The organism is Enterobacter cloacae complex sp. S3 (genome assembly GCF_014930495.1).
Classification (GTDB): domain Bacteria; phylum Pseudomonadota; class Gammaproteobacteria; order Enterobacterales; family Enterobacteriaceae; genus Enterobacter; species Enterobacter asburiae_B.
In genome coordinates this window covers 115,344-171,741 of sequence record NZ_JADBRD010000015.1, presented here as the reverse complement: position 1 = coordinate 171,741, position 56,398 = coordinate 115,344, and the positions used below count along the sequence as shown (strand labels likewise).

At 56.0% G+C, this 56,398-nt stretch carries 54 protein-coding genes, 1 other RNA gene and 1 pseudogene (2 of these 56 only partly in view); 24 read left to right on the top strand and 32 right to left on the bottom strand.

Features of this window, described 5'->3' with window-relative positions:
- Positions 1 to 1,010, top strand: partial view of an EAL domain-containing protein gene (locus IM317_RS08380; protein WP_033144787.1) — the 3' portion only. The gene continues 556 nt to the left of window position 1, outside the view; 1,010 of the gene's 1,566 nt are visible here — the last part of the coding sequence; its start codon lies beyond the left edge, outside the window; its stop codon occupies positions 1,008 to 1,010.
- Here IM317_RS08380 and IM317_RS08375 read toward each other — a convergent pair.
- Positions 1,003 to 1,275 carry a metal-sensing transcriptional repressor gene (locus IM317_RS08375; protein ID WP_033144786.1) on the bottom strand — a complete coding sequence of 91 codons (273 nt, stop codon included), beginning with the start codon at positions 1,273 to 1,275 and terminating at the stop codon, positions 1,003 to 1,005. The genes IM317_RS08380 and IM317_RS08375 overlap by 8 nt on opposite strands.
- Before the next feature lie 134 nt (positions 1,276 to 1,409).
- Here IM317_RS08375 and IM317_RS08370 point away from each other — a divergent pair, with 134 nt between their 5' ends.
- Positions 1,410 to 2,249 (top strand): nickel/cobalt efflux protein RcnA, encoded by an 840-nt coding sequence (locus tag IM317_RS08370; RefSeq protein WP_033144785.1) that lies wholly within the window; start codon positions 1,410 to 1,412, stop codon positions 2,247 to 2,249.
- A 35-nt stretch (positions 2,250 to 2,284) separates the two neighbouring features.
- Here IM317_RS08370 and IM317_RS08365 read toward each other — a convergent pair whose 3' ends face one another.
- The 3 genes from IM317_RS08365 to IM317_RS08355 all read right to left on the bottom strand — a co-directional run bounded on the left by IM317_RS08365 (position 2,285) and on the right by IM317_RS08355 (position 7,239).
- Positions 2,285 to 5,377, bottom strand: a complete 3,093-nt coding sequence (locus IM317_RS08365; RefSeq protein WP_033144784.1) for a beta-galactosidase — start codon at positions 5,375 to 5,377, stop codon at positions 2,285 to 2,287.
- Between the two features lie 102 nt (positions 5,378 to 5,479).
- On the bottom strand, positions 5,480 to 6,550 hold the full coding sequence (locus IM317_RS08360) for a LacI family DNA-binding transcriptional regulator (RefSeq protein WP_033144783.1): 1,071 nt from the start codon (positions 6,548 to 6,550) through the stop codon (positions 5,480 to 5,482).
- Positions 6,551 to 6,627: 77 nt separating this feature from the next.
- The gene (locus IM317_RS08355) at positions 6,628 to 7,239 is read right to left on the bottom strand and encodes a YitT family protein (protein WP_023310590.1); all 612 of its coding nucleotides are present in this window, start codon (positions 7,237 to 7,239) and stop codon (positions 6,628 to 6,630) included.
- Positions 7,240 to 7,325: 86 nt separating this feature from the next.
- Between IM317_RS08355 and IM317_RS08350 the strand changes: the two genes are divergently transcribed.
- The gene (locus tag IM317_RS08350; protein WP_033144782.1) at positions 7,326 to 8,747 is read left to right on the top strand and encodes a PLP-dependent aminotransferase family protein; all 1,422 of its coding nucleotides are present in this window, start codon (positions 7,326 to 7,328) and stop codon (positions 8,745 to 8,747) included.
- A gap of 81 nt (positions 8,748 to 8,828) precedes the next feature.
- Here the strand turns inward: IM317_RS08350 and IM317_RS08345 are convergent, their stop codons facing one another.
- The 3 genes from IM317_RS08345 to ffs all read right to left on the bottom strand — a co-directional run bounded on the left by IM317_RS08345 (position 8,829) and on the right by ffs (position 9,649).
- Positions 8,829 to 9,044, bottom strand: a complete 216-nt coding sequence (locus IM317_RS08345; RefSeq protein WP_033144781.1) for a hypothetical protein — start codon at positions 9,042 to 9,044, stop codon at positions 8,829 to 8,831.
- Positions 9,041 to 9,292 carry a hypothetical protein gene (locus tag IM317_RS08340; protein WP_023310587.1) on the bottom strand — a complete coding sequence of 84 codons (252 nt, stop codon included), beginning with the start codon at positions 9,290 to 9,292 and terminating at the stop codon, positions 9,041 to 9,043. The genes IM317_RS08345 and IM317_RS08340 overlap by 4 nt, the downstream gene beginning before the upstream one ends.
- A gap of 260 nt (positions 9,293 to 9,552) precedes the next feature.
- Positions 9,553 to 9,649, bottom strand: an RNA gene (gene ffs / locus IM317_RS08335) — signal recognition particle sRNA small type.
- An 84-nt stretch (positions 9,650 to 9,733) separates the two neighbouring features.
- On the opposite strand from ffs, the pseudogene IM317_RS08330 reads away from it, so the two are divergent.
- Positions 9,734 to 10,131 (top strand): annotated as a pseudogene (locus tag IM317_RS08330) (MGMT family protein).
- Between the two features lie 33 nt (positions 10,132 to 10,164).
- On the opposite strand, the gene IM317_RS08325 reads toward IM317_RS08330, so the two are convergent.
- Complete coding sequence (locus IM317_RS08325; protein WP_008503301.1) at positions 10,165 to 10,692, bottom strand: YbaY family lipoprotein; 528 nt, start codon at positions 10,690 to 10,692, stop codon at positions 10,165 to 10,167.
- 200 nt (positions 10,693 to 10,892) lie between these two features.
- Here IM317_RS08325 and tesB point away from each other — a divergent pair, with 200 nt between their 5' ends.
- Complete coding sequence (tesB, locus tag IM317_RS08320) at positions 10,893 to 11,753, top strand: acyl-CoA thioesterase II (RefSeq protein WP_033144780.1); 861 nt, start codon at positions 10,893 to 10,895, stop codon at positions 11,751 to 11,753.
- A gap of 189 nt (positions 11,754 to 11,942) precedes the next feature.
- Here tesB and amtB read toward each other — a convergent pair whose 3' ends face one another.
- The 5 genes from amtB to IM317_RS08295 all read right to left on the bottom strand — a co-directional run bounded on the left by amtB (position 11,943) and on the right by IM317_RS08295 (position 17,862).
- Complete coding sequence (gene amtB, locus IM317_RS08315) at positions 11,943 to 13,232, bottom strand: ammonium transporter AmtB (protein ID WP_023310584.1); 1,290 nt, start codon at positions 13,230 to 13,232, stop codon at positions 11,943 to 11,945.
- Positions 13,233 to 13,267: 35 nt separating this feature from the next.
- A complete protein-coding gene (gene glnK, locus IM317_RS08310; protein ID WP_008503304.1) occupies positions 13,268 to 13,606 on the bottom strand; it encodes a P-II family nitrogen regulator in 339 nt (112 codons plus the stop codon).
- A gap of 220 nt (positions 13,607 to 13,826) precedes the next feature.
- Entirely contained in the window at positions 13,827 to 15,608 is a 1,782-nt protein-coding gene (locus IM317_RS08305; RefSeq protein ID WP_033144779.1) for a SmdB family multidrug efflux ABC transporter permease/ATP-binding protein, read from the bottom strand.
- Positions 15,601 to 17,373, bottom strand: a complete 1,773-nt coding sequence (locus IM317_RS08300) for a SmdA family multidrug ABC transporter permease/ATP-binding protein (protein WP_033144778.1) — start codon at positions 17,371 to 17,373, stop codon at positions 15,601 to 15,603. Before IM317_RS08300 ends, IM317_RS08305 begins: the two co-directional genes overlap by 8 nt.
- Before the next feature lie 30 nt (positions 17,374 to 17,403).
- Positions 17,404 to 17,862: an Lrp/AsnC family transcriptional regulator gene (locus IM317_RS08295; protein ID WP_023310581.1), complete on the bottom strand. Its 459-nt coding sequence runs from the start codon at positions 17,860 to 17,862 to the stop codon at positions 17,404 to 17,406.
- 112 nt (positions 17,863 to 17,974) lie between these two features.
- Between IM317_RS08295 and IM317_RS08290 the strand changes: the two genes are divergently transcribed.
- Positions 17,975 to 19,024 (top strand): PLP-dependent cysteine synthase family protein, encoded by a 1,050-nt coding sequence (locus IM317_RS08290; protein WP_219773467.1) that lies wholly within the window; start codon positions 17,975 to 17,977, stop codon positions 19,022 to 19,024.
- 40 nt (positions 19,025 to 19,064) lie between these two features.
- On the opposite strand, the gene cof is transcribed toward IM317_RS08290, so the two are convergent.
- The gene (gene cof, locus IM317_RS08285) at positions 19,065 to 19,883 is read right to left on the bottom strand and encodes an HMP-PP phosphatase (protein ID WP_033144776.1); all 819 of its coding nucleotides are present in this window, start codon (positions 19,881 to 19,883) and stop codon (positions 19,065 to 19,067) included.
- 101 nt (positions 19,884 to 19,984) lie between these two features.
- Here cof and IM317_RS08280 point away from each other — a divergent pair, with 101 nt between their 5' ends.
- Positions 19,985 to 21,685 carry an SgrR family transcriptional regulator gene (locus tag IM317_RS08280; RefSeq protein WP_033144775.1) on the top strand — a complete coding sequence of 567 codons (1,701 nt, stop codon included), beginning with the start codon at positions 19,985 to 19,987 and terminating at the stop codon, positions 21,683 to 21,685.
- A gap of 66 nt (positions 21,686 to 21,751) precedes the next feature.
- Entirely contained in the window at positions 21,752 to 22,447 is a 696-nt protein-coding gene (gene queC, locus IM317_RS08275; protein ID WP_023310577.1) for a 7-cyano-7-deazaguanine synthase QueC, read from the top strand.
- 60 nt (positions 22,448 to 22,507) lie between these two features.
- Here the strand turns inward: queC and IM317_RS08270 are convergent, their stop codons facing one another.
- The 9 genes from IM317_RS08270 to bolA form a co-directional block, all read right to left on the bottom strand.
- Entirely contained in the window at positions 22,508 to 22,906 is a 399-nt protein-coding gene (locus tag IM317_RS08270; RefSeq protein ID WP_032646165.1) for a YbgC/FadM family acyl-CoA thioesterase, read from the bottom strand.
- Positions 22,907 to 23,005: 99 nt separating this feature from the next.
- The gene (locus IM317_RS08265; RefSeq protein ID WP_033144774.1) at positions 23,006 to 23,386 is read right to left on the bottom strand and encodes a helix-hairpin-helix domain-containing protein; all 381 of its coding nucleotides are present in this window, start codon (positions 23,384 to 23,386) and stop codon (positions 23,006 to 23,008) included.
- 148 nt (positions 23,387 to 23,534) lie between these two features.
- Positions 23,535 to 25,406 carry a peptidylprolyl isomerase gene (ppiD, locus tag IM317_RS08260; RefSeq protein ID WP_033144773.1) on the bottom strand — a complete coding sequence of 624 codons (1,872 nt, stop codon included), beginning with the start codon at positions 25,404 to 25,406 and terminating at the stop codon, positions 23,535 to 23,537.
- Positions 25,407 to 25,618: 212 nt separating this feature from the next.
- A complete protein-coding gene (gene hupB, locus IM317_RS08255; protein WP_002444653.1) occupies positions 25,619 to 25,891 on the bottom strand; it encodes a nucleoid-associated protein HU-beta in 273 nt (90 codons plus the stop codon).
- 210 nt (positions 25,892 to 26,101) lie between these two features.
- Complete coding sequence (gene lon, locus IM317_RS08250; protein ID WP_023334706.1) at positions 26,102 to 28,456, bottom strand: endopeptidase La; 2,355 nt, start codon at positions 28,454 to 28,456, stop codon at positions 26,102 to 26,104.
- A 182-nt stretch (positions 28,457 to 28,638) separates the two neighbouring features.
- Positions 28,639 to 29,913 (bottom strand): ATP-dependent protease ATP-binding subunit ClpX, encoded by a 1,275-nt coding sequence (clpX, locus tag IM317_RS08245; RefSeq protein ID WP_023310570.1) that lies wholly within the window; start codon positions 29,911 to 29,913, stop codon positions 28,639 to 28,641.
- A gap of 126 nt (positions 29,914 to 30,039) precedes the next feature.
- Positions 30,040 to 30,663: an ATP-dependent Clp endopeptidase proteolytic subunit ClpP gene (clpP, locus tag IM317_RS08240; RefSeq protein WP_010428105.1), complete on the bottom strand. Its 624-nt coding sequence runs from the start codon at positions 30,661 to 30,663 to the stop codon at positions 30,040 to 30,042.
- Positions 30,664 to 30,923: 260 nt separating this feature from the next.
- Positions 30,924 to 32,222 carry a trigger factor gene (gene tig / locus IM317_RS08235; protein ID WP_023310569.1) on the bottom strand — a complete coding sequence of 433 codons (1,299 nt, stop codon included), beginning with the start codon at positions 32,220 to 32,222 and terminating at the stop codon, positions 30,924 to 30,926.
- Between the two features lie 330 nt (positions 32,223 to 32,552).
- Positions 32,553 to 32,870 carry a transcriptional regulator BolA gene (gene bolA / locus IM317_RS08230; RefSeq protein WP_021241655.1) on the bottom strand — a complete coding sequence of 106 codons (318 nt, stop codon included), beginning with the start codon at positions 32,868 to 32,870 and terminating at the stop codon, positions 32,553 to 32,555.
- Between the two features lie 305 nt (positions 32,871 to 33,175).
- Between bolA and IM317_RS08225 the strand changes: the two genes are divergently transcribed.
- From IM317_RS08225 to IM317_RS08190, 8 genes are all read left to right on the top strand, one after another.
- Positions 33,176 to 33,754, top strand: a complete 579-nt coding sequence (locus IM317_RS08225) for a lipoprotein (protein WP_023310568.1) — start codon at positions 33,176 to 33,178, stop codon at positions 33,752 to 33,754.
- Between the two features lie 46 nt (positions 33,755 to 33,800).
- A complete protein-coding gene (gene ampG / locus IM317_RS08220; protein WP_033144772.1) occupies positions 33,801 to 35,276 on the top strand; it encodes a muropeptide MFS transporter AmpG in 1,476 nt (491 codons plus the stop codon).
- A 477-nt stretch (positions 35,277 to 35,753) separates the two neighbouring features.
- Entirely contained in the window at positions 35,754 to 36,701 is a 948-nt protein-coding gene (cyoA, locus tag IM317_RS08215) for a cytochrome o ubiquinol oxidase subunit II (RefSeq protein WP_014882770.1), read from the top strand.
- Between the two features lie 16 nt (positions 36,702 to 36,717).
- A complete protein-coding gene (cyoB, locus tag IM317_RS08210) occupies positions 36,718 to 38,709 on the top strand; it encodes a cytochrome o ubiquinol oxidase subunit I (RefSeq protein ID WP_014168864.1) in 1,992 nt (663 codons plus the stop codon).
- Positions 38,699 to 39,313 (top strand): cytochrome o ubiquinol oxidase subunit III, encoded by a 615-nt coding sequence (locus tag IM317_RS08205; protein ID WP_023334703.1) that lies wholly within the window; start codon positions 38,699 to 38,701, stop codon positions 39,311 to 39,313. Before cyoB ends, IM317_RS08205 begins: the two co-directional genes overlap by 11 nt.
- Positions 39,313 to 39,639, top strand: coding sequence for a cytochrome o ubiquinol oxidase subunit IV (locus IM317_RS08200; protein ID WP_006176899.1), 327 nt, complete (start codon positions 39,313 to 39,315; stop codon positions 39,637 to 39,639). The genes IM317_RS08205 and IM317_RS08200 overlap by 1 nt, the downstream gene beginning before the upstream one ends.
- An 11-nt stretch (positions 39,640 to 39,650) precedes the next feature.
- Positions 39,651 to 40,538 carry a heme o synthase gene (gene cyoE / locus IM317_RS08195; RefSeq protein ID WP_033144771.1) on the top strand — a complete coding sequence of 296 codons (888 nt, stop codon included), beginning with the start codon at positions 39,651 to 39,653 and terminating at the stop codon, positions 40,536 to 40,538.
- Between the two features lie 148 nt (positions 40,539 to 40,686).
- Positions 40,687 to 42,048, top strand: a complete 1,362-nt coding sequence (locus IM317_RS08190) for an MFS transporter (protein WP_023310566.1) — start codon at positions 40,687 to 40,689, stop codon at positions 42,046 to 42,048.
- Between the two features lie 32 nt (positions 42,049 to 42,080).
- Here IM317_RS08190 and IM317_RS08185 read toward each other — a convergent pair whose 3' ends face one another.
- The gene (locus IM317_RS08185; protein ID WP_033144770.1) at positions 42,081 to 42,572 is read right to left on the bottom strand and encodes a YajQ family cyclic di-GMP-binding protein; all 492 of its coding nucleotides are present in this window, start codon (positions 42,570 to 42,572) and stop codon (positions 42,081 to 42,083) included.
- A gap of 121 nt (positions 42,573 to 42,693) precedes the next feature.
- Here IM317_RS08185 and panE point away from each other — a divergent pair, with 121 nt between their 5' ends.
- Together panE and yajL are read left to right on the top strand one after the other, a co-directional pair.
- On the top strand, positions 42,694 to 43,605 hold the full coding sequence (gene panE, locus IM317_RS08180; protein ID WP_033144769.1) for a 2-dehydropantoate 2-reductase: 912 nt from the start codon (positions 42,694 to 42,696) through the stop codon (positions 43,603 to 43,605).
- Positions 43,568 to 44,158, top strand: coding sequence for a protein deglycase YajL (gene yajL, locus IM317_RS08175; RefSeq protein ID WP_033144768.1), 591 nt, complete (start codon positions 43,568 to 43,570; stop codon positions 44,156 to 44,158). The genes panE and yajL overlap by 38 nt, the downstream gene beginning before the upstream one ends.
- Before the next feature lie 61 nt (positions 44,159 to 44,219).
- On the opposite strand, the gene thiI is transcribed toward yajL, so the two are convergent.
- Positions 44,220 to 45,668 (bottom strand): tRNA uracil 4-sulfurtransferase ThiI, encoded by a 1,449-nt coding sequence (gene thiI / locus IM317_RS08170; protein ID WP_033144767.1) that lies wholly within the window; start codon positions 45,666 to 45,668, stop codon positions 44,220 to 44,222.
- A gap of 191 nt (positions 45,669 to 45,859) precedes the next feature.
- Between thiI and xseB the strand changes: the two genes are divergently transcribed.
- From xseB to IM317_RS08150, 4 genes are all read left to right on the top strand, one after another.
- Positions 45,860 to 46,102 carry an exodeoxyribonuclease VII small subunit gene (gene xseB / locus IM317_RS08165; protein ID WP_008503331.1) on the top strand — a complete coding sequence of 81 codons (243 nt, stop codon included), beginning with the start codon at positions 45,860 to 45,862 and terminating at the stop codon, positions 46,100 to 46,102.
- Positions 46,103 to 47,002, top strand: a complete 900-nt coding sequence (ispA, locus tag IM317_RS08160) for a (2E,6E)-farnesyl diphosphate synthase (protein ID WP_008503332.1) — start codon at positions 46,103 to 46,105, stop codon at positions 47,000 to 47,002.
- A 24-nt stretch (positions 47,003 to 47,026) separates the two neighbouring features.
- A complete protein-coding gene (gene dxs / locus IM317_RS08155) occupies positions 47,027 to 48,889 on the top strand; it encodes a 1-deoxy-D-xylulose-5-phosphate synthase (RefSeq protein WP_033144766.1) in 1,863 nt (620 codons plus the stop codon).
- 63 nt (positions 48,890 to 48,952) lie between these two features.
- Positions 48,953 to 49,927, top strand: coding sequence for an aldo/keto reductase (locus IM317_RS08150; protein ID WP_033144765.1), 975 nt, complete (start codon positions 48,953 to 48,955; stop codon positions 49,925 to 49,927).
- Positions 49,928 to 49,988: 61 nt separating this feature from the next.
- Here IM317_RS08150 and thiL read toward each other — a convergent pair whose 3' ends face one another.
- From thiL to nrdR, 5 genes are all read right to left on the bottom strand, one after another.
- The gene (gene thiL / locus IM317_RS08145) at positions 49,989 to 50,960 is read right to left on the bottom strand and encodes a thiamine-phosphate kinase (RefSeq protein WP_033144764.1); all 972 of its coding nucleotides are present in this window, start codon (positions 50,958 to 50,960) and stop codon (positions 49,989 to 49,991) included.
- Between the two features lie 77 nt (positions 50,961 to 51,037).
- Positions 51,038 to 51,457 (bottom strand): transcription antitermination factor NusB, encoded by a 420-nt coding sequence (nusB, locus tag IM317_RS08140; protein ID WP_006809908.1) that lies wholly within the window; start codon positions 51,455 to 51,457, stop codon positions 51,038 to 51,040.
- A gap of 21 nt (positions 51,458 to 51,478) precedes the next feature.
- Positions 51,479 to 51,949, bottom strand: a complete 471-nt coding sequence (ribE, locus tag IM317_RS08135; RefSeq protein WP_006176874.1) for a 6,7-dimethyl-8-ribityllumazine synthase — start codon at positions 51,947 to 51,949, stop codon at positions 51,479 to 51,481.
- A gap of 87 nt (positions 51,950 to 52,036) precedes the next feature.
- The gene (gene ribD, locus IM317_RS08130; RefSeq protein WP_033144763.1) at positions 52,037 to 53,140 is read right to left on the bottom strand and encodes a bifunctional diaminohydroxyphosphoribosylaminopyrimidine deaminase/5-amino-6-(5-phosphoribosylamino)uracil reductase RibD; all 1,104 of its coding nucleotides are present in this window, start codon (positions 53,138 to 53,140) and stop codon (positions 52,037 to 52,039) included.
- A gap of 4 nt (positions 53,141 to 53,144) precedes the next feature.
- Positions 53,145 to 53,594, bottom strand: coding sequence for a transcriptional regulator NrdR (gene nrdR, locus IM317_RS08125; protein ID WP_008503337.1), 450 nt, complete (start codon positions 53,592 to 53,594; stop codon positions 53,145 to 53,147).
- 152 nt (positions 53,595 to 53,746) lie between these two features.
- On the opposite strand from nrdR, the gene IM317_RS08120 reads away from it, so the two are divergent.
- The gene (locus IM317_RS08120; protein WP_033146491.1) at positions 53,747 to 54,286 is read left to right on the top strand and encodes a DUF3251 domain-containing protein; all 540 of its coding nucleotides are present in this window, start codon (positions 53,747 to 53,749) and stop codon (positions 54,284 to 54,286) included.
- Positions 54,287 to 54,553: 267 nt separating this feature from the next.
- Positions 54,554 to 55,417, top strand: a complete 864-nt coding sequence (locus tag IM317_RS08115) for a nucleoside-specific channel-forming protein Tsx (RefSeq protein ID WP_033146490.1) — start codon at positions 54,554 to 54,556, stop codon at positions 55,415 to 55,417.
- A 145-nt stretch (positions 55,418 to 55,562) separates the two neighbouring features.
- On the opposite strand, the gene IM317_RS08110 is transcribed toward IM317_RS08115, so the two are convergent.
- Both IM317_RS08110 and IM317_RS08105 read right to left on the bottom strand, forming a co-directional pair.
- On the bottom strand, positions 55,563 to 56,243 hold the full coding sequence (locus tag IM317_RS08110; protein ID WP_033144762.1) for a YafY family protein: 681 nt from the start codon (positions 56,241 to 56,243) through the stop codon (positions 55,563 to 55,565).
- A gap of 14 nt (positions 56,244 to 56,257) precedes the next feature.
- Positions 56,258 to 56,398: the end of a VOC family protein gene (locus IM317_RS08105; RefSeq protein ID WP_033144761.1), read on the bottom strand. Its footprint extends 225 nt past the window's final position; only the last 141 of its 366 coding nucleotides appear in the window; its start codon lies off the right edge, out of view — the gene reads right to left on this strand; it ends in the stop codon at positions 56,258 to 56,260.

The window sequence follows — 56,398 nt, the reverse complement described above, 5'->3', positions numbered from 1 at the left end:
CCAGCAGCAGCAAGCTCGACTCTCACATCCGCGACATGGTTCAGGAGCGGGGTGTGAAAAGCGTGCAGTACAACGGTTCAATGTACGTCATGAAGTCTGTACCTGAGCTTGGATTTACCGTCGTCGCATGGGCAACGCTCAAACCGCTGGCTGAAACCTGGCACCGGCAGCTTCTTTTCTGGTTACCGTTCGGCATGTTGATAAGCCTGCTCGCCGCACTGTTTGTCCTGCGGATCCTGCGGCGTATCCAGTCGCCGCGCAATCGCCTGCTTGACGCCATTAACAGCCGGGATTTTGTGGTGCACTATCAGCCCATCGTGGCGCTCTGTAGCGGAAAAATTGTGGGCGCTGAGGCGCTGACGCGCTGGCCACAGCCGGACGGAAGCTGCCTCTCGCCGGATATTTTTGTCCCCCTTGCCGAGCAAACGGGGCTCATCTCGAAGCTGACGCAGTTAGTCATCGAAAAGGTGTTTGAAGATATGGGCCACTGGCTGCAACGCTATCCGGATCAGCATATCTCCATTAACCTCGCCCCTGCCGATTTAACCTCCGGCATCCTGCCGCCTCTGTTGAGCCAGCTCCTGAACAAGTGGCAGATCCACCCCCGGCAAATCGCCCTGGAGCTCACCGAGCGCGGCTTTGCCGATCCCAAAATTAGCGCACCGGCTATCGCCGCATTCCGTCGTTCGGGCCACCCTGTCTATATTGATGATTTTGGCACGGGCTATTCCAGCCTGAGCTATCTGCAGGATCTGGACGTCGACACGCTAAAAATTGATAAATCGTTCGTGGATGCGCTGGAGTATAAAAACGTGACGCCGCACATCATTGAAATAGCGAAGTCGCTGAAGCTGGCGATGGTGGCGGAGGGCGTCGAAACCGCAGGGCAGCTCGCCTGGCTGCACCGCCACGGCGTGCAGTACGGGCAGGGATGGTACTACAGCAAAGCGCTGCCAAAAACGGAATTTATTCTCTGGGCAGAAAATAACCTCGGCACGCACGCTACTTGAGATAGGATTTCATCACCCGCAACACCACGCCAAGATCGGCTTCACGCTGCGCTTCTTCAGCCTCTTTCACCACATGATCGGTTAAATGCCCTTCGATCACCTGCATCATCATGCCATTCACCGCCCCGCGGATCGCCGCCAGCTGCTGTAACACCTCGGCGCATTCGTGATCGCTGTTGAGCATTTTTTCCAGCGCGGTGCTCTGCCCCTGAATTTTCTTCAGGCGAGTCAGTAACATCTTCTTGTCTCGAATGGTATGTGACATCTCTGTATCCCTTATTTTTTGGCTTTTAAAGCATACCACGCTCTACTCCCCCTGAGTATTTTTCTACTGGGGGGTAGTATTACGCTACTGGGGGGGAGTAGTATCTCCGCACGCTTTCCACTCCGGAATTTCCCATGACCGATTTTGCTTCACTCCTTCAGCAGGGCAACGCCTGGCTGTTTGTTCCCAGCGCTATCCTGCTCGGTGCGCTACATGGCCTGGAACCGGGCCATTCAAAAACAATGATGGCCGCCTTTATTGTTGCCATCCGAGGCACGCTGAAACAGGCGGTGCTGCTCGGCCTGGCGGCCACGCTCTCCCATACGGCGGTGGTCTGGCTCGTTGCGATGGCGGGATTATGGTTTGGTCGGGGCTGGGATGCACACACGTCCGAACCCTGGTTCCAGCTGATTTCCGGGGTGCTGATCGTTGCGATCGCCCTGTGGATGGCGTGGCGAACCTGGAAAGAGAGCCAGCCGCACGATCATCATCATCACGACCATGATCACCACCACCACCACCATGACCATGTCCATGACCACCATCATGATCATCATCACCATCACCACGAACACTCGCTGGTTGAAGAAGAGTGGCAGGACGCCCACCAGCGCGCTCACGCGCAGGATATTAACCGGCGCTTCAGCGGTCAAAATGTCACCACCGGACAGATCGTGATGTTTGGCCTGACCGGCGGGCTTATCCCCTGTCCGGCGTCCATCACCGTGCTGCTGATCTGCCTGCAGCTAAAGCATTTCGCCCTCGGCGCGACGCTGGTGTTCAGCTTCAGCATTGGTCTGGCGTTAACGCTGGTCGCTTCCGGCGCGATTGCCGCCTTAAGCCTCAAGCACGCGACCAAACGCTGGCCCGGGTTTAGCGAATTCTCCCGTAAAGCGCCGTGGATCTCCGCTGCGCTGATTACCGTAGTAGGGATTTACATGAGCCTGCATGGCCTGAGCGGCATTCTGGCGTAAGACTGCGGCCACGCTCTGTGGCCGCATCTTCATGGTCAGCTAAGGGTCTGCTGCCAGCTGAAGGTATAGCGAAGCTGGCGTGTCTGCAGGAGGAATTCCGGAGAGACGCTGGGGCTCCAGGAGTCGTCGCCGCCCACGCCCATATGGAACGCATCGAGATTGAGCCAGCATCCCGGCTCTTCGCGCAGCAGATGATGATGGGTTGTCTCATGCAGCTGCTGCTGGCCGTAGCGGCTCACCGAGAAATGGAACCGGCCGTTCAGCTGATGCGTTCCCACCACAAGTTCCCGGGTATCGCAGCGCAAACCATTTTCCGTCGGGAAGATATACGGCGTGTGCATGGCCTCGAGAGGTAATGTCCAGCGACCCTGCTGCGCCGCCAGCTTTCTGTCCGGGTAGTTTTCATGCGGCCCCAGCCCCAGCCAGTGAACGTTTTCCGGCGTTTCGGCAAGATGAACGCTCAGGCCAACGCGCGCGGGTTCAGGGATATCAGACGCAACATCAATCTGAATATCGCCATGCAGAACGCCCCTATCGTCCACCCGCCAGACTTTACGGCTCATGAACAGGGCTTTGCCGCGATACTCAAGTACGTGCTGGGTTGTGACCACCACGTCGCCTGCGTGCTGCTGTGCCTCACAGTGCAGAACGCGCGAGGTGAGATCGTACATGCCCGACGCTTTCCAGCGCTCAACCCAGGCGTTCGGATCGATCTGCGTCGCCTCGCTCACGCCAATGTCGTTATCCAGCGGCGCGCGGCTGACGTTATCCGTCAGAGGTGAAAGGAGCGTTTCAACGCCGTTTCGCCACCATTGAGTCAGGTGTCCGGATGCGCGATCGAACTGCCAGCGCTGTTGACGATGGGCGATCTCCAGGATGCGATCGTTTTGCGTTAACACCGGCGGCTCGCCCGCCGGGACTGGCGGAGCAATAAAAAGGGGAGCCGGAAGCGGCCACTGCTCCCACGCGCAGCGGTGGTCAGCCGGAGACCACGGCGTTGCCCGCGGCTGACGTACTTCAACGTTCAGCCAGACCTCACCCGGCACGGCTTTCAGCGCCGGCAGGTCAATCTCCAGACGCTGGGTGCCTTCAGGCGCCATCAAGAGCGTCACCTCGCCCGCGGCCAGCACGTCCCCGTCCCGGGCAACCGTCCAGTTCAGCACTTCGTTATCGGTGTGGCGGAACAGATAGCCGCTTTGCACCTCAATCACCAGCGGAGAGGTGCTGACCCGCGTAAAGGTAAAGAACTGCTGGGCGCGCTGCGCCTCGAACAGCGCCGGGTGCGGCGAGCGATCGGGGAACACCAGCCCGTTAAGACAGAACTGCCGATCGTTCGGCTTATCGCCGAAGTCTCCGCCGTAGGCCCAGAACACGTTGCCCTTTTCGTCCCGTTTCGTCAGGGCCTGATCGACCCAGTCCCAGACAAACCCACCCTGCAGGCGAGGATGGCTGCGAAACGCTTCCCAGTATTTCGCAAACCCGCCAAAGCTATTTCCCATCGCGTGGGCGTATTCACAGAGGATCAGCGGGCGCGTTTCGTCCGGCATACCGATCCATTTCTTGATTGACCATTTAGGCACTGCCGGGAAGGGCTGATCCCGATCGACCCGGGCGTACATCGGACAGACAATATCGGTCGCCGCCGTGTTCGCGCCGCCGCCTTCATACTGCACCGGACGCGTAGGATCGGTGGTTTTCAGCCAGCGGTACAGCGCATCGTGATTCGCGCCGTGGCCCGACTCATTGCCCAGAGACCAGATGATAACCGAGGGATGATTACGATCGCGCTGCACCATGCGGGTCACGCGTTCGCTCATTGCGGGCAGCCAGCGCGGATCGTCAGCAAGGCGGCTCATCGGCACCATGCCGTGCGTTTCGATATTGGCTTCGTCAACGACGTACAGCCCGTAGCGGTCGCAAAGCCGGTACCACAGCGGATGGTTCGGATAGTGCGAGCAGCGCACGGCGTTGAAGTTGTGCTGCTTCATGATTTCGATATCGCGGCGCATGGTCGCTTCGTCCATCACCTGGCCGTTTTCCGGGTGATGCTCGTGCCGGTTAACCCCGCGGATCAGCAGCGGTTTACCGTTAAGCTTCAGCAGGCCGTTGCCGATCTCAACGCGGCGGAAGCCCACGTCGCACGCCTCAACCTCCAGCACCTCACCCTGCGGGTTAAGAAGCGTAATCGTCAGGCGATACAGTTCTGGCGTTTCAGCGCTCCAGAGCGCGGGCTGGTCGACGGGGATCGCTGCCGTTAGCCGCTCGGCCCAGCTGCCGCGCTCGTCGACGATGGCAGATCCTGGACGCCGGGAAACGCTGGCGCATTTTTCACCCGTGCGCCACAGGGTCATGACCACCTCGCAGTCTGCAAAGCCAGCGCCTGCCAGCGCGACATCCACCTTCAGCACCGCGCGGTCCAGCTCCGCATTCAGATCCGTCACCACGTGATAATCGGCAATCTGCGTCTTGGGTTTATGCAGCAGCGTCACATCGCGGAAGATGCCGCTCATGCGCCACATGTCCTGATCTTCCAGATAGCTGCCGTCGCACCAGCGCAATACCATGACCGCCAGCCGGTTCTGCCCGGGGCGCAAGGCCGCCGAGAGGTCAAATTCGGCGGGCAATCGGCTGTCCTGGGAATAGCCCATCCACTGCCCGTTGCACCAGAGATGGAACGCCGAGTTCACGCCGTCGAAGATGATGCGGGTCTGCCCGCTTCGAAGCCAGGCGTCATCCACCTCAAATGTGAGCGAGTAACAACCGGTCGGGTTTTCCTGCGGCACGAAAGGCGGGTTAACGGGAATAGGATAGGTAACATTGGTATAGATGGGCGTGTCGAACCCCTGCATCTGCCAGTTAGACGGCACGGGCATCGCAACGGCATCCGCGCAATCTTCGGTTACCCATGCCTGAGGAACCCGTTCCGGCGCGGTAAAGAAGCTAAACTGCCACACTCCGTTCAGAGAGTGCCTGCTGGTCGATCCAGCGTCCTCTCTGGCAGAGGGCTCATTGCGCCAGCTGTGTAACGGCGCGTGTGCGGCCAGACGGTTCCACTGGGTGACGCCAGGATTTTCCCAGTCCCGACGGGCCAGAATGGCGCTGAGGGTCAGCGGTGAAGTGGTGGACATAGTAACCTCTTTGCGAAGCGCTCACAATTTTGGTTAACATGCCCTGGCACCGGGCAACGGTAAAGCGTTCAATCGCGGGGTAGCGAGTCCGATCACAAAGTTTTATTTGCGGGCAATCTGCTCGGCAAGCAGTGCCAGGCTTCTGAGCTGCTGCGCCAGATCCTCGCGTTCGGCCTGCTTCGGATTGCGGCGCGCGCTGGAATGACGGGTAACCAGCGTCACCGGCAGCTGAACCTGCCGGCACGCTTCGCCCCCGGAAGGCGCCAGCAGCCACTCCACGCTGCGTTCGCCCGCCTCGCGAAACGCCTGACGAATGGTCGTCAGCGGCGGGGAAAACCAGGCGCTGTCGGCCGTATCGTCAAACCCAACCACCGAAAGCTGGCCAGGTATCGCGATCCCTTTTTCCGCGCAGGCGCGCATCACCCCGAGCGCCATCTGATCGTTCGCCACCAGAATCGCGTCCGGTAATGCCGCACCCGACAGCAGCACGTGTCCCTTCTCATAACCGCTGGCCGCGCTCCAGTCACCGTAGGCCACAGCCGTCGCGTTAAGACCCGACAGCGCCAGCGTCGCTTTCCAGCCCGCCAGGCGCGCCCGCGCAGAGACCGAGCTTTCCGGCCCGCTCAGCAGGGCAATGCGCTGATGCCCCAGAGAAAGCAGATGCTCAACGCCCAGACGCGCCCCCTGCTCCGCGTTAAACACGAGGCTGTTTACCCGCGCTGAGGGCGATACATCGAGGAACAGCACCGGGACGGGCGACGCCAGCGACCCGAGCTCTTCGGCGTGCGGATCGTCAAGCGGCACATTCACCAGCAGCGCGTCCACCCGCTGTGCCAGCAGCGCCTGAAGCGCGGCCTGACACTGCCGGGGTTGCTCTACTATGGAGATAAGGACGCTCGCCCCCTGTTCCGCCGCACGCGATTTGACCGCCGACACAATTTGCGAAGGCGCGTGCAGGGCCAGGTCGGTGGTGATGAGGCCCAGCGTACGGGTGCGTTTCCCCGCCAGCTGCTGCGCCCGAAGGTTAGGAACGTAGTGCAGCTCCGCCATCGCCTGCTGCACCTTTTCTCGCGTGCGGGCAGACACATGTTCCGCGTCGTTAATGACGCGGGAAACGGTCTGATAAGAAACCCCCGCAAGGAGGGCGACATCATAGAGAGTGATTGCTTTCATGCTTTCTGGCATCGCGATTTTCGAAGCGTCTATTCTGGCACAGCGACGCCGTTAAAACATGTGAGCGCTTCGCAAAATTAAACAACCCGCTCCGGCTGGGGTATTTCCGCAATGCGCGGCTTCTGGCGGAACCAGGGCAGGCAGAGCTGGATAAGCGGGCCAATGGTCAGTGCATACAGTACGGTTCCCACCCCAAACGTGCCGCCAAGCACGCACCCAATCAGCAGAACGGACACCTCAATTGAGGTACGCACGCTGCGAATGGACCACCCCAGTCGGGCGTGAATGCCGGTCATCAGACCGTCGCGCGGGCCTGGCCCGAAACCGGCCCCGATGTACATGCTGGTCGCAATCGCGTTCATCACGATGCCCGACACCAGGAAAGCAATTCGAACGGGTAACGAATCCAGCTCCGGGATAAGCGCCATGCTGGCGTCTGCCGCCAGACCGATACAAATCACGTTGCTGATCGTGCCAAGGCCCGGCATCTGGCGCAGCGGGATCCACAGCAGCAGCACCGCCGCGCCGGTCACAATGATCACCGTCCCGATAGTCATCCCCAGCTGCATCCCCACCCCGAGGTGAAACACATCCCAGGGATCGACACCCAAATCGGAACGAATAAACATTGCGGTGGAAAGGCCATACAGTCCTAAACCGACATAGAGTTGTAGCAGACGACGTACCATTTTTATCTTCTCCAGTGAACCAGGCTTTCATCCTGACCTAAAATGGCACTATGATTAATGTCCAGTTTTCAAATAGTGGACTGCATATGTCATCACGTCGCTTCGGAAGCCAGTCTCTGGTACGCCTTTTAGGCCACTGGCAGCAAGCCTCATCCCGCACCCCGCTCTGGCGACAGCTGGCCGACGCGCTGCGTCTGTTAATCCTTGATGGACGTCTGGCACTGAATACGCGGCTGCCGGGCGAGCGTGAGCTGGCCACGGCGCTGGACGTGAGCCGAACCACCGTCAGCAGCGCGCTAGCCCACCTGCGTGAAGAGGGGTACCTTGAAAGCCGCCACGGCAGCGGGTCGCGGGTCATTCTCCCGGACACACGCGCCGTTCCCACCCTTTCCGCGGCGAGCGCCGCACTGGATCTCTCCACTGCCGCCCTGAATGCCGGGCCGGAGATCCATCAGGCTTATGCCCATGCGCTCACGGCCATAACCCCGCATCTCTCGCTGACGGGCTACGATCAGCTGGGGCTACCGACGCTGCGGGAGGCCATCGCTGCGCGCTATACCGCGCGGGGCCTTCCCACCCGCGCAGACGAAGTGATGGTGGTTAATGGCGCCGTCAGCGGCTTTGCGCTGGTGCTGCGGATGATGACCGGGCCGGGGGACCGCGTCGTGGTCGATCATCCCACCTATCCGCTGGCGATTGCCGCCATTCAGGGGGCGCAGTGTCGGCCAGTCGGGGTGTCGCTGCCGGAAACCGGCTGGGATACGGATGGCTTTGCCGCAACGCTTGCCCAGACGGCGCCGCGCCTGGCCTACCTGATGCCAGATTTTCATAATCCGACCGGGCGCTGTATGGATATCCCCACCCGTCAGGCTATTACGGATATTGCAGCCCAAACCCGCACGGCGCTGGTGGTGGATGAAACGATGGTGGATCTCTGGTTTGATGCGCCTCCCCCGCCGCCGCTGGCCGCCTTTAACCCGCAGGCCACCGTCATCACCTTAGGCTCTGCCGGAAAAAGCTTCTGGGGCGGGCTGCGTCTCGGCTGGATCCGCACCTCATCGCGCACCATCGCCACCCTTGCCCAGACGCGGGATACTCTGGATTTAGGCTCGCCGCTGCTCGAACAGCTGGCAATGCAGTGGCTCATTAACAACAGCGAGACGTTTCTGCCCGCACGCCGGAAGATGCTGGCGGAACGGCGCGATCGATGCGGTGACCTGCTGCGCGAACATTTCCCGGAGTGGAAATTCCACGAGGCGGAAGGCGGGCTCTCTTACTGGATAGAGCTTCCGGGCATGCTGGCGACACAGCTTGCCGCGCGGGCAGAAATAATCGAGATTAACCTGGGAACCGGGACGCGATTTGGTTTATCGGGGGCGTTTGACCGCTATTTACGTATGCCCTTCTCGCTGGAATCGACAGAGCTTGAGCAGGCGTTGCTGAGGATCAAACCGTTATGGCTCGCCTTGAATAAAAACGTGCCACCGTTAAAACGCAGCGTGATCTAATATTAAAATATTAGAAGCAGATCATAAAATAAAAACTGCTGACTGTAACATATGCAGTCAGCAGTTTTCACTGGTCAGGGTTTAATGCTGAGGAGGAATAGGAAAGCCTTTTAGTGAAATAACGAAGTTATCACCGTCTTTCTTAATTTTTGCACCGGTATCACACCAGTCAGACGCAATTCGAAAGAACTCATCGCTTCCAACATTCCAGCCAAGACGTACATGCTTCACGTAGCCTGAACGCAACAGATCGCAGGCCTCGTTGTAGTCACTGGCGATTGACAGTTGTTGTTTCATTTTCTCTTCTTCAGAAGTTTACGTAGGGCCTTGATTTCTTTAGGAGTAAAAGGAGAAACACTCTCTTCTTCCGTATGCTGATTATCAATATCCTCTTCCGATACTCCCGCCTCTTCTACTGCTTCGAACGCCAGCAGCAGCAGTTTCTCTGTCGTCACGCTTAAATTCTCGTTATTGACTTCCGCATAGTGCCGAAGCCTTTCTTTTAGCGCGTCATCAATCTTAACGTTTAATACCGCTGTAGCCATGTTTGTCACTTCCCTTCGGAATAAGTACTTTATTTAATACACGAACTTAACAATGTTATCCAGATATATATTTTTTTGAGTTATGGAAGAAAATAACCGTCCGATTATAAAATGACAGTCTATTATTACAGGTTTATGACAATAATATTTCAGTGCAATGAAATATATATTACACGATAAAGGCGTAGTTTTATTGTGGAGTAATGCTTTGAGGGAGAGGTGAAGCTGAAGAATCTTAGGAGGTCACAAATGGGTGGGGGCCCTGCCAGCTACATCCCGGCACACACGTCGTCTGCCCTGGCTGCTTCCTTCCGGACCTGACCTGGTGAACAGAGTAGCGTTGCGGGAGAACCAACAGAGCCCCCATTGAGAGCGTTGATAACCAACGCGCTGGCGCATTATCCCTGTGCTAAGGCCCAATTGCAAGCGACCAGCAACCGGATGCTGGTTTCTTGCGCAAACAGGCGCAGCAATCATGAAGATCTTCGTTTACCATAGCTTTCCAGAAACTCCCCACAGGTAAAGGTATGGACGAACACGACTCCTTTCCACAGCGCGTATGGCAAATCGTGGCCTCAATCCCGGAAGGCTACGTCACCACCTATGGTGATGTCGCGCGTCTGGCCGGTTCCCCGCGCGCGGCGCGACAGGTTGGAGGCGTCCTGAAACGGCTGCCGGAAGGCAGTACGCTGCCCTGGCATCGGGTGGTGAACCGTCATGGCGCCATTTCACTCACCGGGCCGGATCTTCAGCGTCAGCGTCAGGCGTTACTTTCAGAGGGTGTGCAGGTGTCAGGGTCGGGTCAGATCGATTTGCAGAAGTTTCGCTGGGTATATTGACCCCTCTCCCGGAGGAGAGGGGAAATGCAGAAATTACATCTGAGTCGGTGGAGTTGGCAGAGACGGCTGATTGGTCTGCGGTGCGACCGGCACTTCGGTCTGCTGCACCGGCACCAGGTTCAGGTCGATTTTTGTCCCACCGTTGTTGATCGCTTCCTGGACCGTATCGGTGATAAAGACCAGCTTGCCGTTGATGGTTACCGCTGCGCTCAGCAGGATACGGGCGTTAGGCTGCACGTCCGACGGGTTATACGGCAATACGAAGCTAAACGGCGCCTGCTTGCCTTCAGTACGAACGGCACGCTGGGCAACGACTTTCGACGGCGCGTCGGCCAGAGAAGCATCAGACAGCGTTACGGTTAATACCGCATCCGGCGGCAGCGCAACTTTCTGTTTAATCCAGATGGTACCGGAAACATTAGGCTGCTGAATGGATTGCTGCGAAAGGGTATTAATCCCGTTCGGGTCGGCTGCTGGTACTGGCACTTGGGCGCTTTTACCGGCACAGGCGGACAACGCCACCGCAATAGCTACACCACTTAGCATGGGCACGAGTTTCATTGAAGTCTCCTTATCAATGCACCAGCGGGATCGATCCCATCCGATGTCGTTTCAATCACATAACGTATTCAAGTGTGGCACAGATCACCGATTTATGCCTGAAAACGTGCCGATATTCAGATTATTCTACCCATCGGACCACTTTCATTTCTGCGTTATACTCTGCCTATCTTTCGCTACGGCGTTTATTGAGGACAACTATGAGTCAGGCACTGAACAATCTGCTGACATTACTGAATCTGGAAAAAATTGAGGAAGGACTCTTTCGCGGACAGAGCGAAGATCTCGGCTTACGCCAGGTCTTCGGGGGGCAAGTCGTTGGACAAGCTCTGTACGCAGCAAAGGAGACTGTCCCGGCAGACCGTCTGGTGCATTCGTTCCACAGCTACTTCTTACGCCCTGGCGATAGCGCAAAACCGATTGTGTATGACGTTGAAGTCCTGCGAGACGGCAACAGCTTCAGCGCGCGCCGCGTAGCAGCTATTCAGAACGGCAAGCCGATCTTTTACATGACCGCCTCTTTCCAGGCGCCGGAATCCGGCTACGAGCATCAAAAAGTGATGCCCCCGGCTCCGTCGCCCGACTCTTTAAAATCAGAGACGGATATCGCCCGCGCGCTGGCGCATCTGCTTCCGCCGCAGGTCAAAGAGAAATTTCTATGCGATAAGCCTCTGGAGATCCGCCCGGTTGAGTTCCACAACCCGATGAAAGGCCATACCGCCGAACCGAAGCGCCAGGTCTGGATCCGTGCCAACGGGACCGTGCCGGAAGATTTCCGCGTGCATCAGTATCTGCTCGGCTATGCGTCAGATTTCAACTTCCTGCCGGTGGCGCTGCAGCCGCACGGGGTTGGTTTCCTGGAAAAAGGGATGCAGGTCGCGACGATCGATCACTCCATGTGGTTCCACCGCCCGTTCAACATGAATGAGTGGCTGCTTTACAGCGTGGAGAGTACGTCAGCGTCGAGCGCGCGCGGGTTTGTGCGCGGGGAATTTTATACTCAGGACGGCGTGCTGGTCGCGTCTACGGTGCAGGAAGGGGTAATGCGTAATCGCGGGTGATTGTGTGCGGCCTGATGCCCTCACCCTGACCCTCTCCCACGGGGAGAGGGAATACACATTAAAAACGGCAACCGAAGTTGCCGTTTTGCTTTTGCCTTGTGCGGCCTGATGCCCTCACCCTGACCCTCTCCCACGGGGAGAGGGAATACACAATAAAAACGGCAACCTGGGTTGCCGTTTTGCTGTTTATCAGGCGTTATACGCATTCTCGCCGTGGCTGTTGACGTCCAGACCTTCGCGCTCCTGCTCTTCCGGTACGCGCAGACCCACCGTCATATCCGCCAGCTTATAGCCAATGAAGGCCACAACGGCAGACCAGACAACGGTGATAGCAATACTTTCCAGCTGCACCAGCACCTGATGAACCATGGTCACGCCTTCTGCGTAGCCCACGCCACCGAGCGATTTCGCGGCGAAGATACCGGTCATGATACAACCCACGATACCGCACACGCCGTGGACACCAAACACATCGCATGGGTCGTCAACGCGCAGCACACGTTTCAGTGCGGTCACGCCCCACAGACCCGCCAGACCGGAAACCAGGCCGACCAGCAGCGCGCCACCCACGCCGACATAACCACACGCTGGCGTAATGCCAACCAGACCGGCAATGGCACCCGAACAGGCACCCAGCAAAGAAGGTTTACCGCGTACCGCCCACTCGCCAAACACCCAGGAGAGGATTGCACCCGCCGTGGCCACAACGGTGTTCACGAAGGCCAGCGCGGCGATTTCGTTTGCTGCACTTGCCGAGCCGGCGTTGAAGCCAAACCAGCCAAAGTAGAGGATAGCCGTACCGGTAAACACCATCGGCAGGTTGTGCGGTTTAAACGCTTCTTTACCGAAGCCCACGCGTTTGCCAATCAGGTAGGCACCCACCAGACCCGCTACCGCGGCGTTGATGTGTACAACGGTACCGCCCGCGAAGTCCAGCGCGCCGTGCGTTGCCAGCAGACCGCCACCCCAGACCATGTGCGCAATCGGCACATAGGAGAGCGTCATCCAGACCACCACGAAGATCAGCACGGCAGAGAAACGAATACGCTCGGCGAGCGCGCCCACAATCAGCCCGACGGTAATACAGGCGAAGGAGCCCTGGAACGCAACGTGGATGTACTGATAGAAACTGCCCATCAGCGCGGTCAGCTCAATATTTTTCAGCATCACCCAGTCGAAGTTACCAAAGAACGCGTTGCCCGTACCGAACGCCAGCGAGTAACCGTAAACCACCCACAGGACGCAGACCAGTGCGAACGTCACGGCAACCTGCGTCAGCATGGAGAGAACGTTTTTGCCACGGATCAGGCCGCCGTAGAACAGCGCAATACCCGGAATTGACATGAACAGCACCAGCGCGGTGCTGATCATCATAAAGGCGTTATCGGCTTTGTCGACCACCGCAGGGGTAGCAGCCAGCGCCAGGCCCGGCAGCAGCGCCAGCGAACCCAGACCCGTTTTAAGTGTTGCTATCTTCATTTTCTCGATCCCTATCACTGTGTGCCAGGCGTTATTTACAATGCCGCTTCGTCAGATTCGCCGGTACGGATGCGAATGACGCGCTGCAGTTCGGCAACGAAAATTTTGCCGTCGCCAATTTTGCCGGTATAAGCCGCTTTGCTAATGACATCAATGACTTCATCAAGCTGATCGTCAGCAATCGCGACATCAATTTTTACTTTTGGCAGAAAGTTAACGCTGTATTCCGCCCCGCGATAAAGCTCGGCATGACCCTTCTGACGACCAAAGCCTTTCACTTCGGTGACAGTCAGTCCCTGAATACCCATTGAAGACAACGCTTCACGCACGTCTTCGAGTTTGAATGGTTTGATTACAACCGTAACCAGCTTCATAGATCCCCTCCAGTCAGAATTCGGTAATGGCCGCAGCTTACGCAGAAGGTATTGCAAGGGGTGTGCCAGAAATGAAAACGAGGGGGAACGGCGGCGCACAGAGCATTACGCGGCCGTAATAAACGAACAGGCGAAAAAAAACGCACCATGCCGGTGCACGGTGCGTTTCAGTTTTGCACCAACAGGAATGACTGTTAGCGCGTCGCCTCATTTTGGTGCATCAGGCGCTAAGCGACTCTTCATCACGCACGCTGGCCGCCAGCTCTTCGCCCGCCAGCTGCAGCTGGTACATCTGCCAGTAGCGCCCTTTGGCTTCCAGCAGTTCACGGTGCGTACCGCGTTCAACGGCCTGTCCGCGATGTAACACCAGAATGGTATCGGCATCGACGATGGTGGAAAGACGGTGGGCAATCACCACCAGCGTCGTATGGTCGCGTACGGCGGCCAGCGCCTGCTGAATGGCCTGTTCGGTGCCGGAGTCAATACTGGCCGTGGCTTCATCCAGAATCAGTATCTGCGGCGTTTCAATCAGCACCCGCGCCAGCGCCAGGAGCTGCTTTTGCCCGACGGAGAGATTGTTCCCCTGCTCGCCCAGTTTGGTATTGATCCCATCGCTAAACCCGCGCGCCAGCTCTGCCAGCTGCACTTTTTCAAGCACGTCCCAGACCTGCTCCTGGGAGTAGTCTCGCCCCAGGGTCACGTTGGCGTAGAAGGTATCGGCCAGCACGACCGGATCCTGCTGCACCATCGCGACGCCTTTACGCAACACGGTGTGGCTGAGAGACGCGAGCGGGCGCCCGTCGAGGCGGATTTCGCCATGCGTGACCGGGTAATAGCCCATCAACAGGCTGGCAAGCGTGCTCTTACCGCTGCCGGTATGCCCTACCAGCGCCACGAAACCGCGCGACGGAACGTCGAGCGTGATGTCCTGCAGCACCAGCCGGTCTTCGCGATAGGCAAACGAGACGTTATCAAAGGCGATACTCCCGCTTTGCAGAGGCCGCTCGTCATTGCCGTAGGCCTGGCGCGGCCTGTCCATCAGCTCAAACACGCGCTCACCGGCGACCACCGCCTGCTGCAGCATCGATTGCTGGGTGGTAAGCTCGATCAACGGCTCGTTAAGGCGTCCGAGATAGCTGATAAAGGCGTACAGCACGCCCACTTCAATCGTACCGTTTGAGCTCAGCCCGAAGAGCATCAGCAGCCCGCAAAGCACCAGCGCCGAGAAAAGGCTCAGCAGCGGACGCAGCAGGAAACCATCAAGCCGCAGCGTCTGCATACGCGCCATGTAGTGCGAACGGCTGGCTTCCCCCATGCGTTCGCCAAAGCGCGCCTGCTGGCGGAACTGCTGGATGACGCTCATGCCGTTGATCACTTCATTGAAGCCATCGTTGATGTCGGCCAGATACGCGCGCACCCGACGCACGATTGGCGTGCTGTAACGCTGGTAAATGACCATGACAATCACCACCGCCGGGAAGATGGTGATCGCCACCAGCGCCATGCGCCAGTCGAGGCTGAACATCGCCACCAGCATCGCGCCAATCAGCGCCGCGCTGCGTAACACCGTCGCGACCACGGTAACGTACAGATCGCGGATCACCTCGGTATCGTTGGTCACGCGCGAAATCACCTGCCCGACCGGCTGGATGTCAAACTCGCTGAGCGGCTGGCGAAGCGCCGCGTCCATCACATCCGTACGCAGCTGCTGAACAACGCCCACGGCAGCACGGTTAAACAGCAGCGACTGCGCATAGTGCAGCCCTGCCGCCGCCAGCTGCAGGCCAACGTAGGCCACGCCTAAGCCCGCCACCAGCCCCAGCGGAAGGTAGCTTTTGGCGACCATGTTGTCGATAAAATAGCTGATGAGCAGCGGACCGCTCACTTCAGCAATCGCCGCAATCCAGAGTAGAAGCACGGCCACGGAGAGCGGTTTACGCCACGGCGAGCCGTAGGCCAGCAGACGTTTGAGCGTCGGCCACATCGTTCCGATCTTACGCATTGGCGGCCTCCTCATCCTGCTCCGGCGCATCGTCCAGCGCCGCCTCAAGCTGTTGATAGCGGTACATATCGCGATACCAGCCCGGCTGCTCGGCAAGCGTTTCATGCTGCCCGCGCTGGGCAATGTGCCCGTGCTGTAAGACCACAATTTCGCTGGCTTCGGTGAGCGCCGACAATCGGTGGGCGCTGATAATCACCGTGCGTCCGTCGCCCCACTGGCGCAGGTTATGCAGAATTTGATGCTCGGTACGGCCGTCCACGGCGGAAAGCGCATCATCCAGGATCAGAATTTCAGCATTCAGCAGCAGCGCGCGGGCAATCGAGATACGCTGCTTTTGCCCGCCGGACAGCATGACGCCGCGTTCCCCGACTTCCGTTTCGTACCCCTGCGGCAGACGCAAAATATCATCATGAACGCTGGCCAGACGCGCCACATGTTCAATCTCTTCCTGCGTCGCACCAGGGCGTCCCAGGGCAATGTTGTTCGCCACGGTGTCCGAAAATAAAAACGGCGTCTGGCTGACGACCGCCAGGCGACCGCGCCACTCGTCCAGCAGCAGTCTGGTCAGGGGAATATCGTGAAAGCGGATATCGCCCTCGGTGACGTCAAAGTGGCGCTGAAGCAGAGAGAGCACGGTACTTTTGCCGGATCCCGTCGGGCCGCAGATGCCCAGCATTTGCCCTGGCTGAAGCGTAAAGCTAACGTTCTCCAGCACCGGATGCTCCGTATGCGGATAGACAAACTTGCGGACGTCGACGGTCATGACGCCGCGCCCTTCCGGTACGGCCTCGCTACCGTCGATGACCACCGGCGCTTCGGCCAGCATGGCGCGAATGCGGCTGTAGGCAGCGCTGCCGCGCTCCACGATGTTAAACATCCAGGCCAGCGCCAGCATCGGCCAGATCATGAGCCCCAGATACATCGCAAAGCTGGTCAATTGCCCCAGGGTAAGCGTGCCCTGCACCACCATCCAGCTTCCGCCGCCAATCGCCAGCATATTTGCCATGCCGATTGCGATATAAATCGTCGGGTCAAAACGGGCGTCGATACGCGCGACGCGCATGTTTTTCGCCCCCGTGTCTGCCGCATCGGCGGCAAACAGCGCAGACTGACGGTCTTCCAGGCCAAACGCTTTGATCATGCGGATGCTGGTCATGCTCTCCTGGGTGCGATCGTTCAGAGACGAAAACGCCGCCTGCGCCAGCTTGAAGCGCTCGTGCAGCTGTTCGCCATAGCGATTGATCGCCAGCGCCATGATCGGCATCGGCAGCAGGGCGAGCAGGGTCAGCTGCCAGCTGATCTGCGTGGACATCACGATCAGCACCGCACAGCCCATCACCAGCGAGTCCACCAGCGTCAGCACTCCTTCCCCGGCGGCAAAGACCACGCGATCGACGTCGTTCGTCGCGCGGGCGATGAGATCCCCGGTGCGATGACGAAGATAAAATTCGGGATGCTGTCGGCTCAGCTGGCGGTAAAAATCTTCACGTAGCTCAACGGCCAGCTGATAGGACGCACCAAACAGCAGCACGCGCCAGACGTAGCGCAGCAGATAAACAATGACCGCCGTCAGCACCAGCGTGCCGACCCACATCAACACCCGTGCGGTGGTGTAATGCTGTTCGGTGACCCCATCCACGACGTACCCCACCACTTTCGGCGGGATCAGCTGCAGGATGGCAATAATAATAAGCAGGGCGACTGCACCGAGGTAGCGTTGCCACTCCCGACGAAAGTACCAGCTTAATTGGGCAAATAATCGCACGCGGTTTGTTCCTGAAGGTATTTTACGAAGTTATTCAATGGGTAATGCTGTGGTGTATTTAATCTGTTCCATGGCGAAGCTTGAGGTGACGTCCGACAAACCCGGAACGCTGTTCACCAGCCGCTTGTAGAAATCATCATAGCGCTTCATGTCGGCCACCTGGACGCGCATCAGGTAATCATACTCTCCGGCCATACGCCAGAAACCGAGCACCTCGGGCATCTCAGACACCTGAGTGACGAAGCGGCAATACCACTCGCTGCTGTGATGCTGGGTTTTTATCAGCACAAATGCCGTCAGCCCAAGCCCCAGTTTTTCGGGATCTAACAACGCGACGCGCCCCAGAAGAATGCCGTCATCTTCCAGCTTCTTAAGCCGCTTCCAGCACGGGGTGGTGGTCAGATTAACGGCATCTGCCAGCGCCTGCAAAGAGAGGGTACAGTCATTTTGCAGCAATGAAAGGAGCTTGCGGTCAATTTTATCTAGCATACCCACCTCACAGAGAAAATTTTTCTCTCTTCATTCTATTTTAAAGGCCAGATAGCAACAATTTTTTCTGTGCTTTTCGCTATCCTAGGCACAAAATGACAAACGGATAACGATGATGAATAGCACCTGGGTTAAACATGCGATCAGCGAAATCAATGCCGACTATCAGCGCTCGGCGGATACGCACCTGATTCGCCTTTCCCTGCCGGGATTTGACGGCATTCAGCTCTATCTGAAAGATGAAAGCACCCATCCCACCGGTAGCCTGAAGCATCGCCTGGCGCGCTCGCTGTTTTTATACGGTTTATGTAACGGCTGGATTAAAGAAGGCACCACTATTATTGAATCTTCGTCCGGTTCAACGGCGGTGTCCGAAGCCTATTTCGCCCGCCTGCTGGGCCTGCCGTTTATCGCGGTAATGCCGTCCTGCACCGCAAAACGCAAAATCGAACAGATCGAATTTTACGGCGGACGCTGCCACTTTGTGGAAAGCGCCTGCGAAATCTACGCCGCCTCCGAAATGCTGGCCCGTGAGCTGAACGGTCACTATATGGACCAGTTCACCTTCGCCGAGCGCGCGACCGACTGGCGCGGCAATAACAACATTGCCGACAGTATTTTCCGCCAGATGACCCACGAACCGCATCCGGTTCCGTCCTGTATCGTCATGAGCGCCGGTACCGGCGGCACGTCAGCGACGATTGGACGCTACATCCGCTGTCAGGGATACGATACCCAACTGATGGTGGTTGACCCGCAGAACTCCGTGTTCCTCGACTACTGGCAAAACCGCAATGCGGAGCTGCGCAGCCCGGTGGGCAGTAAAATTGAAGGGATTGGCCGCCCGCGCGTGGAGCCCTCTTTCATCCCCGACGTCGTGGATGAGATGATGCGCGTGCCGGATGCCGCAAGCGTGGCAACGGCGCACTGGCTGGAAACGCAGCTGGGGCGCAAAGTGGGCGCATCGACGGGCACAAATATGTGGGGCGCACTGCAGCTTGCCGCCCGTATGCGCGAAGAGGGCCGTACCGGTTCCATCGTCACGCTGCTGTGCGACAGCGGCGAACGCTACCTTGAAACTTACTACAACGCGGAGTGGGTGCAGGCCAACATCGGCGATATCGCTCCGTGGAAAGCGCAGATTGCAGAACTGGTGAAATAAAAAAAGCCAGACCGAAGTCTGGCTTGCTGGAAGGGTCTCACTATTCGGGGGAATACGGGAGATTGTTGTTGTCCAGCCAATGCGTCAAAAAATGGGACACTGCTTCATTGCGGCAGTGGCCAATAACCGGCAGATGGGGAAGTTCTGCTTTCAGCTGCGCCATCGCATTCCCCATGATCAGACCGCGACCTACGCTACCCAGCATTTCGCGGTCGTTCATGGCGTCACCAAACGCCATACACTCCTTCAGCGTTAAGCCCAGGTGGTCGCTCAGCACCGCCAGAGCGGAGCCTTTGTTACAACCCACCGGCAGCACTTCCAGACAATCCACCGCCGAGAAAGTAAGGTGCGCCCGGTCACCCAGCGCCTCATTCAGCTGAATCCGTAAGCGACACAGATCGTCATGATCGCCGCAGAAGCAGATCTTGGTTACCGCATGAGCGGGGATCCGACGCAGATCGATAAGCTGATATTTGAAACCGCTGTATACATGCGCGTGCAGCAGTTCAGGAATTTCACGTCCGGTCAACCAGCCCCGATCGTTAAAGACGTGGATACTGGCCTGCGTGTCCCAGGTGCTGTGCAGCACGATGTCCGCCACTTCCGGGTTGAGATCCTGCCGGTGCAGCACATCGCCTTCTACGGAGTGAATTCGCGTCCCGTTGCCGGTGATTAGAAAGGCGTCGAGGGAAAACGCGCCCAGCAAATGGCGCATCTCCAGCACATGGCGGCCAGTGGCAAACGTCAGGGTGACATCACGCTCGCGCAGGCGCTTCAGCGTGTTCAGGGTTTTTTCCCCTAAACGGTGATCCGGCATTAACAGCGTACCGTCCATATCAAATGCAGCGAGCCGAGCCATGATTACTCCCGAAATGTGATGCGGTTAACTTGTGCAACAGTATCGTGTGAGATATACGGAAGTAATAGTGAATAGATGAAAATTATTGTTCCGGGTTTCTTATGCGCCAGCTCAATCGACTCAACCAGTATCACCGCCTCTGGCAGCCTTCGCAGGGTGCAACGCAACAGGTCACCATCAGCGAGCTGGCCGCCCGCTGTTTTTGTAGCGAGCGGCATGTCCGAACCCTGCTGCGCCAGGCCCAGGAGGCGGGCTGGCTCAGCTGGCGAGCGCAGTCTGGCCGCGGTAAGCGCGGTGAGCTCACGTTCCATGTCGCCCCGGAGTCACTGCGCAATGCGATGATGGAAGAAGCGCTGAAAAGCGGGCAGCAGCATAACGCGCTGGAACTGGCGCAGCTTGCCCCTGAAGCGTTGCGGTCATTGCTGCACCCTTTTTTGGGCGGGCAGTGGCAAAACGACACGCCGACGCTGCGCATCCCCTACTATCGCTCGCTGGAACCGCTTCAGCCGGGTTTTTTACCGGGCCGGGCAGAGCAGCATCTGGCGGGAGAGGTGTTCTCAGGCCTGACGCGTTTTAACGGTAACATCAGTGAACCTACGGGCGATCTGGCGCATCACTGGGATGTCTCTGCTGACGGCCTGCGCTGGCATTTCTACATTCGCTCCACCCTGCACTGGCATAACGGCGATAAAATAGAAACGGCGCAACTCCAGCGAAGTCTGACAGCGCTGTTGACGCTTCCCGCCCTGCGCACTCTGTTTCAGAGCGTCTTATGTATTGAAACAACGCATCCACAGTGTCTGACGTTTACGCTGCATCAACCGGACTACTGGCTGCCGCACAGGCTGGCAACCTACTGTAGCCGTCTGGCGCATCCCGACCATCCTGTGGTTGGCAGTGGCCCGTTTCGGCTGGCCGCCTTTGAGCCCGACCTGGTTCGTCTGGAAAGCCATGAGCAGTATCACCTGAGCCATCCGCTGCTCAAAGCCATCGAATACTGGATCACTCCCCAGCTTTTTGATTACAGCCTGGGCACCAGCTGTCGTCACCCGGTGCAAATCGCGATCGGCGAGGCCGACGAGCTGAAAAGTCTGCGGCTGGTAAGCAGCAGCACCAGCCTGGGGTTCTGTTACCTCACGCTAAAACAGAGCGCGCGCCTGAGTGAGATTCAGGCAAAGCGGCTTATCAATATCATTCATCTCTCCAGGCTTCTTCACACACTTCCGCTAAACGAAGGGCTCATCACGCCCACCCAGGAACTGCTTCCCGGCTGGACCATCCCCGAATGGCCTGATTTATCGGACGTCACCCTCCCTGAAGCGTTGACGCTGGTTTACCATCTCCCTGTTGAGCTTCACACCATGGCCAGCCAGTTGAAGGCATACCTGGCGCTACAGGGGTGTGAACTGACCGTCATCTTTCACGACGCCAAGACGTGGGACGGATGCCTGGAGCTTGCCGATGCAGACATCATGATGGGGGACAGGCTGATTGGCGAAGCGCCGGAATATACGCTTGAACAGTGGCTGCGCTGCGATGCCCTCTGGCCGCACGTTCTTAGCGCACCGGCTTACGCCCATCTGCAAGCCACGCTGGATGCGGTACAGACTCAGGCCGAGGCTCGGGATAGACACGCGGGACTACAAGCCATCTTTAACCGGCTAATGGAGAGTGCGGTGCTGACGCCACTCTTTAATTATCAATACCAAATCAGTGCTCCGCCTGGCGTGAATGGTATACGCCTCAACACCCGCGGCTGGTTTGACTTTACCGAAGCCTGGCTGCCCGCGCCCAAATCGTGAAGAAGCTGGTCGCCGTCGTGGTCAGACGGTAACATAACGTTTTTACCGTAACAGTCGAGATGATTTATGAAACGTGCCGTCGTCGTGTTCAGCGGAGGACAAGACTCTACTACCTGCCTGGTCCAGGCCCTTCATCAGTACGATGAAGTTCACTGTGTCACTTTCGATTATGGTCAGCGTCATCGCGCTGAAATCGACGTTGCTCGTGAACTAGCCCTGAAACTGGGCGCACGCGCGCACAAGGTGCTGGACGTTACGCTGTTAAATGAACTGGCCGTGAGCAGCCTCACCCGCGACAGTATTCCTGTGCCAGACTATGAACCCGATGCCAGCGGCATTCCAAATACCTTCGTGCCGGGCCGTAATATCCTGTTCCTGACTCTGACGGCGATCTACGCCTACCAGGTAAAAGCCGAAGCGGTGATCACGGGCGTGTGCGAGACCGACTTCTCCGGCTACCCGGACTGTCGTGATGAGTTCGTGAAAGCGTTAAACCACGCCGTTAATCTGGGGATGGCGAAAGAGACGCGCTTTGAAACTCCGCTCATGTGGCTGGATAAAGCCGAAACTTGGGCGCTGGCGGACTACTGGGGCAAGCTGGACCTTGTTCGCAGCGAAACGCTCACCTGCTATAACGGCATCAAAGGCGACGGTTGTGGCCAGTGTGCGGCCTGTAATCTGCGCGCTAACGGGCTGAACCACTATCTTGCCGATAAATCCGGCGTGATGGCCGCGATGCAGAAAAAGACCGGTCTTAAATAGGGCTACTTAACCGTGCTGTCGCAAACAGGTGTCGACAGCACGAGTACGCCTTAACATGTCTTACACGATCATCAACTCCAGCTTTTCCCGCAGTTCCCCTTCCAGCGGCAGCGCTTTCTGCGTTTTCAGATCGATACAGACAAACGTGATCAACGCATCTGCGACCACCTGCCCTTCTGGATCGAGCGTCACCACCTGGCTTAATACGCCACTTTTGCCATTGATCTGTTGCACCTGGCTGGTTACCGTGAGCACGTCACCCAGCACGGCCGGACGGCGGTAGTTGATGTTGATATTGACGACCACAAACGCGATGTTGTGCGCGGTCAGCCACTGAAAGCTTTCGCTGTTTTCCAGCCCGTCCCAGCGCGCTTCTTCAAGAAACTCAAGATAGCGAGCATTGTTCACATGCTGATAAACGTCGAGATGAAAACCGCGTACTTTGATTTTTGTCTGCATAGCGCAATAGCCTTTACTGTTATTGTAGGAAGAGAGGTCATAACTGGTATGACCTCTTTATCCTGGCAAAATTTTGCCGCAGTGCAAGAAATTGCGTAATTACAGCGTCAGGTGTGAGAGGTTGCGCTCAACCAGCGCGCTGCCCATGCCCGGCACCTGCTTGAGATCGTCGACAGTTTTGAAAGGACCATACTCTTCGCGGTAGCTGACGATGGCCTGCGCTTTTTTCAGGCCCACGCCGTTCAACGCACGGGCGAGATCTTCCGCTGAGGCCGAATTGATACTGACCCGCGTACCGTCATCATCCGCATTTTTACCGGCATCTGTCGCTTTGGTTTGCCCTTGCACCGGCGCTGCCGCATCGGACTTGCTCTGGGTAGCTTGTGTTTTGGCGGCGGGGGCCGACGCCAGCGCGCCCGCGCTCATCCCGGTGGTGGCAATAGCCAGCGTAATTAACAGTGCTTTGATTCCACATTTCATGCTGTTATCTCCTTGTTTGTTGACAGCCACGTCACGATAGCCGCCAGTTAAAACCGGCACAAACAGCAGATTGCAGAAATGGAAAAGGCCGCGAAAGCGGCCTTTAGTTTTTGCAGAGCGTTACGAAAATCTGCGAGCAGACACGTAATTACTGCTGCTGAGTCATTACATCACCCAGCTTGATTTTGGCTTCTTTACGCAGGTTGCTCATCATGGCTTCGAAGGCAATCTGAGCATTGTTCTGGGTAATCCCCTGAACCATCGCTTTCTTCTGCGCTTCTGGCAGGGTACCGGCTTTCACCTCATCCAGCGCCAGCAGAACGACGTTACCCTGCGTATCGGTGGTGGTACCAAAGCTTGGCTTGTCCTTCGCAGGCAGAGTCAGACCAAACGCGGCCTGGCTGATTGGGTCCTGGCCGGTACGGCTCAGCGTTTTCGCTTCACCGAAGCTCAGGCCAGCTGCTTTCAGCGCGTCTTCTTTACCCGCTTTCAGATCGGACAGAATCTTCTCAGCATCCAGTTTCGCCTGCTGTTCCGCTTTGTTGTGCTTAACCTGAGCGACGACCTGATCCTTCACTTCCGCCAGCGGTTTGACCGCTTCTGGCTTGTGCTCGCTGACGCGCAACACAAACGCACGATCGCCGTCGACGGTAATGATGTCAGAGTTACTGCCCGGCGTGCCGTTTTCGCCCACCAGACCACCGTTGAAGATGGCATCGGAAACCGGTTTGAAGTTCAGCTCTTCCGGAAGGTTGTCACGACCAAACCAGCCCGTCTCAACCGCCTTCACGCCAGCCGCCTGCTCTGCGCCTGCCAGAGATTCGTTGTCGTTGCTGGCAGCATCGCTTACCTTCTGCTGCAGCGCGTAGTAGGCATCCAGCGCTTTTTCCTGTTTCACTTTCGCCGCGATATCATCACGAACGTCAGCCAGCGGCTTGGTTTTCGCCGCGGTGATGTCGTCCAGACGCACGACCAGGAAACCAACGGAAGACTTAATGACGCCAGAAAGCTGGCCTTTCTCTTTCAGACCGGCATTTTTCAGCTCGTCAGGCGTGGTCGCATCTTCCAGCCAGCCCATATCACCGCCGTTCTTCGCAGAGATAATGTCGGTGGATTTCGCTTTCGCAACGGTCGCGAAATCAGCGCCTTTGTTCAGCTCATCCAGCGCCGCTTTAGCATCAGCCTCGGTTTTCGTCTGAATTACGCTGTAGCGGTTACGCTGCGGCTGAGTGAACTGATCCTGATGCTGATCGTAGTAAGACTGGATTTCAGCATCAGACGCGGTTTCCTGCAGCGCGGCCGCATCCAGCTTGATGTAGCTCACGCGGAACTGCTCTGGAGAAACAAAGGAATTCTTGTTCTGCTCGTAGTAAGCGTTAACGTCAGCGTCGCTCACCTGCTGTTTCGCCGCCAGGGCGTTCACATCAATGGTCGCTTCGCGTACAACACGCTGCTGCGCCACCAGCGCGGCCAGTTCATCCGTTTCACCTTTGAGCATGAAATCGGTGCCCACGACGGCATTGATGAGCTGCTGGGTGGTCAGCTGGTTACGCAGCGCCTGAGCGTACTGGTCGGCCGTCATCCCCATTTGATTGACGATGCTGTTGTAACGCGCGTTGTCGAATTTACCGTTAGACTGGAAGGCTTGCGTGGAGAAGATGGCTTTTTTCACCTGCTCATCGCTGATGCCAAGGCCCAGTTTTTTGGCATACTGATCAAGCAGCGCTTCGTCGATAAGACGGTTCAGTGTCTGTTGGCGCAGGGTCTTCATGTACCCTTCGTTCGCCGCCAGTTCAGAGAATTGGTCGCCCAGCTGTTGCTGCATACGGTTACGTTCACCGGCAAAAGCATTCTCGAACTGACCACGGCTGATTTCCTGGCCATTCACTTTTGCGGCATAGTTTGCGCCACCGCCAATAAGGTAACTGCTCACGCCGGTCAATATGAACGACACGATAATGATACCGAAAATAATCTTGAGCACGAGACTGTTAGCAGCCGTGCGTAAGCTGTCCATCATGGTGTAACAACACTCCGCTGTAGGTGACTGGTTACCTGACGCTGACGGAAAATCCTGCCCGTCGCGCGTGAAGGCGTATTGTGACAAGAAAACGGGGCGATTGTCAGCCCACAACTCGCATAAACTCGCACAAATCAGGCCTGGACAAACAAAAAAGGCACATCAAATGATGCGCCCTTGTACTTTCCGGCTTCCCTGAAACGGGAAAGCAATCAGTTTACTGCGTCTTTCAGCGCTTTACCTGCACGGAAACCCGGCACTTTAGCAGCAGCAATGGTGATCTCTTTACCGGTCTGAGGGTTGCGGCCAGTACGGGCAGCACGCTCTTTAACAGCAAAAGTACCGAAACCTACCAGTGCAACGTCGTCCCCAGCCTGCAGAGATTCAGTAACAGAAGCAATTAAGGCATCTAACGCACGTCCAGCTGCAGCTTTAGAAATATCAGCACCCGCAGCAATTTTGTCAATCAGTTGAGATTTATTCACTGTTCTCTTCCTCTCTTTATAATTTATATCGCGCCTGAATCCTTCACAACGCGACCGCGCAGCAGTTATATCAGGCCTGCCATGACCTTACAACACCCGTTGTTGATGACGGACCTAATCAGCAATCTAAATTAGCTATACAAAAAAAGGCTGGCAAGTGCGAAATGACTTACCAGCCTTGTTTTTATTGACGCTCTTTGCGCGAGGTCACTATTTTGCGGTTACAACCTGCATTCCGGAGGGTTCATTCTGCAGTGCGAGACTGAGAACTTCCTCAATTCGCTTCACAGGATGGATCTGCAGGTCGGCAATCACATTGTCCGGAATCTCTTCCAGATCGCGTTTGTTTTCGTAAGGGATCAATACGGTTTTGATCCCACCGCGGTGTGCCGCCAGCAGTTTTTCTTTTAAACCACCAATCGGCAGAACCTGACCACGCAGCGTAATTTCACCGGTCATTGCCACATCGGCACGCACCGGGTTACCTGTCAGGCAGGAAACCAGAGCGGTACACATAGCAATACCCGCGCTTGGGCCATCTTTCGGCGTTGCCCCTTCCGGAACGTGCACGTGGATGTCGCGTTTTTCGTAGAAATCAGGGTTGATACCCAGTTTCTCCGCGCGCGCGCGCACCACGGTCAGCGCCGCCTGGATGGATTCCTGCATCACTTCACCCAGCGAGCCAGTGTAGGTCAGCTTGCCTTTGCCCGGGACACAGGCGGTTTCGATGGTCAGCAGATCGCCGCCCACTTCCGTCCATGCCAGGCCGGTCACCTGGCCAACGCGGTTTTCGTTGTCCGCGCGACCGTAGTCGAAGCGCTGAACGCCGAGATAGGCATGCAGATTGTCGCCGTTAATCACAATGTGTTTCAGGCTCTTATCCAGCAGCAGCTGTTTCACCGCTTTACGACACAGTTTCGAGATTTCACGCTCAAGGCTACGCACGCCCGCTTCACGGGTGTAGTAGCGAATGATGCCGATAATCGCGCTGTCCTCGACGGTCAGCTCGTTGGCTTTCAGCGCGTTACGCTCAATCTGTTTCGGCAGCAGGTGCTGCTTAGCGATGTTCAGCTTCTCATCTTCGGTATAACCGGAGAGACGGATCACTTCCATACGGTCCAGCAGCGGGGCCGGAATGTTCATGGAGTTGGAGGTCGCCACGAACATCACATCGCTCAGGTCGTAGTCCACTTCCAGGTAGTGATCGCTGAACGCTACGTTCTGTTCTGGATCAAGCACTTCCAGCAGTGCAGACGCAGGGTCGCCACGCATGTCCGACGACATCTTGTCGATCTCATCGAGCAGGAACAGCGGGTTTTTAACCCCCACTTTCGCCATCTTCTGGATCAGTTTACCCGGCATAGAACCGATGTAGGTACGGCGGTGACCGCGGATTTCCGCTTCATCACGTACGCCACCCAGCGCCATACGGATATACTTACGTCCGGTCGCTTTGGCGATGGACTGACCCAGAGAGGTTTTACCCACCCCCGGAGGTCCAACCAGGCACAGAATTGGGCCTTTAATTTTGTTTACACGGCTTTGTACCGCGAGGTACTCAAGAATGCGGTCTTTCACGCGTTCCAGACCGTAGTGGTCGGTATCCAGGATTTCCTGCGCCTGACGCAGGTCTTTTTTGACCTTGCTGCGGGCGTTCCACGGAACCTGCACCATCCACTCAATGTAGCCGCGTACAACGGTCGCTTCAGCCGACATTGGAGACATCATTTTCAGCTTCTGCAGTTCTGCTTCAGCCTTCTCTTTCGCCTCTTTCGGCATCTTCGCCGCGTCGATCTTACGCTTCAGCGCTTCGTTTTCGTCCGGCGCGTCGTCCATCTCGCCCAGTTCTTTCTGAATGGCCTTCATTTGCTCGTTCAGATAGTACTCACGCTGAGATTTCTCCATCTGCTTTTTGACGCGGTTGCGAATGCGCTTCTCGACCTGGAGCAGATCGATTTCAGACTCCATCATCGCCATCAGGTATTCCAGACGTTCGTTAACGTCGGACATTTCCAGCACGGACTGCTTGTCAGCCAGCTTCAGCGGCATATGTGCAGCGATGGTGTCCGCCAGACGCGCAGGATCGTCGATGCTGTTCAGCGACGTCAGCACTTCTGGTGGAATTTTCTTGTTCAGCTTGATATAGCCTTCAAACTGGCTAATCGCGGTGCGAACCAGCACTTCCTGTTCGCGCTCATCAAGCTCAGGCGAATCAAGGTACTCTGCCTTTGCAGAGAAGTGCTCGCCGTCATCTGACAGAGTGGTAATACGCGCACGCTGCAGGCCTTCTACCAGCACCTTCACGGTGCCGTCAGGCAGCTTCAGCATCTGCAAAATAGAGGCCACGGTCCCGACGGTGAAAAGATCGTTTACACCCGGCTCATCCGTTGATGCTTCTTTCTGCGCGACCAGCATGATTTTTTTATCATGATCCATGGCGGCTTCGAGGCAACGGATAGATTTTTCCCGCCCTACAAATAAGGGTATGACCATGTGCGGATAAACCACCACATCGCGCAACGGCAATACGGGGATTTCAATGCGTTCAGAACGCTCAGGATTCATAGAGCTCTCTCTTAGTTAGTGTCCGCCAGGTAAGCTGGTCATGTCACTGTGCTTCACATAACCATTAACATGTATCCAGTATATGGGGATGTTTCCCACACATTCAACGCTATGAATACGGAAAAAGTAAAGGGGAGATAAAATCCCCCCTTTTTGATTAACTGCTTGTATGATTTGGTTAATTATTCGCCAGATGCCTGCTGCGCTTCCGGTTTGCCGTAAATCAGCAGCGGCTTGGTTTGACCGCTAATGACGGACTCGTCAATCACCACTTTCTCAACGTCTTCCATCGACGGAAGATCGTACATGGTGTCGAGCAGTGCCGCTTCAACAATTGAACGCAGACCACGGGCACCGGTTTTACGGACCATCGCTTTCTTGGCAATAGCATCCAGCGCTTCGTCGCGGAATTCCAGATCAACGCCTTCCAGATTGAACAGCGCCTGATACTGCTTGGTCAGCGCATTTTTCGGCTCTTTCAGGATCTGGATCAGCGCGTCTTCGCTCAGCTCATTCAGCGTTGCCACAACCGGCAGACGGCCGATGAATTCAGGGATCAGACCGAATTTGATCAAATCTTCCGGTTCAACCTGAGACAGCAGTTCGCCTTCGTTTGGTTTTTCGGACGTCGATTTCACCGTTGCGCCAAAACCAATGCCGGAGCCGGTTTCAACACGGTGGGAGATGACTTTGTCCAGACCAGCAAACGCGCCACCACAGATGAACAGGATCTTGGAGGTATCAACCTGCAGGAACTCCTGCTGCGGATGTTTACGACCACCCTGTGGCGGAACGGCAGCAACCGTACCTTCAATCAGCTTCAGCAGTGCCTGCTGTACGCCTTCACCCGATACGTCACGGGTAATGGACGGGTTGTCAGATTTACGGGAGATCTTGTCGATCTCATCGATGTACACAATCCCGCGCTGGGCTTTCTGTACGTCGTAATCGCACTTCTGCAGCAGTTTCTGAATGATGTTTTCGACGTCCTCACCCACATAACCGGCCTCGGTCAGGGTGGTGGCATCCGCCATCGTGAACGGAACATCAAGCAGGCGCGCCAGGGTTTCAGCCAGCAGCGTTTTACCGGAACCGGTTGGGCCGATCAGCAGAATGTTACTTTTACCCAGTTCTACGCCATTGCTGGTGTCGCCGTTACGCAGACGTTTGTAGTGGTTATAGACCGCTACCGCCAGCACTTTCTTGGCCTGCTCCTGTCCGATGACGTAGTCGTCAAGGTGATGACGAATTTCATGCGGCGTTGGCAGCGCGCTGCGCTCACGGTGCGGTGCGACTTCTTTAATCTCTTCGCGAATGATGTCGTTACATAAATCGACACATTCGTCGCAGATATACACGGACGGCCCGGCAATCAGTTTACGCACTTCATGCTGGCTTTTGCCGCAAAAAGAGCAGTACAGCAGTTTGCCCGAACCATCTTTGCGTTTATCTGTCATGAGTCCAAACCTCTTTTTAAGTTCTTTGTGCCGCACATGACGACGCAAATGCCATTCTAAGACGCAAGCTGCAATCAGCAGCGTGCCGCCCTACCTTAGTATAGCGGCACACTCGCGTCGCGGGCATCAATTACGATGGGTCAACACGGAGTCGACTAAGCCGTACTCAACTGCCTCTGGAGCAGAGAGGAAGCGATCGCGCTCGGTATCGCGCTCGATCTGCTCGAGTGGTTGACCCGTATGCTGCGCCATAAGTTCATTCATGCGCGCTTTTACTTTCAGAATTTCGCGGGCGTGGATTTCGATATCCGTCGCCTGCCCCTGGTAACCGCCCAGCGGCTGGTGAATCATCACGCGGGAATTTGGCAAGCAGAAACGCTTACCTTTCGCCCCTGCTGTTAACAGGAATGCGCCCATAGATGCAGCCTGACCCATACAGATAGTGCTTACATCAGGCTTGATGAATTGCATGGTGTCATAAATCGACATTCCTGCTGTAATCACGCCACCCGGGGAGTTAATGTACAGGTAAATGTCTTTTTCCGGGTTTTCCGCTTCCAGAAACAGCATCTGCGCAACGATCAGGTTAGCCATGTGGTCTTCCACCTGGCCGGTCAGAAAGATAACGCGTTCCTTGAGCAGACGGGAATAGATATCAAAAGAACGCTCACCACGTGAGGTCTGTTCAATAACCATTGGCACCAGAGCCATATGGGGTGCAAAGTTATCTCGTTCGCCACTGTATGACATTTCCGTCTCCTGGATCAAAATTGAAAACACCTGCTGTACTGATTGTAACCTTACGGACGGATTATCAGCCAGTCTCATTCATCATGATTACGTACTTATGGGGTTCACAGTGCCCTATTTCAAGCATAACAACCTTTTGTTGTTACGCTAACACCGAAAGGGCGTTTTAGCACTCTTCCTGGGCTATCGCTGCGATAAAAAAAACCCGCTGCCGCAAGGCAACGGGTTTTCTGTTCAAACTTTAAACCGTTGGGGCGAAATTACGCCTGCTGGTTCATCAGTTCGTTGAAAGAGGTCGCTTTTTCGGTCACTTTCGCTTTCGCCAGTACCGCTTCAACAGCCTGCTCTTCCAGGGCAACGTTGCGCATGTTGTCCATCAGCTCTTTGTTCTTACCGTAGAACTCGATCACTTCTGATGGATCTTCGTATGCAGAAGCCATCTCTTCGATCAGGCCTTTCACACGCTCTTCGTCAGCTTTCAGCTCGTGGGTACGAATTACTTCGCCCAGCAGCAGGCCAACAACAACGCGGCGTTTCGCTTGCTCTTCGAACAGCTCGCGTGGCAGTTCCATCGCTTGCTGCTGGTTGCCACCGAAACGCTGTGCAGCCTGACGGCGCAGAACGTCGATTTCGCTGTCGATCAGGGCAGCTGGAACGTCGATTTCGTTGGCTTTCACCAGACCTTCGATCGCCTGAGATTTCACGCGGTTACGCACCGCGCCGTTCAGTTCGCGTTCCATGTTCTTACGCACTTCGGTACGCAGACCCGCTACGGAACCATCTTCCACGCCGAAACGCTTGATGAATTCTTCAGTCAGTTCTGGCAGTTCGCGCTCTTCAACTTTTTTCAGGTTGATAGCGAACTTCGCTGCTTTCCCTTTCAGGTTTTCAGCGTGGTATTCTTCCGGGAAGGTCACGTCGATGGTGAACTCTTCGCCAGCCTTGTGGCCTTTGATACCGTCTTCGAAGCCTGGGATCATACGACCCTGGCCCATCGCCAGTACGAAGTCAGACGCTTTACCGCCTTCGAACTCTTCGCCGTCTACAGAACCGGTGAAGTCGATGGTGACACGGTCTTCAGCGTCAACAGCGCCTTCTTTCTCTTTCCAGTTCGCCTGCTGTTTGCGCAGGGTATCCAGCATGCCGTCAACGTCTTCGTCAGTCACGGAAACAACTGGTTTTTCAACTTCGATAGATTCCAGACCTTTCAGCTCAACTTCCGGGTACACTTCAAACTCAACGGAGTAAGTGAAGTCTTCGCCCAGTTTGTATTCGCCTGGAACGTAGTTAGGCGCGCCGGCCGGATTGATTTTTTCTTTGATGATCGCATCAATAAAGTTACGGCTCATCAGTTCACCCAGCACATCCTGACGCACGGAAGCGCCATAACGCTGAGCAACAACATTCATTGGTACTTTGCCCTTGCGGAAGCCGTCAATACGTACTTTTTTTGCTACGTTGACCAGCTCGCTTTTCACAGCAGTTTCGATGCTGTCAGCAGCGATAGTAATCGTTACACGGCGGCCAAGGCCTTGAGTGGTTTCAACTGAAACTTGCATCTTGTTACCTCAAAAAAATCACAGTGCTCGGTCAACTCTGAATCTGTCTGTTATACCGGGATGCTCTCTTAGTGCAGATTCACATTCCCTGTCGCCAGAATCATCCCGAAGACATTCAATAAGACGCGGCATTATAGCGGCATCACTTAGGTGAGTCGAGAACGGTTGGGGCATGTTGCTGCGGCTTTTTTCACACTTTAAGGCTATTTTTAGCCTTAAAATCGCACCATCCGCTCAAAACTCAGACAAAACAAAACGGCCCGGAGGCCGTTTTGAGGAAATCTGTAAGCAACATACTGGAAAAGCTCCAGCCGTTGCAAATCCGATTTATCAGGCGATAGTGCCTGCACCGCGACAGGGCGGCGATGCGAAAACCGTATCCTGCAGGCCTTCCCATTCCTTAATGGTGTAGGTATGCAGTGCCAGCGCATGCACGGTCGTGGAGAGTTCTTCCGTCAAGGTGCTGTAGATCAAGCGGTGTCGATTCAGGAAACGTTCTCCCGTGAAGCGATCGCTAACCAGAACCACTTTAAAGTGGCTTTCAGAACCTGCCGGCACGTTATGACGATAGCTTTCGTCGACGACTTCGAGGAACACAGGGTTGAACGCTGCCCTTAATTTATCTTCTATATGCTCACGTATCATCATGAAATTACTCCTCCGACAACGCCAGGATGTCACCCATCCCTTTAAATGTTAGCCGCTTTTACCGTTTCCATTACACCTTGACAACAAATATTTAGCTTTCGTCTGATTTTCTCATTCAAACGAATGAAGTTCACTGTGAGACTCATACGTTTTGTCATACACGGATTGGGAAAAACGGTGAACTGGTCAGTTTTCGGACAAGGCGATGAATTTACATGCGTTGACCACTTCCCCTCGCCGTTGGCGATGTTATGATGGCGGCAATTTTTCTCTTTATATGCTTACGATTCGTTGAGAACCCGAAAATGTTAAAAAAACTCTTCTTTCCGTTGGTAGCCCTTTTTATGCTGGCAGGCTGTGCTACCCCGCCTACCACCATTGATGTCTCACCAAAAATCACTCTGCCTCAGCAGGACCCAAGCCTGATGGGCGTCACCGTGAGCATTAACGGTGCCGATCAGCGTCAGGATCAGGCGCTGGCTAAAGTGACCCGCGATAACCAGCAGGTTACTCTCACCGCCTCCCGCGACCTGCGCTTCCTGCTCCAAGAAGTGCTGGAGAAACAGATGACCGCTCGCGGCTATATGATTGGCCCAAGCGGCGCGGTTGATCTGCAGATCATCGTGAATAACCTGTACGCTGACGTGTCTCAGGGCAACGTGCGCTACAACATTGCGACCAAAGCGGATATCGCCATCATTGCCACCGCGAAGAATGGCAACAAGATGACTAAAAACTACCGCGCCAGCTACTCTGTTGAAGGTGCCTTCCAGGCTTCTAACCAGAACATTGCTAACGCCGTGAACAGCGTGCTGACCGATACCATCGCCGATATGGCGCAGGACACCAGCATTCACGACTTCATCAAGCAGAACGCGCGTTAATCCCGCTCTCTGACCCGGTGTATCACCGGGTCAGTTTTATAAGAACATGTCCAGCCATTACTTACGCATTTTCCAGCAACCGAAATCAGCGATCCTGCTGATCCTCGGCTTCGCCTCGGGTTTACCCCTCGCACTCACTTCCGGCACGCTTCAGGCGTGGATGACGGTTGAGAACATCGATCTTAAAACCATCGGTTTCTTCTCGCTTGTCGGCCAGGCCTATGTCTTTAAGTTCCTGTGGTCTCCGGTCATGGATCGCTACACGCCGCCTTTCCTCGGACGTCGACGCGGCTGGCTAGTGATGACGCAGATCCTGCTGCTGCTGGCTATTGCGGCAATGGGGTTTCTTGAACCCACCACCCAGCTTCGCTGGATGGCAGCGCTTGCGGTGGTGATTGCCTTCTGTTCCGCCTCTCAGGATATCGTGTTCGACGCCTGGAAGACGGACGTGCTACCTGCGGAAGAGCGCGGCGCCGGCGCGGCAATCAGCGTGCTGGGCTATCGCCTCGGGATGCTGGTCTCCGGCGGGCTGGCACTGTGGCTCGCCGACCGTTACCTAGGCTGGCAGGGCATGTACTGGCTGATGGCCGCCCTGCTGATCCCCTGCATTATCGCGACGCTGTTCGCGCCCGAACCGAGTGACGTCATCCCGGTTCCCCGCTCGCTGGAGCAGGCCGTCGCCGAACCGCTCCGTGACTTCTTTGGCCGCAACAACGCCTGGCTGATCCTGCTGCTCATCGTCCTTTATAAGCTGGGTGATGCCTTTGCCATGAGCCTCACCACCACCTTCCTGATCCGGGGCGTCGGTTTTGACGCCGGTGAAGTGGGTGTGGTGAATAAAACGCTGGGGCTGTTTGCGACCATTGTCGGCGCACTTTATGGCGGCGTACTGATGCAGCGCCTGACGCTGTTTCGCGCGCTGCTGATTTTCGGCATCCTTCAGGGCGCCTCTAACGCAGGCTACTGGCTGCTGTCAATTACCGACAAACATACGATCAGCATGGCCGCTGCGGTGTTCTTCGAAAACCTTTGCGGCGGCATGGGCACAGCGGCGTTTGTCGCCCTGTTGATGACCCTGTGCAACAAGTCGTTTTCCGCTACCCAGTTCGCGCTGCTCTCGGCGCTCTCCGCCGTTGGCCGGGTGTACGTTGGCCCGATTGCCGGCTGGTTCGTGGAAGCCCATGGCTGGCCAACATTTTATCTCTTCTCGGTCGTGGCTGCCGTGCCGGGAATTTTATTGCTGCTGGTCTGCCGTCAGACGCTGGAATATACCCAGCGGACAGAACATTTTATGCCGCGCACCGAATATCGCCGCGCCTATCGTTTTGCGCTACGTCTGTTAATGGCGGGCTGCATTGCTCTGGCGCTCTGGCTTGTGGTGCTTATTATCAATGCCAGCACCTCTCTGGTACTCCCTTTCGAAGCCCTTCTGCTGGACGCAGGCGCCCTGCTGGCTATCGCCGGGATCCTGACCGGAGGTCTGCTTGATTTCATGGCGTTGCGTAAAACGCAGATGACCTGAAGAAAAATGCGAAAGGTTATTTCCCGTTGTAATCACTAACCGAAATTATAACGGCGAAATAGCCGCCAGGCGCAAAAAAAATATTTGTTGTTTTGTGCGGGATAAGATTTAGAAATTATTGGCTCCCATTCCAAAACGCTATTTTTCATTAAACGATTCAGCATACGAGAGTTTGATTTTTCGTTTTTCAGATGTCTTTTTATTGATAATTAATTGTTAATTTTTTGTTTATTTTCAACAATGGTTATACCAATTGCCCCTTTTAGGGTATGCTTGGGGGTCCTTTCGTTATAAAGCCCATGCCATGCGGCTTCGGTCATAAAAACCGACATAATTTGCAACACTTGTGACACGTGCGGCAGAACCCGGTAACACCTTCCTGACACAGGCCTAATGATGTTTACAGTAATGTAACCTTCCCGTAAAATGCCCGCACACTTTAAACGCCACCAGACTCCGTGGAATTGAGGTCGTTAAATGAGACTCGGGAAATACAATAAAAGTTTGGGATGGTTGTCATTATTCGCGGGCACTGTATTACTCAGTGGCTGCGATTCTGCACTACTAGACCCCAAAGGACAGATTGGACTGGAACAACGTTCACTGATATTGACGGCTTTTGGCCTGATGTTGATTGTGGTTATTCCTGCCATTTTGATGGCTGTTGGTTTCGCCTGGAAGTATCGTGCGAGCAATAAAGATGCGAAGTATAGCCCTAACTGGTCACACTCCAATAAAGTGGAAGCTGTGGTCTGGACGGTACCTATTCTGATCATCCTGTTCCTTGCCGTACTGACCTGGAAAACCACTCACGCACTTGAGCCAAGCAAACCGCTGGTTCACGATGAGAAACCTATTACCATTGAAGTGGTCTCCATGGACTGGAAATGGTTCTTCATCTATCCAGAGCAGGGTATTGCTACCGTGAATGAAATCGCCTTCCCGGCGAACACTCCGGTTCAGTTCAAAGTGACCTCCAACTCCGTAATGAACTCCTTCTTCATCCCACGTCTGGGTAGCCAGATTTACGCGATGGCCGGTATGCAGACCAACCTGCACCTGATCGCGAATGAAGCAGGCACCTATGATGGTATCTCCGCCAGCTATAGCGGCCCGGGCTTCTCAGGTATGAAGTTCAAAGCTATTGCGACGCCAGACCGTGCCGCTTTCGACCAGTGGGTTGAAAAAGCGAAGCAGTCTCCAAACACCATGTCTGACATGGCGGCGTTCGAAAAAGTGGCTGCACCAAGCGAATACAACAAGGTGGAGTACTTCTCTAATGTGAAACCAGATTTGTTCAAAGACGTTATTGGCAAATTTATGGATCACGGCAAGAGCATGGACATGACCCAGCCTGAAGGCGAGCACAGCGCGCACGAAGGTATGGAAGGCATGGACATGAGCCACGCGGAAACCGCTCACTAAGGGGCCGAGGAAGAAAATGTTCGGAAAATTGACACTGGATGCAGTGCCCTACCATGAACCGATTATCGTGGTTACGGTGGCTGCAATTATCATTGGTGGCGCGGCCTTACTGGCCCTGATCACTTACTTCGGTAAGTGGAGCTACCTGTGGAACGAGTGGCTGACTTCGGTTGACCACAAAAAACTCGGTATCATGTACTGCATCGTCGGTATCGTCATGTTAATTCGTGGCTTTGCGGATGCGATCATGATGCGTAGCCAGCAGGCACTCGCTTCTGCGGGCGAAGCCGGCTTCCTGCCACCGCACCACTACGATCAGATCTTTACCGCCCACGGCGTTATCATGATCTTCTTCGTGGCGATGCCGCTGGTTATCGGTCTGATGAACGTTGTCGTTCCGCTGCAAATCGGCGCGCGCGACGTGGCGTTCCCGTTCCTGAACAACCTGAGCTTCTGGTTCACGGTTGTCGGCGTTATCCTGGTTAACCTGTCACTGGGTGTGGGCGAATTCGCGCAGACCGGCTGGCTGGCTTACCCGCCGCTGTCAGGAATTGAGTACAGTCCGGGCGTTGGCGTCGACTACTGGATTTGGGCGCTTCAGCTCTCCGGTGTCGGTACTACCCTGACCGGTATCAACTTCTTCGTGACCATTATCAAGATGCGTGCCCCAGGCATGACCATGTTCAAGATGCCGGTATTTACCTGGGCATCTCTGTGCGCCAACATCCTGATTATAGCCTCCTTCCCAATTCTGACCGTCACCATCGCGCTGCTGACCCTGGACCGCTACCTGGGCACCCATTTCTTCACGAATGATATGGGTGGCAACATGATGATGTACATCAACCTGATTTGGGCCTGGGGTCACCCGGAAGTGTACATTCTGGTTCTGCCTGTGTTCGGTGTGTTCTCCGAAATCGCGGCAACCTTCTCGCGTAAACGTCTGTTTGGTTACACCTCTCTGGTGTGGGCAACCGTGTGTATTACCGTTCTGTCGTTCATTGTTTGGCTGCACCACTTCTTCACCATGGGTGCGGGCGCGAACGTAAACGCCTTCTTCGGTATTACCACCATGATTATCGCCATCCCTACCGGGGTGAAGATCTTCAACTGGCTGTTCACCATGTACCAGGGCCGTATCGTGTTCCACTCAGCGATGCTGTGGACCATCGGCTTCATCGTGACCTTCTCCGTAGGTGGGATGACCGGCGTACTGCTGGCGGTACCAGGTGCTGACTTCGTTCTGCACAACAGCCTGTTCCTGATTGCGCACTTCCATAACGTTATCATCGGTGGCGTGGTCTTCGGCTGCTTCGCTGGCGTAACCTACTGGTGGCCAAAAGCGTTCGGCTTCACGCTGAACGAAAAATGGGGTAAACGCGCGTTCTGGTTCTGGATCATCGGCTTCTTCGTAGCATTTATGCCGCTGTACGTGCTGGGCTTCATGGGTATGACCCGTCGTCTGAGCCAGCAGATCGATCCTCAGTTCCACCCAATGCTGATGGTTGCAGCGGGCGGCGCCGTGCTGATTGCCTGCGGTATCGCGTCTCAGCTGATTCAGTTCTACGTGTCTATTCGCGACCGCGACCAGAACCGTGACCTGACCGGTGACCCATGGGGTGGCCGTACGCTGGAGTGGGCGACCTCTTCTCCACCTCCTTTCTATAACTTTGCCATCGTGCCGCAGGTTCATGAACGCGACGCATTCTGGGAAATGAAAGAAAAAGGTGAAGCATACAAGCAACCTGCTCATTACGAAGAAATCCACATGCCGAAAAACAGCGGTGCGGGCATTGTGATTGCCGCCTTCGCAACGGTATTTGGTTTCGCAATGATCTGGCACATCTGGTGGATGGCGATTGTTGGCTTCGCCGGCATCGTAATCAGCTGGATTGTGAAGAGCTTTGACGAGGACGTGGACTACTACGTACCAGTCCGTGAAGTTGAGAAGCTGGAAAATCAGCATTTCGACGAGATTTCTAAAGCGGGGCTGAAAAATGGCAACTGATACTCTGGCGCACTCAACTGCCCACGCGCATGAACATGCGCACCACGATACAGGACCGACCAAAGTCTTCGGTTTCTGGATCTACTTGATGAGCGACTGCATTCTGTTCTGCTGTCTGTTCGCGACCTACGCCGTTCTGGTGAACGGCACGGCGGGCGGCCCGGCTGGCAAGGACATCTTTGAACTGCCGTTCGTTCTGGTTGAAACCGCATTGCTGTTATTCAGCTCCATCACCTACGGCATGGCGGCTATCGCCATGTACAAAAACAACAAGAGCCAGGTTGTGTCCTGGCTGGCGTTGACCTGGCTGTTTGGTGCTGGATTTATCGGGATGGAAATCTATGAATTCCATCACCTGATTCTGGAAGGTTTCGGTCCGGATCGCAGTGGCTTCCTGTCCGCGTTCTTCGCGCTGGTCGGTACCCACGGTCTGCACGTGACCTCTGGTCTGATCTGGATGGCGGTACTGATGTTCCAGGTATCCCGTCGCGGCCTGACCAGCACTAACCGTACCCGTATCATGTGCCTGAGCCTGTTCTGGCACTTCCTGGACGTGGTGTGGATCTGTGTGTTCTCTGTTGTATATCTGATGGGGGCGATGTAATGAGTCATTCAAACGATCATGGCGCTTCCCACGGTAGCGTAAAAACCTACATGACAGGTTTCATCCTGTCGATCATCCTGACGGTGATCCCGTTCTGGATGGTGATGAGCGGTTCTGCGTCTAAACCGGTTATTCTGGGTGCAATCCTGGTGACCGCGGTGATTCAGATTCTGGTGCATCTGGTTTGCTTCCTGCACATGAACACCAAGTCCGATGAAGGCTGGAATATGACCGCCTTTATCTTTACCGTGATTATCATCGCTATCCTGGTAGTCGGTTCCATCTGGATTATGTGGAACCTCAACTACAACATGATGGTTCACTAAGAGCGGCGAGTATGTTTAAGCAATACCTGCAAGTAACGAAACCAGGCATCATCTTTGGCAACCTGATCTCCGTGATCGGAGGGTTCCTGCTGGCCTCTAAGGGCAGCATTGATTACACCCTCTTTATCTACACGCTGGTCGGTGTGTCACTGGTTGTTGCGTCCGGTTGTGTATTTAACAACTACATCGACATGGATATCGACAAGAAGATGGAAAGGACCAAAAATCGGGTGCTGGTGAAAGGCCTGATCGCCCCTTCCGTCTCGCTGGTGTACGCCACCTTGCTGGGTATTGCTGGCTTTATGCTGCTGTGGTTTGGTGCTAACCCGCTGGCCTGCTGGCTGGGGGTGATGGGGTTCGTGGTGTATGTGGGCGTCTACAGCCTGTATATGAAACGCCACTCCGTCTACGGCACGCTGATTGGTTCTCTCTCCGGCGCTGCGCCGCCGGTGATTGGCTACTGCGCGGTCACGAACGAGTTAGACAGCGGTGCGCTGATCCTGCTGGCTATCTTTAGCCTGTGGCAGATGCCGCACTCCTATGCCATCGCGATTTTCCGCTTTAAGGATTATCAGGCAGCGAACATCCCGGTTCTGCCGGTCGTGAAAGGCATTTCTGTTGCCAAGAACCACATCACGCTGTACATCATCGCCTTTGCCGTGGCAACGCTGATGCTCTCTCTGGGTGGTTACGCCGGGTATAAATATCTGGCGGTAGCGGCTGCGGTGAGCGTCTGGTGGCTCGGTATGGCGCTGCGCGGTTACAAAGTGGAAGATGACAAAGTCTGGGCGCGCAAGCTGTTTGTGTTCTCGATTGTGGCCATCACCTCGCTGTCCGTGATGATGTCCGTGGACTTCATGGTGCCAGATTCACACAACCTGCTGACTTACGTCTGGTAAGCCAAACAGGTCAATAAAAGGGTGCTTCGGCACCCTTTTTTATTCACTGAATCTACTAATAACGCATGTAATATTTGTTAAATAACCCTTTATTTACCCCGCCCCTTCCCCGCACTACACTATGGCCTGCTTTTGAACTGAGGTGGTAATGAACGATTATAAAATGACGCCAGGCGAGCTACGCGCGACCTGGGGCTTAGGGACTGTCTTCTCGCTACGGATGCTTGGCATGTTTATGGTCCTGCCTGTTCTGACCACGTACGGTATGGCGCTGCAGGGGGCCAGCGAGGCGCTGATTGGACTCGCGATCGGCATCTACGGTCTGGCGCAGGCGGTTTTCCAGATCCCCTTTGGCCTGCTGTCTGACCGGGTGGGCCGAAAGCCGCTGATCGTCGGCGGGCTGCTGGTCTTTGTGCTCGGAAGCGTGATTGCCGCCCTCTCCCACTCCATCTGGGGGATTATTCTCGGCCGCGCCCTGCAAGGTTCCGGCGCGATTGCCGCCGCGGTGATGGCGCTGCTGTCCGACTTAACCCGCGAGCAAAACCGCACTAAAGCGATGGCGTTCATCGGCGTGAGCTTTGGCGTGACCTTTGCGATTGCGATGGTGCTGGGCCCCATCATTACGCACACGCTGGGTCTGCACGCCCTGTTCTGGATGATTGCCGTGCTGGCGACCATCGGTATTGCCTTAACCCTGTGGGTCGTGCCGGACAGCAAAAACCACGTCCTGAACCGCGAATCGGGGATGGTAAAAGGCTGCTTCAGCAAAGTGATTGTCGAGCCGCGCCTGCTCAAGCTTAACTTTGGCATTATGTGTCTGCACATCCTGCTGATGTCGACCTTTGTCGCCCTGCCCGGCCAGCTTGCCGCAGCGGGTTTCCCGGCGGCTGAGCACTGGAAAATCTATCTGGTCACGATGCTGATTTCGTTTGTCTCCGTCGTGCCGTTCATCATCTACGCCGAAGTGAAGCGCAAAATGAAGCGCGTCTTCGTGGGCTGCGTGGCGGTCCTGCTGATTGCCGAAATTGTGCTCTGGGGTGCCGGCCCGCACTTCTGGGAACTGATTGCCGGCGTACAGCTGTTCTTCCTGGCCTTTAACCTGATGGAAGCCCTACTGCCGTCGCTGATCAGCAAAGAGTCCCCCGCCGGATATAAAGGCACCGCGATGGGCATCTACTCCACCAGCCAGTTTCTCGGCGTGGCGATCGGCGGCTCGCTCGGCGGCTGGGTGGACGGCCTGTTTGATTCACAAACCGTGTTCCTCGCCGGTGCGCTATTGGCAACAGTCTGGCTACTGGTCGCCAGCACCATGAAAGAGCCGCGCTACGTGAGCAGCCTGCGCGTGGAAATCCCGGATGATGTGGAAATCAGCGATATGCTGAAGCAGCGTCTGGAAGCCAAAGAGGGTGTGACAGAAGTGCTCATCGTCCCGGAAGAGCGCAGCGCTTACGTCAAAATAGACAGTAAAATGACCAACCGCTTCGAGGTTGAGCAGGCGCTCAAAGCGTGAAAAAAAGCCCGGTTAAACCGGGCTTTTTTATATCAATCGCGGAAGTTTTTAAACTGGAACGGTTGCCCAAGATCGCCGCCGCGCACCAGCGCCATTACGGACTGGAGGTCATCGCGGGACTTACCGGTCACGCGAATTTCTTCGCCCTGGATCTGCGCCTGCACCTTCAGCTTGCTATCTTTAATAAGCTTAACGATCTTCTTCTGCACCGCGCTCTCGATGCCCTGCTTCAGCCTGGCTTCAACAAACCAGTTTTTACCGCTGTGCACAAATTCTTCCGGCACGTCCAGAGACGTCCCTTCGATGCCGCGCTTTAACAGCTTGGCGCGCAAAATGTCGAGCAGCTGATTCACCTGGAAATCAGACTCGCTCAGCACCTTAATGGTCTTATTTGCGTCGTTCAGCTCAAACGACGCCTCAACGCCACGAAAATCGAAACGTGACTCAACTTCGCGGGTTGCGTTCTCAACGCCGTTGCGAACTTCCTGGATATCAACTTCGGAAACAATATCGAAAGATGGCATCTTTTCTTCTCCCTTCACTTTTGTTGCGTTGCATAATACCCGCTACGAGGCATAACTCAACAGAAGCTTAGCTGTATAATTAAGCTGTAACACCTGGCGCAGTTGCAGGTGAGGAGGAACAATGAAAATTACGGTGCTCGGATGCGGAGCGCTTGGTCAGCTGTGGCTGACCGCGCTGTGCAAGCACGGACATGAGGTTCAGGGCTGGCTGCGCGTGCCCCAGCCCTATTGCAGTGTAAACCTGATTGGTGAAGACGGAAGCATCTTTAACGAATCCCTCACCGCGAACGATCCTGATTTCCTGGCGCAAAGCGATCTTTTACTGGTGACGCTCAAAGCGTGGCAGGTCTCAGACGCGGTAAAGACACTGGCCGCGCAGCTCCCCCCCACTTCGCCCATACTGCTGCTGCATAACGGCATGGGGACCCTTGATGAGCTGAAAAACGTCCCGCAGCCCCTGCTGATGGCGACGACCACGCACGCTGCCCGTCGCGACGGCAACATCATCGTGCATGTCGCCAGCGGCGTGACGCACATCGGGCCCGCCAGAACTCAGGATGGAGATTACAGCTATCTTGCCGATGTGCTGCAGAAGGTGCTGCCGGACGTCGCCTGGCACAACAACATCCGCCCTCAGCTGTGGCGCAAGCTGGCGGTAAATTGCGTAATCAATCCGCTGACGGCGCTGTGGAATTGCCCGAACGGGGAGCTGAAAAATCATCCGCAGGACGTTGCGATTTTGTGTGCGGAAGTCGCGGCGGTCGTTGAGCGGGAAGGCCTGCATACCTCGGCCGACGATTTGCGCTGTTATGTCGAGCAGGTCATTGAGAGCACGGCAGAAAACATCTCCTCGATGCTGCAGGATGTTCGGGCTTTACGCCACACGGAGATCGACTACATTACCGGCTATCTGCTAAAACGCGCCCGCGCGCACGGCATTTCCGTGCCGGAAAACGCCCGTCTGTATGACCTGGTTAAACGTAAGGAGAGTGAATATGAGCGCGTCAGCACTGATCTGCCTCGCCCCTGGTAGCGAAGAGATGGAAGCGGTCACCACCATTGATTTGATGGTGCGCGGCGGCATTAAGGTCACCACCGCCAGCGTCGCCAGCGACGGTAATCTGGCAATCACCTGCTCGCGCGGGGTGAAAATCCTTGCGGATGCCCCCCTCGTTCAGGTGGCTGACGGCGATTACGACATCATCGTGCTGCCCGGCGGCTTAAAAGGCGCGGAATGTTTTCGCGATAGCCCGCTGCTGGTCGAGACCGTGCGTCAGTTTCATTTATCCGGCCGCATCGTCGCGGCAATCTGTGCCGCAGCAGGAACGGTTCTGGTTCCGCACGATATCTTCCCCATCGGCAATATGACAGGCTTCCCGGGGCTGAAGGATACGATCCCGGAAGAGCACTGGGTGGATAAACGCGTCGTCTGGGACCCGCGCGTCAACCTGCTGACCAGCCAGGGGCCAGGCACCGCGATTGATTTTGGCTTAAAGATTATTGACCTGCTGGTCGGGCGCGAGAAAGCGTACGAAGTGGCGTCGTCGCTGGTGATGCCGGCGGGGATTTATAATTATTACGAATAGGTGTTCTCCCTATGGGAGAGAGCCGGGGTGAGGGCTTCAGGCCGCACTCCCCGGCAAAAAACTACGGGCGATACACCTTCACGTTCGCAAAGCCCTGTTCGCGCAGATACAGCGCCTGCAGGCGACTCATCACCCCGCGCTCGCACCACAGCAGATACGTTTTGCTCTGGTCGAGATCGCCAAACTTGGTGCTCAGCTTATAGAACGGCAGAGAAACCACGTCGACGCCTTCAACCTGAAGCGGCTTGTCATCCTGCTCGTCAATGGAGCGGATATCCAGAATCGCATCGTTAGCGCCGAAACCGCTCACGGTTTCAACTTCAACGACTTCCTGCTCGGTCTGCTGGGCAATCTCGCGGATGTCGATGTTGGACGCTTCATCCACCACTTTTTCCAGAATGCTGAAATCGAAGTTCTCTTCTTCCGCTTCGATCTTCGCCTTCACCGCCTTCACCGTTGGGCTTTTTGAGATCACGCCGCAGTATTCCGGCATGGTGCGGGCAAAATCTTCGGTACCGATTTCGCGCGCCAGATCGATGATGTGCTCTTTATCGTGGGAGATCAGCGGGCGCAGGATCAGCGTATCAGACACGTTGTCGATCAGACGCAGGTTGGTCAGCGTCTGGCTGGACACCTGGCCCAGCGCTTCACCGGTGACCAGCGCCTGTACGCCGTAGCGCTCGGCAACTTTGGACGCCGCACGCACCATCATGCGCTTCAGCACCACGCCCATCTGGCCGTCGTCCACTTTTTCGAGGATTTCGCCGACCACAGGTTCGAAGTTGATCGCCACGAAACGCACGCGGTGGGAACTGCCGAAGCGGTTCCACAGGTAATGCGCGACCTGACGAACGCCGATTTCGTGCGCCGCGCCGCCCAGGTTGAAGAAGCAGTAGTGCACACGGCAGCCGCGACGCATCAGCATATAGCTGGAGACGCCGGAGTCGAAGCCGCCGGAGATCAGAGACAATACGTCTTCCTGGGTGCCAATCGGGAAGCCGCCGATACCTTCATAGCGCCCTTTCACCAGCAGCAGGCGATCGTTTTCGATCTCCAGGTTCACGGTTACGTCCGGGTTGGTCAGACGAACGCGCGCCGTTTCAACGTGCTGGTTCAAACCGCCGCCGACGTAACGTTCCACTTCAATAGAGCTGAACTCGTGCTTACCGCGACGCTTCACGCGCACGCAGAAGGTTTTGCCTTCGATCTGGTCGCGGTACTGCACCAGCGCTTTCTCGAAGATGTCGTGCATATCGCTGAACGGAACATCTTCCACTTCCAGGATATGGTGGATCCCCGGAATACGGGTCAGCGCGTCGCGAATATCCTGACGTTTATTTTCGTCTTTGGCGCGCACTTCAACGTGGTCCCAGTGGCGCACCACGGCGAGGGTTTCGTCGTAGTGCTTTAATACGTTACGAATGTTCCCGGTGAGAATTTTAATAAAGCGCAAACGCACAGATTGGCTTTTGATGGTGATTTCAGGGAACAATTTAATGATAAACTTCATGGCGGCAATGTTTCTTAGGCAAGCGTATTAAGGCTTGTAATGGAAAAGAGTACAGCAGCCCACACCCGTGGCTGCATCCAGGCGCGCAAGTATACCACCATCGCGCCGCTCCTGTGCACATTGCGCGTTATTTGATAATTGCCCTGAGTCCGTTACCATGTCGGGGCTGAGAATATAAGAGTCAATTCACTATGCCGAAGAAGAACGACGCACCGGCCAGTTTCGAAACTGCGCTGAGTGAACTGGAGCAAATCGTTACCCGTCTTGAAAGCGGCGATCTCCCGCTGGAAGAGGCGCTCAACGAATTCGAGCGTGGCGTGCAGCTGGCGCGCCAGGGGCAGGTCAAACTGCAGCAGGCCGAGCAGCGCGTGCAGATCCTGCTTTCCGACAGCGAAGACGCGAAAACCACGCCTTTCACACCGGACGCCGAGTAAATGGATTTTGCCAACGAGCTTCAGGCGCGTGTCGTACGCGCCAACGACGCCCTGCGCCGTTTTATTGCGCCACAGCCTTTTCAGAACACTCCTCTGGTTGAAGCCATGCACTATGGCGCACTCTTGGGTGGAAAGCGCCTGCGCCCGTTCCTGGTCTACGCCACAGGCAATATGTTTGGCATCAGCGATAACACGCTGGACGCCCCGGCAGCCGCCGTTGAGTGCATCCACGCCTACTCGCTGATCCACGACGATCTCCCGGCCATGGACGACGACGATTTGCGTCGGGGTCAACCCACCTGCCATATCAAGTTTGGCGAGGCGAATGCCATTCTGGCGGGTGATGCCCTGCAAACGCTGGCGTTCTCGATTCTGAGCGACGCGCCGATGGCGGAAGTGGCCGACCGCGACCGCCTGGCGATGATCTCCGAACTGGCAATGGCCAGCGGCGTGGCCGGCATGTGCGGCGGACAGGCGCTGGATCTTGAAGCGGAAGGACGTCAGGTTAATCTGGAACAGCTGGAGCGTATTCACCGCCATAAAACCGGGGCGTTGATTCGTTCCGCCGTTCGCCTGGGCGCGCTGAGCGCGGGTGAACAAGGGCGCAAAGCCCTGCCGATTCTGGACAGATACGCAGAAAGTATCGGTCTGGCGTTCCAGGTTCAGGATGACATTCTGGATGTGGTGGGCGATACTGCAACATTGGGTAAACGTCAGGGTGCGGACCAGCAGCTTGGCAAAAGTACCTACCCCGCCCTGCTGGGTCTTGAGCAAGCCCAACGTAAAGCCCGGGATCTGATTGACGATGCCCGCCAGTCGCTAAATGAACTGGCCGCGCAATCGCTGGATACCTCGGCACTGGAAGCGCTAGCGGACTATATAATCCAGCGTGATAAATAAACTATATATCTCGATGAGCCTTTGATGAGTTTTGATATTGCCAAATACCCGACACTGGCGTTAGTTGACTCCACCCAGGAGTTACGTCTGTTGCCGAAAGAGAGCCTGCCGAAGCTGTGCGACGAGCTGCGTCGCTACCTGCTCGACAGCGTAAGCCGCTCCAGCGGCCATTTCGCCTCCGGGCTTGGCACGGTAGAGCTGACCGTGGCGCTGCACTACGTCTATAACACGCCGTTCGATCAGCTCATCTGGGACGTGGGACACCAGGCCTATCCGCACAAAATTCTGACCGGACGTCGCGATAAAATTGGCACCATTCGTCAGAAAGGCGGCCTGCACCCGTTCCCGTGGCGCGGTGAGAGCGAGTATGACGTGCTGAGCGTCGGCCACTCCTCCACCTCCATTTCTGCGGGCATCGGTATTGCCGTTGCCGCCGAGAAAGAGAACAAGCAGCGCCGCACCGTCTGCGTGATTGGCGACGGCGCCATTACCGCCGGTATGGCCTTCGAAGCCATGAACCACGCGGGCGATATCAAGCCGGACATGCTGGTTATCCTCAACGATAACGAAATGTCGATCTCAGAGAACGTCGGCGCGCTGAATAACCATCTGGCCCAGCTGCTCTCCGGCAAGCTTTACTCCTCGCTGCGCGAAGGCGGCAAGAAAGTCTTCTCCGGCGTACCGCCGATTAAAGAGCTGCTCAAGCGTACCGAAGAACACATCAAAGGCATGGTGGTGCCGGGCACCCTGTTTGAAGAGCTGGGCTTTAACTATATTGGCCCGGTTGACGGTCACGACGTGCTGGGACTGGTGACCACGCTCAAGAACATGCGCGACCTGAAAGGCCCGCAGTTCCTGCATATCATGACCAAAAAAGGGCGCGGTTACGAACCGGCGGAAAAAGATCCGATCACCTTTCACGCGGTACCGAAATTTGACCCGTCCAGCGGCTGTCTGCCAAAAAGCAGCGGCGGCATGCCGAGCTATTCCAAAATCTTCGGCGACTGGCTGTGCGAAACCGCAGCCAAAGACAACAAGCTGATGGCGATCACCCCGGCCATGCGTGAAGGTTCCGGCATGGTGGAGTTCTCCAGAAAATACCCTGACCAGTATTTTGACGTCGCCATTGCCGAGCAGCATGCGGTGACGTTTGCAGCGGGCCTGGCGATTGGCGGCTACAAGCCCGTTGTCGCTATCTATTCCACCTTCCTGCAGCGCGCCTACGATCAGGTGATCCACGATGTGGCGATTCAGAAGCTGCCGGTACTGTTTGCTATCGATCGTGCGGGCATCGTCGGTGCCGACGGCCAGACGCACCAGGGCGCGTTTGATCTGTCGTTCCTGCGCTGTATTCCGGATATGGTTGTCATGACGCCAAGCGACGAGAACGAATGTCGTCAGATGCTGTTTACCGGCTACCACTATCAGGATGGCCCAAGCGCCGTTCGCTACCCGCGCGGCAATGCGGTAGGCGTTGAGCTTCAGCCGCTGGAAAAACTGCCGATCGGTAAAGGTCTGGTTAAGCGTCGCGGTGAAAAAGTGGCGATCATGAACTTCGGCACGCTGATGCCCGAGGCCGCGAAAGCGGCTGAAGCGCTGAATGCCACCCTGGTGGATATGCGCTTTGTGAAGCCCCTCGATGAATCTCTGATCCTGAGTATGGCTGAGACCCACGACGTGCTGGTCACGCTGGAAGAAAACGCCATCATGGGCGGCGCGGGCAGCGGCGTGAACGAGGTGCTGATGGCGAACCGTAAAGCCGTGCCGGTGCTGAACCTCGGCCTGCCGGATCGCTTCATTCCGCAAGGTACTCAGGACGAAGCCCGTGCGGCGATAGGCCTGGACGCCGCCGGTATCGAAGCCAAAATCCGTACCTGGCTGGACTGACCCTTCCCCCTTTTCCGCTCCTGCTATGCTTAAACCTGGTGTTTAAACAGCAGGAGCGGAACCGTGCAATACACAACATTAGGAAAAACGGACCTTAAGGTTTCCCGACTTTGTCTGGGATGCATGACCTTTGGCGAGCCCGATCGGGGAAACCACGCCTGGACGCTGCCGGAAGAGAGCAGCCGTCCGATTATCAAACGCGCCATCGAGGGCGGCATTAACTTCTTTGACACCGCCAACAGCTACTCCGACGGCAGCAGCGAGGAAATTGTCGGCCGCGCACTGCGCGACTTTGCCCGCCGTGATGACGTCGTCGTCGCCACCAAGGTCTACTACCCGGTGGGCGACCTGGCTGAGGGCCTTTCTCGCGCGCAGATCCTGCGCTCCATTGATGACAGCCTCAGACGCCTGAACATGGATTACGTCGATCTGCTGCAAATTCACCGCTGGGATTACAACACGCCAGTCGAGGAGACGCTTGAAGCGCTGAATGATGTGGTCAAAGCCGGTAAAGCACGCTACATCGGCGCATCGTCTATGCACGCGTCGCAGTTTGCCCAGGCGCTGGATCTCCAGGCGCAGCACGGCTGGGCGCGCTTTGTCACCATGCAGGATCACTACAATCTGATCTATCGTGAAGAAGAACGCGAGATGCTGCCGCTATGCCATCAGGAGGGCGTGGCGGTGATCCCGTGGAGCCCGCTGGCTCGAGGCCGCCTGACCCGTCCATGGGGTGAAACCACGGCTCGCCTGGTATCGGATGAAGTGGGAAAAAAACTCTATGGTGGTACAGAAGCCAGCGATGCGCTGATTGCCGAACGTTTAGCCGGGATCGCCGACGATACCGGTGCAACCCGCGCTCAGGTGGCCCTGGCGTGGCTGCTGGGCAAGCGCGGGGTCGCGGCACCGATTATTGGAACGTCGCGGGAAGAACAACTTGATGAGCTGCTGAATGCGGTGGATATCACGCTGACGCCGGAGCAGGTTGCCGAGCTGGAAACACCGTATCAGCCGCATCCGGTGGTGGGGTTTAAGTAAGCCCATCTTTTGTAGGCCGGGTAAGGCGGAGCCGCCACCCGGCAGTACAGCGCGCACAAACTTACGCGAAGTGATCGTATCCTTTCCAGTCCAGCGTAACGGGCGCACCGTCTTTCACAAACTTCAGCCCTTCACTCTCCGGCATGATCTGACCGATGCAGGTAAACTTCGCGCCGAGATGCGCTAACGCCACGTCCAGCGTTCCACGGTTGAGCTCAGGCACCGTGAAGCACAGCTCGTAGTCTTCACCACCGGACAGCGCCCAGCGCAGGGCCTGCTCAGGCTCTACATGGCGAAGCAGTTGCTCCGACAGCGGGAAGAGATCCAGGTCAACGCGCGCGCCCACGCCGCTGGCCTTCAGGATATGCCCGAGATCCGAGATCAGCCCGTCAGAGAGATCGATAGCCGAGCTTGCCCGTTCGCGCAGCGCCTGGCCGTGCAAAATACGCGGCGTTGGCCGCAGATGGCGTTTCACCAGATACGCCGCGTCGTCAGCATCTTCAACCGTTAAACGATTCTGAAGGATCGCCAGCCCTGCCGCGCTGTCGCCCGGCGTACCGGTCACGTAGATCCAGTCGCCCGGTTTTGCACCTGAGCGCTTTAGCGCGCGGCCGAGCGGCACGTAGCCGTGGATCGCCAGCGTCATCGACAGCGGACCGGCAGTCGTGTCGCCGCCAATCAGCTGCATATCGTAATAGCTAAGCTGCTCAAACAGCGCATCGCTAAAGGCTTCCAGCCAGGCTTCATCCACCTCTGGCAGGGTCAGAGCCAGCGTCAGCCACGCGGGATCGGCACCCATCGCCGCCAGATCGCTGACGTTAACCGCCAGGGCTTTATACGCCAGATCGGCAGGATCGATATCCGGTAAGAAATGACGGCCGCACACCAGGGTGTCGGTGCTGATTGCCAGCGTCTGTTTTTCGGGAATATTGAGAAGTGCACAGTCATCGCCAATGCCGGTTTCAACATCAAGACGAGAGGTTCTGACACGGTCGAAATAACGGGCAATCAGGGAGAATTCGCCGCATGCCATACGTTATGCCTCAGCAAATAAAAGAAAAAACCGGAGCCGCACTGCCCGTCAGGCAATGCAGGACTCCGGTTTGCGGATCACTTTTTGTGGGGACGGATCGCAGGTGCTGCTTTATCAAGTACGCCGTTTACAAACTTGTGGCTGTCTTCAGCGCCGAAGGTTTTCGCCAGCTCGATCGCTTCGTTGATGGCCACTTTATACGGCACATCATCACGTTTAGACAGCTCAAACAGCGCGATACGCAACACTGCTTTTTCCACCTGGCCCAGCTCTTCGAGCAGACGGGACAGGTATGGCTTCATCAGGCCATCGAGATACGCGCTATTAGTCGCCACTCCCGACAGCAGTTCGCGGAAGTACAGAACGTCAACGTCTTTTACGTCCTGTTCTGACAGGAACTGGTATTCGACATCAGCGATGTCGTTCTGGGACAACTGCCAGGAGTAAAGTGCCTGGACGGCACATTCACGGGCGCGGCGACGAGCAGCAGGTTTCACGGAATTCCCCTTACAAAAAAATCAGGCCTTGATGGCTTTCAATACATTGATCATTTCAAGCGCGGTCAGTGCAGCTTCTGCACCTTTGTTACCGGCTTTGGTGCCAGCACGTTCGATGGCTTGTTCAATACTTTCGGTGGTCAGCACGCCGAACGCGACAGGAATTTCAGCATCCTGCGCAACGTGTGCCAGACCGTTGCTTGCACCGCCCGCAACGTATTCGAAGTGCGCAGTGCCGCCACGAATAACGGTACCCAGCGCAATCACCGCGTCGTATTTACCGGTTTTCGCCAGCGCGCCCGCCGCCAGTGGCAGTTCGTAAGCGCCTGGAACCCAAACAACGGTAATGTTGTCATCTTTAACCTGGCCGATACGTTTCAGGGCGTCAATCGCACCTTCCAGCAGGCTGTCGTTGATGAAGTTGTTGAAACGCGCAATGGTGATGGCGACGCGAGCGTCCGGGGTAGCTACAGCAGCTTCAATAATGTTCATACTCTTCCTTTACGGGTTCATTTGGCCCCGCAGGGGGGCGGATTTTATCATAATACTTTGTGCACTGCTTCCCTATTTCAGGAGCAATTACGCTGTCGTTAAGTGGAGGCAGACATCCGGGCCTACCGGACGAATCTCGCTAAATTTGAGTTGCGGTGCGTCGGCCAGTTTTTCAAGGCCGGGCAGCACAAACAGGCCGCGCGCGTCGTGACCTAACAGTTTAGGCGCAACGTAAACAATCAGTTCATCCACCAGTCCGGCCTGTAAAAGCACACCGGCGAGCGTTGGCCCCGCTTCCACCCAGATGCTGTTCACCTGCTGCTTGCCGAGCAGCATCATCAGCACCACCAGATCCAGATGACCGTTATGCTCCGGCACCATAATGCTGCGCACGCCTTCCGGCCATTCGCGCGTATCTTCTTTAGTGCGGGCAATCCAGGTTTCACCCGGCTGCTGGACGATGCGGTGCTCCGGCGTCACCCGGTTCTGGCTATCAATAATAATACGCAGCGGCTGGCGCAGGTTCTCCTGCGGGTACAGCGCCTGAGTATCGGCATTCAGCTCGTCCCAGCGCACGGTCATGGCCGGATCGTCAGCCAAAACGGTTTCACTGCTGGTGAGAATAGCATGGCTTTGCGCGCGCAGACGTTGCACATCGCGCCTTGCCTGTGGTGAGGTTACCCACTGGCTTTCGCCGTTTGCCATCGCCGTACGACCGTCCAGCGAGGCGCCCAGCTTGAGCTGAATATACGGGAACCCCGTGCGCATGCGCTTCAGAAAGCCTTTGTTGATCGCTTCCGCGTCCTGCATCATCAGCCCATGGCTGACGTCGATGCCTTCCTGCTGCAGGCGATACAGACCGCGTCCGGCAACCTGCGGATTCGGGTCCTGCATCGATGCGACCACGCGTGAAACGCCTGCCGCGATCAGCGCTTCGCAGCACGGCGGCGTACGCCCGTGATGGCTGCAGGGCTCCAGCGTGACGTAGGCTGTGGCGCCGCGCGCCTTCTCACCCGCCATGCGCAACGCATGAACCTCGGCATGCGGCTCGCCGGCACGATAGTGAAACCCCTCCCCCACGATCTCGCCATCTTTAACGATAACGCACCCGACGTTCGGGTTGGGATGGGTGGTAAAACGACCGCGCTGCGCCAGCTTCATGGCTCGCGCCATGTAAATCTCATCCTGCATGAGCTTAATCCTGTAAGCGGGCGATCTCTTCGCCAAACTCTTTGATGTCTTCGAAGCTGCGGTAGACCGAGGCGAAGCGGATATAGGCAACCTTATCGAGCTTTTTCAGCTGCTCCATCACCAGGTTACCGATCATTTTGCTCGGCACTTCACGCTCACCCAAACCACGAAGGTAAGATTTTATGTGGTTTAACGCCATCTCAACGTCATCCGCGCTGACGGGACGTTTTTCCAGGGCCTTCAGCATCCCGCTGCGCAGTTTCTCTTCGTTAAACGGCTCGCGCACGTCGTTGCTTTTCACCACGCGCGGCATTACCAGCTCTGCAACCTCAAAGGTCGTGAAACGCTCGTTGCACACCAGACACTGCCGACGACGGCGTACGGAGGACCCTTCGCCCACAAGACGAGAGTCGATGACTTTGGTATCCACAGCGGAGCAGAATGGGCAATGCATACGGTATCCCTGTTATGTGGTTAACTAATTTTCATTTTACCCTGATCTGGCCTGACAACAAAGGAAGAGCTTTTTGAGACAAAGGATCTATGTCTGACACGTCGAGTCTGGCTACCATTAAGGCGATCCGTTATTTCAAGGAAATAAACGCAATGACAAGACGTTACCTTAAAATTTTGCTGGTGGGGAGCCTCTTCACCCTTAGCGCCTGTGCACAGCAAACCGAAGTCCGTCAGATGAAACAGAGCGTGAACACGCTCAATGCGGCGATGGACAAACTGAACAAAGAAACGGTGAAGATCACCCAGCAAAACGCGCTAAACGCCAAATCCAGCAGCGGGGTTTATCTGCTGCCGGGAGCGAATACGCCTGCGCGTCTCAATAGTCAGATTGGCACGCTAAAAATGTCTCTGGTGAATGTGGCGGCGAATGCAAATGGTACTCGCGCAACATTACGCATTCAGGGCGAGTCCAACGATCCGTTGCCTGCCTTCAGTGGTACCGTCGAATGGGGACAGATCCAGGGCACCACTGAGAGCTACCAGGAGGTGAATGTTAACAGTCAGCTGTTCACCGCACCGGCCAGCGTGCTGGCTCCGAGCGATGTTGACATTCCGCTGCAGCTTAACGGACTCACTCCGGATCGGTTAGGTTTCATCCGCATTCACGATATCCAGCCCGCCGCGCAATAACCCTCCCTTTAGCGGAGTGAAATGTCACTCCGCTAACATTTACATTTCGTATGGATTGGCAACATAAATGATTGCCGCTACAATCCCGCCCGTTTAAAGTACGCAAACGTGAACGCAATCGATTACGCGTGTGAGAGATATGTGAAACAACACATATTTTTGTGAGCAGGGATTCCTATAATAGGCACCGCAGAAACACGAAATATTTAGAAACGCAATTCGCGCATTTTTCACTCCCGGAAGGGAATTTCAATCAGTGGCATGATTATGAAAAACACATTACTCGCAGCTGGCGCTGTACTGGCACTCTCCTCTTCTTTCACTGTTAACGCAGCGGAAAACGATAAACCACAATACCTCTCCGACTGGTGGCACCAGAGCGTTAACGTGGTAGGCAGCTACCACACGCGCTTTTCTCCAAAGCTGAACAACGACGTCTACCTGGAATACGAAGCGTTTGCTAAAAAAGACTGGTTTGATTTCTACGGCTACATCGATATTCCTAAGACTTTTGACTGGGGCAACGGCAACGATAAAGGTATCTGGTCAGACGGTTCCCCAATGTTCATGGAAATCGAACCGCGTTTCTCTATCGATAAGCTGACGGGCACTGACCTGAGCTTTGGTCCATTCAAAGAATGGTACTTCGCCAACAACTATATCTACGATATGGGTGATAACAAAGGCAGCCGTCAGAGCACCTGGTACATGGGTCTGGGTACAGACATCGATACCGGTCTGCCTATGGGACTGTCTCTGAACGTGTACGCGAAATACCAGTGGCAGAACTATGGCGCTTCCAACGAAAACGAGTGGGATGGCTACCGTTTCAAAGTGAAATACTTTGTGCCAATCACTCAGGTTTGGGGTGGCCAGCTGACCTACATCGGCTTCACCAACTTCGACTGGGGCTCAGATCTGGGTGATGACAAGAACCGTACCAGCAACTCTATCGCGTCCAGCCACGTTCTGGCTCTGAACTACGATCACTGGCACTACTCCGTAGTCGCGCGTTATTTCCATAATGGCGGCCAGTGGAAAGGTGGAGATACCGTGAACTGGGGTGATGGTGACTTCACGTCAAAATCAACCGGTTGGGGTGGCTACCTGGTTGTAGGTTATAACTTCTAACCTGTTCGGGACTGTGCGGGCTGATGCCCTCACCCTGCCCCTCTCCCACAGGGAGAGGGAACAAATACAAAAAACGGCAACATTCGTTGCCGTTTTACTTTTACCTCGCCGCCGGGCAAAAAAAGCCAGCTCAAGAGCTGGCTTTTTACTGCTTAACCTTCCGCAAAAAATCCGCCAGCGATCTGTCCGCACTCTCGCTAAACCGCCTCTCCGTCTGCACAATATTGAGACAGCGGTCGAGCCGGAAACAGCGATAGTCGTCGCGCCGTTCGCACCACGCCGCCAGCAGCCAGCGCTCCCCCCAGAAGAACAAGCCCAGCGGCTGGACCTCGCGTTTAGAGAGCTGCCCGGCCTCATCACGGTAATGCAGCGCCAGCACGCGCTGGGCGGAAATCGCCTGATGGATCCTGTCAAAATCGCTGCGGGAGTGGCTTTGCATGCAAAAGTCCGGGGCGTAGATCCGCGTCTGCTCTGCCTTTCGACGACTCTCCTCGGACAGGATAGCCAGCACCTTCTCCTGAGCCGACTCCAGCTCGCGCGAAAGCGATTCCCCTCCCCAGGTTTTGAGCAGGCGAATCGCGACGATCAGCGCCTCTGACTCCTTATTAGTCAGCATCAGCGGCGGCAGGTCAAAACCCGACATCAGCCGATATCCGCTCCCCGCCTCACCTTCCACCGGCACGCCGGAAAGCGACAGATCGCGGATATCGCGGTAGACCGTGCGCTCGGACACGCCAAGCCGGTCCGCCAGATGCGCTGCCGTTGTCAGACGCCTGCCCCGCAGGATCTGCACAATCTGAAACAAACGGTCAGCGCGTCGGGTCATATCTTATTCCGCTCTCAGGCAGGTTGATGGAGGCCGACGCGGTTACCCTCGCTGTCGGTAAACAATGCGATAGTGCCAATGCCATGCGGCAGTTCCAGCGGGCCAAACACGCACTCGCCGCCCGCAGAGGCGATGCGATCGAGCGTGGCCGCCAG

What these genes read in the sequence shown, in the direction of transcription:
- IM317_RS08375 (WP_033144786.1), bottom strand. Translation starts at nt 1,275, where the DNA reads ATGTCACATACCATTCGAGACAAGAAGATGTTACTGACTCGCCTGAAG.
- IM317_RS08370 (WP_033144785.1), top strand. Translation starts at nt 1,410, where the DNA reads ATGACCGATTTTGCTTCACTCCTTCAGCAGGGCAACGCCTGGCTGTTT.
- IM317_RS08365 (WP_033144784.1), bottom strand. Translation starts at nt 5,377, where the DNA reads ATGTCCACCACTTCACCGCTGACCCTCAGCGCCATTCTGGCCCGTCGG.
- IM317_RS08360 (WP_033144783.1), bottom strand. Translation starts at nt 6,550, where the DNA reads ATGAAAGCAATCACTCTCTATGATGTCGCCCTCCTTGCGGGGGTTTCT.
- IM317_RS08355 (WP_023310590.1), bottom strand. Translation starts at nt 7,239, where the DNA reads ATGGTACGTCGTCTGCTACAACTCTATGTCGGTTTAGGACTGTATGGC.
- IM317_RS08350 (WP_033144782.1), top strand. Translation starts at nt 7,326, where the DNA reads ATGTCATCACGTCGCTTCGGAAGCCAGTCTCTGGTACGCCTTTTAGGC.
- IM317_RS08345 (WP_033144781.1), bottom strand. Translation starts at nt 9,044, where the DNA reads ATGAAACAACAACTGTCAATCGCCAGTGACTACAACGAGGCCTGCGAT.
- IM317_RS08340 (WP_023310587.1), bottom strand. Translation starts at nt 9,292, where the DNA reads ATGGCTACAGCGGTATTAAACGTTAAGATTGATGACGCGCTAAAAGAA.
- IM317_RS08325 (WP_008503301.1), bottom strand. Translation starts at nt 10,692, where the DNA reads ATGAAACTCGTGCCCATGCTAAGTGGTGTAGCTATTGCGGTGGCGTTG.
- tesB (WP_033144780.1), top strand. Translation starts at nt 10,893, where the DNA reads ATGAGTCAGGCACTGAACAATCTGCTGACATTACTGAATCTGGAAAAA.
- amtB (WP_023310584.1), bottom strand. Translation starts at nt 13,232, where the DNA reads ATGAAGATAGCAACACTTAAAACGGGTCTGGGTTCGCTGGCGCTGCTG.
- glnK (WP_008503304.1), bottom strand. Translation starts at nt 13,606, where the DNA reads ATGAAGCTGGTTACGGTTGTAATCAAACCATTCAAACTCGAAGACGTG.
- IM317_RS08305 (WP_033144779.1), bottom strand. Translation starts at nt 15,608, where the DNA reads ATGCGTAAGATCGGAACGATGTGGCCGACGCTCAAACGTCTGCTGGCC.
- IM317_RS08295 (WP_023310581.1), bottom strand. Translation starts at nt 17,862, where the DNA reads ATGCTAGATAAAATTGACCGCAAGCTCCTTTCATTGCTGCAAAATGAC.
- IM317_RS08290 (WP_219773467.1), top strand. Translation starts at nt 17,975, where the DNA reads ATGATGAATAGCACCTGGGTTAAACATGCGATCAGCGAAATCAATGCC.
- cof (WP_033144776.1), bottom strand. Translation starts at nt 19,883, where the DNA reads ATGGCTCGGCTCGCTGCATTTGATATGGACGGTACGCTGTTAATGCCG.
- IM317_RS08280 (WP_033144775.1), top strand. Translation starts at nt 19,985, where the DNA reads ATGCGCCAGCTCAATCGACTCAACCAGTATCACCGCCTCTGGCAGCCT.
- queC (WP_023310577.1), top strand. Translation starts at nt 21,752, where the DNA reads ATGAAACGTGCCGTCGTCGTGTTCAGCGGAGGACAAGACTCTACTACC.
- IM317_RS08270 (WP_032646165.1), bottom strand. Translation starts at nt 22,906, where the DNA reads ATGCAGACAAAAATCAAAGTACGCGGTTTTCATCTCGACGTTTATCAG.
- IM317_RS08265 (WP_033144774.1), bottom strand. Translation starts at nt 23,386, where the DNA reads ATGAAATGTGGAATCAAAGCACTGTTAATTACGCTGGCTATTGCCACC.
- ppiD (WP_033144773.1), bottom strand. Translation starts at nt 25,406, where the DNA reads ATGATGGACAGCTTACGCACGGCTGCTAACAGTCTCGTGCTCAAGATT.
- lon (WP_023334706.1), bottom strand. Translation starts at nt 28,456, where the DNA reads ATGAATCCTGAGCGTTCTGAACGCATTGAAATCCCCGTATTGCCGTTG.
- clpX (WP_023310570.1), bottom strand. Translation starts at nt 29,913, where the DNA reads ATGACAGATAAACGCAAAGATGGTTCGGGCAAACTGCTGTACTGCTCT.
- clpP (WP_010428105.1), bottom strand. Translation starts at nt 30,663, where the DNA reads ATGTCATACAGTGGCGAACGAGATAACTTTGCACCCCATATGGCTCTG.
- tig (WP_023310569.1), bottom strand. Translation starts at nt 32,222, where the DNA reads ATGCAAGTTTCAGTTGAAACCACTCAAGGCCTTGGCCGCCGTGTAACG.
- bolA (WP_021241655.1), bottom strand. Translation starts at nt 32,870, where the DNA reads ATGATGATACGTGAGCATATAGAAGATAAATTAAGGGCAGCGTTCAAC.
- IM317_RS08225 (WP_023310568.1), top strand. Translation starts at nt 33,176, where the DNA reads ATGTTAAAAAAACTCTTCTTTCCGTTGGTAGCCCTTTTTATGCTGGCA.
- ampG (WP_033144772.1), top strand. Translation starts at nt 33,801, where the DNA reads ATGTCCAGCCATTACTTACGCATTTTCCAGCAACCGAAATCAGCGATC.
- cyoA (WP_014882770.1), top strand. Translation starts at nt 35,754, where the DNA reads ATGAGACTCGGGAAATACAATAAAAGTTTGGGATGGTTGTCATTATTC.
- cyoB (WP_014168864.1), top strand. Translation starts at nt 36,718, where the DNA reads ATGTTCGGAAAATTGACACTGGATGCAGTGCCCTACCATGAACCGATT.
- IM317_RS08205 (WP_023334703.1), top strand. Translation starts at nt 38,699, where the DNA reads ATGGCAACTGATACTCTGGCGCACTCAACTGCCCACGCGCATGAACAT.
- IM317_RS08200 (WP_006176899.1), top strand. Translation starts at nt 39,313, where the DNA reads ATGAGTCATTCAAACGATCATGGCGCTTCCCACGGTAGCGTAAAAACC.
- cyoE (WP_033144771.1), top strand. Translation starts at nt 39,651, where the DNA reads ATGTTTAAGCAATACCTGCAAGTAACGAAACCAGGCATCATCTTTGGC.
- IM317_RS08190 (WP_023310566.1), top strand. Translation starts at nt 40,687, where the DNA reads ATGAACGATTATAAAATGACGCCAGGCGAGCTACGCGCGACCTGGGGC.
- IM317_RS08185 (WP_033144770.1), bottom strand. Translation starts at nt 42,572, where the DNA reads ATGCCATCTTTCGATATTGTTTCCGAAGTTGATATCCAGGAAGTTCGC.
- panE (WP_033144769.1), top strand. Translation starts at nt 42,694, where the DNA reads ATGAAAATTACGGTGCTCGGATGCGGAGCGCTTGGTCAGCTGTGGCTG.
- yajL (WP_033144768.1), top strand. Translation starts at nt 43,568, where the DNA reads ATGAGCGCGTCAGCACTGATCTGCCTCGCCCCTGGTAGCGAAGAGATG.
- thiI (WP_033144767.1), bottom strand. Translation starts at nt 45,668, where the DNA reads ATGAAGTTTATCATTAAATTGTTCCCTGAAATCACCATCAAAAGCCAA.
- xseB (WP_008503331.1), top strand. Translation starts at nt 45,860, where the DNA reads ATGCCGAAGAAGAACGACGCACCGGCCAGTTTCGAAACTGCGCTGAGT.
- ispA (WP_008503332.1), top strand. Translation starts at nt 46,103, where the DNA reads ATGGATTTTGCCAACGAGCTTCAGGCGCGTGTCGTACGCGCCAACGAC.
- dxs (WP_033144766.1), top strand. Translation starts at nt 47,027, where the DNA reads ATGAGTTTTGATATTGCCAAATACCCGACACTGGCGTTAGTTGACTCC.
- thiL (WP_033144764.1), bottom strand. Translation starts at nt 50,960, where the DNA reads ATGGCATGCGGCGAATTCTCCCTGATTGCCCGTTATTTCGACCGTGTC.
- ribE (WP_006176874.1), bottom strand. Translation starts at nt 51,949, where the DNA reads ATGAACATTATTGAAGCTGCTGTAGCTACCCCGGACGCTCGCGTCGCC.
- ribD (WP_033144763.1), bottom strand. Translation starts at nt 53,140, where the DNA reads ATGCAGGATGAGATTTACATGGCGCGAGCCATGAAGCTGGCGCAGCGC.
- nrdR (WP_008503337.1), bottom strand. Translation starts at nt 53,594, where the DNA reads ATGCATTGCCCATTCTGCTCCGCTGTGGATACCAAAGTCATCGACTCT.
- IM317_RS08120 (WP_033146491.1), top strand. Translation starts at nt 53,747, where the DNA reads ATGACAAGACGTTACCTTAAAATTTTGCTGGTGGGGAGCCTCTTCACC.
- IM317_RS08115 (WP_033146490.1), top strand. Translation starts at nt 54,554, where the DNA reads ATGAAAAACACATTACTCGCAGCTGGCGCTGTACTGGCACTCTCCTCT.
- IM317_RS08110 (WP_033144762.1), bottom strand. Translation starts at nt 56,243, where the DNA reads ATGACCCGACGCGCTGACCGTTTGTTTCAGATTGTGCAGATCCTGCGG.